This is a genomic window from Agarivorans sp. Alg241-V36, from assembly GCF_900537085.1.
GTDB lineage: Bacteria > Pseudomonadota > Gammaproteobacteria > Enterobacterales > Celerinatantimonadaceae > Agarivorans.
Map to the genome: position 1 here is coordinate 346,029 of NZ_UNRE01000001.1, position 57,671 is coordinate 403,699.

Sequence of the window (57,671 nt, forward strand, 5' to 3'; positions counted from 1 at the left end):
AACTATGGCCTTTGTTTTAACCGCCATCTGATTCGACGTTTGGCATCGCTTGGTTTGAGAAATGATGCTTAAACAACTCGAGAATAGCTGCTCATGGTTATTTCAATAAAGCCCAATATCGGGATATGGTGCACCACTGTTGTGCGCCATTTGGCTTCAGCTCTCAAAATTCGGCTTTTTCTGCCAATATATCGATTTTTTATACTCCTTAAGTAATAGGTTTTTGCAGGATTTTATTGGTTCGCCTTTTGCTTTGTATCTAAGCATAAATGCGGGCAGTAAAAGCCCTGCAAAGAATAAGGTGAGGAGTTTACGTGGTGTCTCAACAACAATGGATTAAGACCACCTGCCCATATTGTGGAACGGGCTGTGGCGTTGAAGCAAAAGTAGCAAGCGATGGAGCGGTAGAAGTTCGCGGTGATGCAAGCCACCCGGCCAACCGTGGCTTATTATGTTCTAAAGGCTCTGCGCTGGGTGAAACGGTGATTAAACAAGGCCGTTTAGAGCATGCCTATATTAAAGGCCATCAAGAATCTTTAGATAAAGCATTAAGTTATGTAGCCTCTCGCTTCAGCCAAACCATTGCTGAACATGGCCCTGAATCGGTAGCTTTTTACGTTTCGGGGCAGCTATTGACCGAAGATTACTACGTAGCTAATAAGCTAATTAAGGGCTTTATTGGTTGCTCTAACATCGATTCAAATTCCCGTTTATGTATGTCTTCTGCGGTTGCAGGCCATAAACGTGCCTTTGGTGAAGATATTGTGCCGGGGAGTTATGAAGATTTAGAGCATGCTCAGCTAGTCACCTTAGTGGGTTCAAACTTGGCCTGGTGTCACCCTATTGTTTATCAGCGCTTAAAGCGCGCTAAGCAAGCTAATCCCAATCTTAAAGTTGTGGTGATTGACCCTCGTAGAACCGATAGCTGTGATATTGCAGATTTACACCTGCCACTAAACGGCGGTACCGATGTAGCGCTGTTTAATGGTTTATTAGCCTATCTAAGCGAGCATGGAAAACTAGATGCCGATTACATTGCCAAGTTTACCGAGGGCTTTGAGGCTGCAGTGACAAGCGCTGTGGAAGACGCCGGTGATTTAGCTGCCCTAGCTAAAACTTGTGGCTTAGAGCCCGAAGCGCTACTTCGTTTCTTCCAGTTGTTTGCTAATAACGAGCGTTGTGTGACGGTGTTCAGCCAGGGCGTAAATCAAAGCAGTCAGGGTGTGGATAAAGTTAATGCCATTATTAACAATCACTTAGCCACGGGTAAGTTGGGTAAACTTGGTGCTAGTGCATTTTCTATTACCGGTCAGCCTAATGCGATGGGCGGACGTGAAGTGGGCGCTTTATCTAACCTATTAGCTGGTCACTTAGATTATAAACCGGAGCATTTAGATGCCTTAGCTGGCTTTTGGAATACGACTAACTTGAGCCAAAAGCCTGGTCATAAAGCCGTTGATTTATTTGATAAAGTTGCCAAAGGCGAGATCAAAGCTATTTGGATTATGGGCACTAACCCTGCGGTAAGTTTGCCGGAGTCTTCAAAAATACGCGAAGCACTGTTGTCTTGCCCAATGGTGGTGGTGTCGGATTGTATTGCCGAAACAGATACCACCCGTTATGCCGATGTATTGTTACCTGCCGCTGGCTGGGGAGAGCGTGATGGTACAGTGACTAACTCCGAGCGAATGTTATCTCGCCAGCGCGCCTTTGTAGAGGCGCAGGGTGATACTAAACCTGATTGGTATTTGTTAAGCCAAGTGGCGCAAAAAATGGGTTTTGCTGAGGCATTTTCTTATACCAGCTCGGCCGATATCTTTAGTGAGCATGCGGCTTTATCTGGCCTATTGGCAGAAAGCGGTGAACGCTTATTTAACATTAGTGAGTTGTCGGGTAAAGATCAGCAAGCCTTTGATGCGATTGAGCCACAGCGCTGGCCTGTCACTAAACAAGGTGTCGACAATCGTAGTTTGTTCAGTGATGGTCGTTTCTCTACCGCCTCTGGTAAGGCACAGCTTATTGCCGTGACTAATCAAGCAACTCAGCAAACAATTAACGACGCCTTTCCTTTGGTGTTAAACACTGGCCGCATGCGAGATCAGTGGCACACCATGACACGCACCGGTTTAGCCGCGCAGTTAAGTAGCCATAGCTCAGAGCCTTTGCTGGAAGTGAATCCACAAGATGCAGCTAACCAAGGCTTGTGTGATAACAGCATTGTGAGCTTATCCAGTAAAGTGGGTCAGCTAAAAGTACGTATTCAAGTGAGTGAAGGGCAAAAAGCCGGTCACGTATTTATGCCTATTCACTGGACCGAACAGTATTCCAGTGATGGTTTAGTGAGCCAAGTGGTTGATAGCTCGGTAGACCCACTTTCTGGCCAGCCAGAATCAAAATATACGCCGGTTAAACTGGCGGTTTGGGAGTATGCCAGCGAAGCGGTATTGCTTACAGCCAAGCCTTTAAGCAAAGCTCAATGCCAAGCCTTACCTGCTGATTATTGGGTGAAACAAGGTTTGGCCGATGGCTTTTTATACCGCTTGGCAGATGGCTCTAGCCCTGTTGAACTCGCCGCCAAATTAAAGGGCTTTTTGCTGTCGCAAACCAAGCTGCAAAGCTTAGACTTTGCCGACCCTATCAAACAGAACTTCCGCAGCGCTTTGGTGATTGAGGGGGAACTCTTCTCTAGCTTTAGCGTGGCGGCTAAGGGCGAGCTTAATGCAAGCTCTTGGTTGGAGTCTTTGTTGCAGCAACCTATGTCTGACAACATTCGACGTGGCGTTTTAGCTGGCACCAGCCCAGCGCCTGATCTCGGTAAAATAGTCTGCTCTTGTCATCAGGTTCGTGAACAAACCATTAGCGATGTGATTAGCGAGCATGCTTGTGAGAGCGCCGAGCAAGTGGGTACACATTGTAAAGCGGGAACCAACTGTGGATCTTGTGTACCTGAGATCAAACGAATGATTAAAACTGTAACCATAGAGTAATTGAGGTTTTTGTGGCGTAGTTTGTGCATTCAGCTAGTGATTAATTTTGAGCTATGCACTGGTGGTATTGATATGGACAACAAATGCTTTGACTAAGAACCCTTCAAAAGTGGTGAGCTTAAATCAAGCTTTATTGGCAGCTAAGCGGGCACAACTCAACCCGCTTAGCTACTTTCCACATTATCAACCAATTGTTTACTTGCCTACCGGTGAAATCGCTGGCTACGAAGCCTTAGCGCGCCGCAATAACCAAGTGGGCGAGGCGACTAGCGCTGGGGAATTGTTTGCCAACCATCAGTATTCGTTAAGCAATCGTCGCCAAGTGGATCGTTACGTTAGGCAGCAGGCTTTAGAGCAGTTTGCTCAGTCTCAGCAAGAAGGCTTTCTTACCCTAAACATCGTGCCTGATTGGGTCGATATGTTAGCTGGCGACATTTGCACTCCCACCATTTCGATGATTGAAAAAATTGGCATAGACCCTAGCAGGGTAGTGATGGAAATTACTGAAGCCAGCGGCAATATCGATAATTTGCAGCGGGTGGTGAAAGAGTACCACCAGGCTGGTTTAAAAGTGGCCATTGATGACTTTGGCGCTGGCGCTTCGCAAATAGACCGCATTATCGCACTTGAGCCCGACATCATTAAATTGGATATGCGTTTGTTTAAAGATGCCACTAAAGGAGGCTTGTCTGCCGATGTGGTGTTGTCTATTTCTGAGTTGGTACAGCGTGCAGGCTGTGAACTGATTTGTGAAGGTGTGGAAACCGAGCAGGAGTTTCACTTTGGCGTTGAGTGTGGTGCGCGTTATATGCAGGGCTGGTTGTTTTATAAAGCCGAGAAGTCCTTTTTGCCCGCTCAATCTAGTCAAGCCAAAGTTAAAACCTTGCTAGCGAGTTATTTAAAGCGCAAGAGTCAGCGTTCTTTGGCAACGGTAAAACATAATGTTTCGGTAAAGACCACCGTGCTGGCACTTAAGCATCAATTGCAAAACGGTGGTAACGCCTTAAGCCTAGAGCAGCAGTTAGAGGGGGTTGGCATACTGCGGTACTTTTTGTGCCGTACTGATGGCACTCAGGTTTCACCTAATTTTGAAGTGACTGGCTTAGGCATAGAAGAAGACGATAACTTCGTGGGTTTTAACTGGAGCTTTAGGCCTTACTTTCACGCCTTAATTGCCTTGGATTCGGTAAAGCCACAACAGTTGATCTTGTCGAAAATTTATCGCGATTCCAGCAGCAAAGAAATGTGTAAAACCTTTAGTACCTACTTAACTAAAGACTTGGTGTTACTAGTGGATTGTAAGGTAGCAGACGATACCTTGTTAGTTGAATAAAGGGCTAGCAGGCTAGCCCTTCTCGATTTAACTTAGCATTTCACAAGAGACCAAGATAACCCCGCCTGCAGATACGGTAAAGCGACGCTTATCTTCTGTTTCATCGTAGCCAATCACGGTGCCATCGGGCACTACGCAATCTTCGGCAATAATTGCTTTACGGATCTTACAGTTTTTACCAATACTGCAACCATTAAGCGCTATTACTTGCTCAAGCTCGGTGTGCTCTTCTACGCGCACATCTAAAGACAACAATGAGCGATTCACTTTAGCTCCCGATACAATGGTACCTGCTGAAAGTAATGAGTCGGTAGCATAGCCTCTACGCTCGTCTTCATTAAAAACAAATTTAGCCCCAGGGCGCTGCTTTTGGTCGGTGATTATTGGCCAATCGCGGTCATATAAATCAAGTTCTGGATTGGGGTCAACTAGGTCCATATTGGCGGCAAAGTACTCGTCAATGTCACCCACATCGCGCCAGTAAGCGGTACGCCCTGGGTGGCCTTTATCGGCAAATACATAGCCATAAACCTTACGGTTTTTGAGCATGTTAGGAATAACGTTGTGGCCAAAGTCGTGGGAGTAACCCGGTTTTAATAAACCCTTACGCAGCTCGTCATCTAATACATCCATGTTGAAGATATATATGCCCATAGAGACTAGCGCTTTTTCAGGGTTGTTTGGGTCAGATTTTGGGTGGTCGGGTTTTTCTTCAAAATCTACGATTCGCCCTTCATCATCCAAACCCATTACGCCAAAAGAGGACGCTTGAGACAGCGGCTTACGAATACAGGCCACGGTAACGTCTGCATCGTTCTCTGCATGGAAGTTGATCATGCGAGAGTAGTCCATCTTGTAAATGTGGTCGCCACCTAGAATGAGTACGCGGTCATAATGTTCATGGTCGATGATGTCTAGATTTTGGTATACCGCATCGGCGGTGCCACGGTACCAGTTTTCACCGGTTCGCTGCTGGGCAGGAATAATTGAGACTCGCTCGTTTAAGGCAGGGTTAAGAATTTGCCAGCCTGACTGGAGGTGCATGATTAAGTCATGTGCCATGTACTGCGTGAGTACCCCAATATTACGCACCCCTGAATTGATACAGTTTGATAGGGTGAAATCAATAATTCTATATTTGCCTCCAAAAGAAACAGCTGGCTTGGCAACCTTGTTGGTTAACTCTTTTAAACGAGTGCCTTTTCCTCCAGCAAGTACCAAAGCAACAGAACGTCTCACTAAGCGGTTACTGGAAGTGTGGGAATAGCGGTTTTCGGACATATCGAAAATTTCCTCGTGGGCGTAATAGAAATCCTATGATAGCGTTTTCATACTGAATGTAACTGTCATTTATGACAGTTTTAGCTTAAATTTTTTATTCGCTAAGCAAAAAAAAGATGATTTTTCTAAAAAGTGATCTCAAACAGCGAATAAACCTTAATTAGCTAGGTCTTGCTACTATTTTAAAGCTGCTTAATTAATGGGCTGTTAAATTTTTGTTATGGCTATAAAGACCAATTTTTATTGTAAAGCTTGTAAAAAATGACGGCTCCAACTCATTTGTCATACAAAGCTGTTATTTTCACTGGTTTAGCCAGTTGATTCATTCTGAACGTTTTGCATTTTTATCGCTTACTTGCTTTAGCCCAGCGTTAAATTGGTCACGAATTTGTGGGTCATGAAAACCCAATAGTCGTGGTGATTCTGGAAAAATGGAGTGGGTGGTAACCGGTGCAGTTGGTCGTTGCTTATCAATAAGCTTTTGATTTAAGTAGTGGAAGATTCGCTTGTCTAAAACGATAACATCAACTTGGCCGCGGTATAGGCGCTCTAACTGGGCACTTTGGTTGGCGACTTCGGTATAGAATTTAGCTTGCTCAGTTGCTGTGGAAAATTGCTCGCCTAGGTACTTTTTGGCATTTTGAAAAGCCATTAAACGAAACTTAGTTAAGTCATCGATGGATTGGATGCTTAGCTGACGAGCAGACAGGCTAATAGCGACGTTTTGATAGAAGATTACAGGTTCTGATAGATAAGCATGTGAGCCGTTGTTAGGAGCATTTACAATGGCGTCTACGGCGTTTTGCTGCAACATCCGTTCTGCGCGCAAATTGGAGGTAAAGATAACCTGCTTAACTTGATAACCAGCATTGCTAAAGGCCTGCTTAATAATATCCAGCTGAATACCTGACTGTTGTTCTTTGATGATATAAGGAGGGATGGACTTGCTGGTGGCCAAGGTAATAGTTTGGGCTTGGCTAAAGCCCATGTAGCTAAAATAGAAAGCTATAAAAGCGATAATCCAATTAGGCTTTGTGTGTTTGTTCATTGGTATACCAAGTCGCCGTTCTATATAAATTATGGCAGATAGAACGACTTTTGCTTACTCATGAGCAGGGATTTTGCCGCTTGGAGTTTCCGACGAAGCTGGCCAGCTAGCTTAGCACCGGAGATTCTTGTTTTTTGGTCGACAGTAGTTGTTTCCAGTGGGCAACTCGCATCGGTAGCTCTGGCGAAGGTTGGTTGTGGTCCACTAAAGACAGCAGCTCACTCATTGGCACCGGCTTTTTACCTTTAAGAAAAACCCCTCTCACTAAAATAGTGGCGTACAAGGTATTGTTGCCAATAAAGCGGTGTTCAAAATACCAGTATTTTTCATCCCAACCTAATAGCTTACTGTGCAGCTCTACCTTTGCCATAGGTTTAATTGGGCGAATGTAGGTGACTGACTGCGCATTAACAACACCTAACCAACGTTTCTCTAAAGCTACCGAGCCGAGCTTGGTTTTTAGCATCATGTCGATGCGCCCTAAATCACCAAAACTAAAGTATCGCGAGTTGGTGAGGTGCATATTGGCGTCACAGTCAAAAGGCAGGGCACGCAAGGAAATAACAAAATCGTCAGTGGGATCGCGTTCTGTTTTTGCGCTAAACCAATGGCGGATAAACATGCTTAATAGGCGGAAATAGTGATTCATAATTTACTTGGTTGTTTTTACAAGTTTTTAACATGGGAGGTCGGAGGAGTAAAGTGAGAAAAATAAAAGTCTTCAAAGTAATGCCTTTGAAGACTTAAGGGAAGAAGCAAGCTTACTCGATAACGATGCGTTTGTGGGTTAGACCCTGGTGGCAGTCTACGCAGGTTTCACCGCGTGCCGCTATTTGTTGGTGATTTAAACGCGCGCGCTGCGGTTGTTTGCTTAAATCAAAGTTGTCACCTTGGTGGCAATGTCGGCAGTTGGCGGAGTCATTAGCCTTCATATCTCGCCAAACGGTTTCAGCAAGGGCTGGCCGGTGCTGTTCGAAATTCTCCTTGGTTATGGTGCCTACCATCATGTGATAAATGTCGGCGGTGGCGGCAATTTTAACCTGTAGCATTTCAAAATATGGATGTGGCACATGGCAGTCGGCACAGGTGGCGGCGATGTTGCTACCGTCTCCGTAGTGGCTGGATGCTTTGTACTCTTGCACTATGGTGTCCATTTTTAGGTGGCAACTAAAACAAAACTCGTTGGTACTCGATAGTACCAAGCTGCCTTGCACTGTCGCTAAGCCTAACACCAATACAAACACACCAATTGGTATTCCAATAATGAGCGGCTTTTTAAGCCAAGCCCATAGCTTTTGCCACCGAGTTTTCTGCTGGTTATTTGTCATATCAGCATCCTCTTTTAAAAGAGGGGAGCATGACTGCTCCCATCGGTGGCTATTTGCTTTCGCTTAAGTAACGGGCTTTAAAGGCCGCTTGTGCTTCTTTCCTGGCTTTTTTCACTTCTTCCGGTTCGTTGCCGCTAAACCATGCGTGCTCAGGGCGGTCTAAAATTTCTGCCAGAATAGCCCGAGCTTTTTCTGCTCCTTCGGTATTGCCATTATGTTCGGCTTTTTCTACTACTTCTAAGAACTGCGGAACTAACTCGATGTAGAAGCGTTCTGCCACCTCATACATGCCGTGCCATTGCACGTAGTCTGGCGCTTGCATGGCGGCGCCGTGGCGAGCTCGGCGACCCTCGTGGTGCCATAGGTAGAACCAGGTCCATTCAATTTCTTCATCAAAGGCGGTTTCGGTGAGCATTTTTTCACTCTTCAACACATCCATTAGCTCTTTACCTGGACGGGCGAATTTGTCGTTGTACAACACAACCAGTGAATCAAACTGCTGGTAGAAACTGTCGATCATTGACTTAGTATGGCAAGACTCACAAACGTTCATCATGTCGGCGCGACGCGCTTCCCACGACTTAACTTCTTTGCCCTGAGCCTTCGCTTTGGCATCTATTTTTTCAGAAATCGCAGGGCGCAGAGTCCATGAGATCCGGTTGCCCACATCGTGAGTAACGGGTAGTTCGCGAGTGGCCGACATGTGGCAAGTAGCACAAGTTGGCGCTGCATCGTAATCTTCACCAACAATCCATTTGGCCGAGTCGAGGTTCATCCGGTCAACGTTGGCGTAGAAGTTAATGCCGTGTTTAGATTCTTCGTAAATCTCTTTTTGAGGATGATCTGGCCCCAAGTGACATTTACCACAGGCCTCTGGTCTACGAGCTTGCACCATAGAAAACTCATGGCGTTGGTGACAGGCAGTACACGCACCTACTGAGCCGTCGGGATTGATTCGTCCAATACCAGTGTTTGGCCAAGTAGTTGGGTCCAAATCCCCGTTCTCCAGCACTTTTACTTCTGAACCGTGACACTGCCAACAGCCATTAACCGCAGCAGGAGACTGACCATTAAAGGTGAGCGCACCTTCAACCACTTCAGCTAGGAAATTATCCAGCGAACCGATAATTTGACCAGCTTTTGCATGGTGACTTTTAGCGAATTCATCCACTTCTTGAGTATGGCAATTGGCACAATCGGCAGGCGAAACAATCACTGAAATAGTGTGCCCTTCGTGAGTGATAGCATCTTTATCTTCGGGGTTTGCTTGGTGACACTCGTAACAGCCTACGTTGGCTCCGTAGTGCTTAGAACGCCCCCATTGAGCATAAAGAGATGGGTTTTTATCTTTATGACAGCCTGCGCATTCAGCGCTTTCTTGGCTGAGTTGTTTGAAGGGTTTTAACACCAAGGCTTTTGGCTCCGCGCTACTCGAAAATGACAGTATCAAACACAAAGCTGCTGCCATGGTGAGTATTGCGGTAATAACACTAGAACGACGGGGATGGTTATCCATATTCGTACCCTCTGTTTGCTTCCTGCTAGAAGTTCTTGTTGTTCGCTTTTTGAGCAAATTAACCATAGTATAAATATGGTTAAGAGAGGACGATCTAAATCAATTTTATGTGAGTTATTTGTAAAGAGTGTTTTGGTTTTGTTGAGATAATTGCATAAGCCCTTGTTTTACAGACTTAAAAGCAACTCGCTCAAAAGGGATGTTTTTTAGACTATGCCATTGCCAAGCGGCAACGTCGTCTCTCGCTTGTAGGGATACTCTGTTGTTTAAATGATAAACAAAGAAGCTGTCGCAGGTGTGGTAAAGCACTTGATTGTAGGAGTATTGATTGGCAAACGAGCCAAAATAACGAAAGTTTTCGGCGGCAAGTTCAAGCCCAAGTTCTTCATTTAGCTCGCGTTGTAAGCCTTGCTCTAGGCTTTCCCCATATTCGATGAATCCACCCGGTAAGTCCCAATAGCCTTTTTGCGGATTAATGGCGCGCTCTACCAGTAATAGTTCATCCTCAAAAATCAGTAGGGCACCGGCGGTAGAAGCCATATTGTGAAAGTAGCTAAATTGGCATTGCTCACAAGCCCATTGCTTAACATCAACTTGTTTGAATTTGCTACTGGCACACTGAGGGCAATATCTAAGGCTTGGCAAGCTATGTTCGCTTTTTAAGGGTGAGGCTTAGTTAAATACTACCCAGCTTTAAGGCTTAAATGAAGTCAAAGCTTAGAGGCTTGGAGTTATATGGTGGATTAGTGCAACCATTTAGTTTTAAGCGTTATAGCTAACTGCATATACTCCGCAATTATCTTGCGTACTAGATGATTTTCCTTTGTTTGTATTAAAGTTTTCATCAGCGTTTAAAATTGGTGTCAGGTCATTTTATGGTCTAGCGCTCTCGCATATACTGCTTTTAGTTATTATTCAATTGCCTATTTAGGCAGCTACTTACAAGGATCGTTAATGAAACCGCAGTTAAAACCCAATTGCCCAAACTTTTCATCTGGGCCTTGTGCAAAACGTCCGGGTTATGCCCTTAGCCAGCTGAACACTGATGCGCTGGGGCGCTCTCACCGCAGCAAAATAGGTAAAGCTCAACTTGGCGAAGCGATTCAACTTACCGAGCAATTATTAGAACTACCAGAAGGTTACAGAGTGGGCATTGTACCGGGCTCTGACACTGGCGCGATGGAAATGGTGATGTGGTCGCTATTAGGCCCTAAGCCATTGGATATTTTTAGCTGGGAGTCTTTTGGTAAAGGGTGGTTCACCGATGTGAGCAAGCAACTAAAGCTCGAGCAGGTTAACCATTACAGCAGCGATTACGGCCACTTGCCAGACATGAGCCAAGCTAACCCAGATAACGATTGCATCTTTACTTGGAATGGCACTACCTCTGGTGTCGCGGTGCCAAATGGCGACTGGATTAGCTCGCAACGCAGCGGTTTAACTATTTGTGACGCTACGTCTGCAGTATTTGCCATGCCTATGCCATGGGAAAAACTTGATGTAGTGACTTACAGCTGGCAAAAAGCCCTAGGCGGCGAAGGCGCTCACGGCGTTATTATTCTTAGCCCGCGCGCAGTAGCTCGTTTAGAAAGTCATCAACCTAGCTGGCCAATGCCTAAAGTATTTCGATTAACCCAAGGAGGGAAACTCATTGAAGGTATATTCAAAGGCGAAACGATTAACACGCCGTCGATGTTATGTGTGGCGGACTATGTCGACGCCCTCAAATGGGTTCAATCGCTGGGAGGAGTCTCGGCAAGCATCAGCAAATCCCAGCAAAACCTCGAAGTCATAAAGCAATTTGTTGCCGATAATGCGTGGATTAGCTTTTTGGCTCAGCAGCCAGAAACCCTATCAAACACCAGTGTTTGTTTAACTCTGGATGCCTCGGCCGATCAGGTTAAAACCATTATTGGCCTATTAGACCAAGAGCAAGTGGCTTTTGACATTGGCGCATATCGAGATGCACCGGCAGGCTTACGCATTTGGTGTGGCGCTACTGTTGAGCAAGAAGATTTAGCGCGTTTTATGCCTTGGCTAGCGTGGGCCTACAAGCAGGTGTGTTTATAAATTTGAGCTGATTTTAATATTCTATTTTCGTGCTGCAGTTTGTCACGAAAACACCGTAATTGTTGTTTAGGGAGAAACTGTATGCCGAATATTCGGACTATTAATAACATTCATCAGCAAGGTTTGGCGTGTTTTAATTCGCGCTACCAAGTGGCTGAGGGACAAGCTGCGCCAGATGCGATTATGCTGCGCAGCGCCAATTTACATGACTACGATTTTCCAAGTGAAGTCAAAGCCTTAGCCCGTTGTGGTGCAGGGGTAAACAATATCCCAATTCAGCGTTGCTCTGAGCAGGGCATTGTTGTGTTTAATACGCCAGGCGCTAATGCCAATGCGGTAAAAGAGTTGGTATTGGGTGGCATGCTGTTAAGCGCGCGTAATATTGCAGCTGGTTTAAGCTTTATTGAAGGCTTAAGTGAAGACTTAGACGCTAAGGCACTGCAGCTTAAAGTTGAAGCCGAGAAAAAGGGTTTTGTGGGCTCTGAGCTTACCGGTAAAACGCTAGGCGTAATTGGTTTAGGTGCAATTGGCGCAGAAGTCGCACACGCAGCACTTAGTTTAGGCATGAAAGTGGTGGGTTTTGACCCAGCATTAAGTGTACAAGCCGCTTGGCGTTTATCTTCTGAAGTGGAGTGCGCCGATGAGCTAAAAGACTTATTAGCGGCCAGTGATTATGTGACCATTCACGTGCCAGCCAATAAACACACCTTAGGCCTCATCAATAGCGACAATTTATCCTCTATCAAACAAGGGGCTGTGCTTTTAAACTTTGCCCGTGGCAGTATTGTTGATGAAGATGCATTGCTCACGGCTTTAGCTAAGCAACAGTTGTCCCAGTATGTGAGCGACTTTCCCAGCCTTGCTTTGCTTAAGCATCCTCAAGTCCTTAGTTTGCCACACCTTGGTGCTAGCACGAACGAAGCCGAGCAAAACTGCGCGGTAATGGCGGCGCGCCAGCTAATAGATTTTCTAGAAAATGGCAATATTCATAATTCAGTGAACTTTCCCAATATTAAGCTAAGCAGGACTGAGGGCTTTCGTATTGCCTTCGCTAACGATAACGTGCCTAAGGTGTTAAGCAATGTGCTCGCGCTGCTCTCCGACATGGATATTAACGTTATCGATATGCTCAATAAAAGCCGTAACGATATTGCTTATACCCTTATGGATATCGCCACGCCAGCGACTAAAGAGTTACTAGATGCTATTGCCAATGTAGAGCATGTATTCCATGTAAACGCGATTGGTGAACACCTTTAAGGTTTATGTTGTTGTTTACGAATTTCCCGGTTTTGTAGCTTGCTAAGTGTGAAGCTGGGAAATCTTAAATCGAGCTCTATGGCTAGCACCCGCAATAGAAATGCTGCACCACTGGATAACAATATATTGTAGACCTCGTTTATGCCAAAGTGGCCCAGCACTACGTAAGATAAACTCCCAACAAGACAGGCGGTTACGTAGATTTCGGGCTCAAAAATAACCAACTTAACTTGTAGCATTAAATCACGAATTGCCGAGCCTAAGGTTGAGCTAATTACCCCCATTAAAATCGCAATCAGCGGTGCAACCTCATAGCTCAACGCTTTACTGGTGCCTAGTACTGCAAACAAAGCGATGCCTGCTGCATCCATCCACAATAAGATTCGGTCAATTTTGATCACCCAGTGGGCAAAGAAATAAGTCATCACCGAGGCGACAATACAAACACTGAGGTAGTTGGGATCGGCTATCCAGAAAATTTGATCGGTTCTTAGCAGTAAGTCGCGGATAGTTCCGCCACCTATGCCGGTGACAATACCAACAAATACAAAGGCTAAGATGTCTAACTCGCGCTTAGCTGCGGCCAGCGCACCTGTTAGCGCAAATACAAATACTGCAATTAAGCCGATTTGGTAAAGAGTGGAGTGAAAGTTTAAATCAAGAGTCATGCTAGTTAGGGCTGGTGAAAGACAGCTAGATTATAGTGCAAAGCAGCGGTGATACTTTGATTTCTAACCTTTGAGGCGTTTATTACGCTTAGATTAAGCCCATTAATGCCGCTTTTACGGTGGCCGCGGTTTTATTGACTACATCGAGCTTGCGCATGGCCTGGCTGATATGAAAATTCACCGTGCGTGCTGTGATATTAAGTATGGTAGCAATCTCTTCAGCTGTTTTCCCGTCTGCGGTCCATTTCAGCATTTCTAGCTCGCGCACGCTAAGATCTGGCATCTCGAGTTTTTCTTCGGTAATGCGTGATGCAAGGCCGTGGTGAGTGACTTGAGTTAACCACAGCAACTGATAACGGTAGCGCACTAACTCAGCTGGCGTCAGCATCTCTGAGGAGCGCGCTAAAGTTAACATGCCGACCGTGCCATTAGCTTGGCGAGATGATTGCGCCCAGCCGTATTCAAGGCCAAATGCACGGGCATCCTCCATTAACTCTGGAGTTTGGGAGAACACTTGGTCACTCCACACAATAGGCAGTTGAGACGTCATCCCATGATGGACGGTTGGGTCAACCTTTAAGTAGTTTTTCTCTTGGTAAGTATTCTGCCAAATAGTGGGATAGTTATTGAGCATCTCGGTGCGAGGAGCAGACAAGGGATATGGAACTCGCAAGCCATAAGCACAAAAGTCGAATCCTAAAGCGTTGGTGATTTTAGATAATTCTTGGAAAAAGGCCTCACTAGAGCCTTGAGTTTCCAACAAACAGAACTGTTCTTCTAACCAAGCTTCCATGAGGGCTTTATCTTCTCCTAGATATGCAATAACTGCGCATAATCATTTTTCTCGTAGAATTACCAGTATAACGCAACTGTTAATGTTGACAATTGAAGCTTTGGCTTCAGAATGCTTTCATGAGGGAGAGTTCAAATAAATAAAAAAATATAATTATGAAAACACAGGCAAGTGTACAGAATATAATCGAATCAACTCGTTATCAGGTTGTCCCTAGTAACGATGGCTTGGTGAGATTATCCGTTGAGCAGCTTAATGTGCTCGCTTTTAGCCATATCATCTCTGGCTTAGACAATATTAGTGAAGAAGAATTTAATAGTGAGCAGGCAATTTTCAGTGGCTATACCGAATGGCTGTTTGAAAATGTGTGCGCTATCACCCTAGGCTGGGACTGGCATTGGCAGTGGCGTAATGGCCGCATGCAATGCCAAGTTAAGGGCCTGCCACGCAGTAACATTCAGTTGCAAGAAGAGGGCTTTGATGTGAGCCCTCGTCGAAATGATGAACTGTTGTTAGAGGCCATCGAAGCAATGGCTTGGCAAGTAACAACAGCGGAAGCGATAAAAAATCGCTACCGTGAATCGCCAATGGTTATGAGTTAAGAAATATCTATGTAGCAGGCGAATAGTGCGTAGCCGTTCACTATTTTTGGTGGACCGGCACGATGGTAACGAAAACCTGCATTGCGTAGCATTCGCTCAATACCTAGCGGTGAGACCGAAATTAAGCGTTTAGCTCCTTGTTTTTTTGCGCACTCAATAGAGGCGGTAAGCAAGGCTAAAGCTTCACTCGACATCAGTTGAGTTGGTGCTTGGTTGTGATTGTCAAAGTCTACCGCAGCGAAGCGTGATAGCTCCCAAATGTCTTGTTGTTTGGGGCAGGGAAGACCATTTAGCAACTCTGGAAATACTTCTTCCAGTAGGTAAGGCTCGGTGGTGGGCAGTAAACGTGCACAACCGCTGATGTGGTCTTGGTCGTTTTTAGCGATAACATAAACGGTGTCGTCGCGATCAAATTGGTCTTGCTCTATGCCATCAGGGGTGTCGAGCTCCCAGCCAAGCATCTCTACAAACACTTGATGACGATAGTGATTTAGATGTTGAAAAGTAGTCGGTGAAAGCTGTTCTGCAACGCCATTAACAAAGTCCATTAGCATCTCTCCCTTGGTGATGATGCTATGAGTACAATTCAGTGCGAACAGTTTTTAAACTGTTAAACCTAACAGCTAGCTATGACGGTGAAAATCAGCTATGGCTTTGTTTTTGTTGGATTTATCAATTGAGCCTTAGTTTTAGCTCTTATATCGCTGCACAAAAAATAAACTTATTATATTTCAGCTAACTAGCTAATATTTGAGCAGTTTCTGATGGATCTTTGCGCGGCACTCTTCAATCATGCTATTTGGGAATTGCCGGTAGTCTGGGTAGGGGGTAAATAAAATATTCGGTGCTAAAAAATTCCATTTTTTTTGATTTGAGGCACTTTTTTCTTCTGGTGCTGTGTCAAATCGTTGCCAGTTAGCCTTTCCTGCCACTAAGTGTATTTTTGCTGATTTGACTAAATGCTGCTTAAAATTAATTTGCTGTTTAAGCAGTAAATCTTGATGTAAATAGCGTCGCCAATCCTCATCTGGTGCACAAAGCTTAGCGAATATAGTTAACACCTTACGCCAGTTATTATTGTTGTTACCTAAAATAGCGTGGCTTAACTCAGCTCCCTTTAGGTCATGATGATTATTTGGTAGAGAGGGCGTCTGGGTATTGAGATAGAGCACTATTTGCGGTTGTTCGCTACCTAATTGCACTTAACTGTCCTTGTTATTTGTCCACTTCAGGTGTGTGGGTGTGTCATGCAACTGACACAAATTTGTTGCTTCTTTGTCATCTTCTGCTTCTAGCCTAACGGCGAATACAGGGAGAGAGCAATGATTTCAGCACAGCAGGTACTTAATCAACATTACCCCAGCCTAGCACAGCATCCGCGTCGTTATTCCTTCGCTAGTTGGTTTTTCTCTAAAGTGTTGTTTGAGGAAGAATTTCAAGCCTTTGGCGAAAAGCATCCTCACTTAAAAGGGGTGGCTTTTATCGACCAAGTATTCACCGAGCTTAATGTCAGTTATCGGGTCAGCCAGAATGAGCGAGAGCGCATTCCTAGTGAAGGCCGAGTGATTATTGTCGCCAACCATCCAATCGGGTCGATAGATGGTCTTGCTTTGTTGCACCTAGTTAGCCAGGTACGTAAAGACGTTAAAATTGTTGCTAATGAAATTCTCTCCGCAATTAAGCCTTTGGATGACTTGTTGCTGCCAGTAGATAACATGCATGGTAATAGTCAGCGTAAGCAGCTTAATGCCATTAAAGCGCTGTTAGATGAAGAAGGGGCGGTGATTATTTTCCCAGCCGGTGAAGTCTCTCGTTTAAAAGGCATTAAGGTAAAAGATGGAAAGTGGACCAAGGGCTTTGTAAGCATTGCTAAGAAAACCAATACTCCCTTGCTGCCCATTTGCGTAAAGGCTAAAAACAGTAAGCTGTTTTACTTTTGCTCTTTTGTCTATCGACCTTTATCTACTTTGCTATTGGTAAAAGAGCTATTTTTTCACCGTAACAAAGTGTTCTCGATGGTAGTGGGCGAGCAGATCCCGGTAAAGAGTTTTGGCTTAAGTGGCTTAGATCGCTCCACTCAAGCTCAGTTAATCAAGAAACACCTCTATCGTATTGGTAGTAACAAAAAGGGTTTGTTCCAAACAGAAGCTGCGATTGCTCATCCGGAGCAGCGTCTGGCCCTTAAAAAGGCAATTAAGCAGCTAGAGATAATAGGTGAGACGCCAGACGGGAAGCAGATTTGCATTTGTTATGGTAATTCTCAGCCTCTAGTTTTATCTGAACTTGGTCGCTTGCGAGAATTAGCCTTTCGCGCCGTAGGTGAAGGCACCGGTCGACGCACCGATACCGATAAGTACGATGCAAACTACATGCACCTTATATTGTGGGATGCAGAGCAACTTGAAATTGCTGGCGCTTACCGCTTTGCCGATACCAAACGCTTAATTAAAGACAAGGGGATTGGCGCTTTGTATAGCCAGTCACTGTTTGAATATGATGAGAAAAACTGTGATTTTTTGGCCTCGGGCATTGAGTTAGGACGCAGTTTTGTGCAGCCAAAATACTGGGGTAAGCGAAGCCTAGATTACTTATGGCTAGGAATAGGCGCATTTTTAGCGCGCAATCCTCATTATCGATACTTGTTTGGTCCGGTGAGCATTAGCGCCGCAATGCCAGAAGCTGGCAGAGATTTGTTGATACATTTTTATCAAACTTACTTTCCTTCTAACAAAAGCTATGCGCGTTCGCGTCAGCCATATCAGCTGGCTAAGCAAATCAAAAACAGTATTCATATGTCTTTCAGCGGTGATGACTATAAAGCTGACTTTGCCCAACTAAAGAGTGCATTGGCAGCAATGGGCACGGCGGTGCCTACGCTTTATAAGCAATACACCGAGCTATGTCACGCTGGTGGGGTTCAGTTTATTGATTTCAACGTAGATCCAGAATTTAACCAGTGTATCGATGGCTTGGTATTAGTCGATTTACATCAGTTGAAAGAGAAGAAAAAAGCCCGTTACATAGACACCCATTTGCTTGATGAAAAGTAACGGTGTGAGGCGGAATATCGCCGCCTCGTTGTATGCCACACACTAAAAACTGAGTCTTTGTTATAGTTAATTTGGCGAACAGCTTTGAATCGCTTTTTTTAAGCGAATAACTGCCTGCTCTAGCTGTGCTTCTGTTAAGGCGGTAAAGTTTAAGCGAATCGCTTGGTAGTTGGCGGTGTGATTGCTTGGCCAAAACTCATCTCCCGGCACTATTGCTACCTTTTGCTGTAATGCCGCCTCCGCTAAAAGAATCGCATTGTGGCGGGTGAGTTTTGCCCAGATAAACATGCCTCCTTGGGGCACTTCAAAGGTTAATTCACCCTTAAGTTGCTGCTTTAATAGCGCTGCTAAGTAGTCGCGCCGCGCTCGGTAAGTGTTGGTCAACTTGGTTAAGTGCTCAGCAAACAATGGGTGGCGAACGGTGGCTAATAGCATCATTTGCATGGGCTGGGCAGAGTGTAAGTCGCTTGCTTGTTTTACTTTGTTTAGTGGTTCTAGCAACGCTTGATTGGCTCTTACATAGCCTACTCGCATGCCGGGTGTGGCTATTTTTGAAAAAGAGCCGAGGTAAAATGCTGCATAACTCGATAGCTCACTCACCGTGGGAAGGGGCTCACCTTGATAGCGAAGTTGGCGGTAGGGGGCATCTTCAATAAGGGCAACTTTATATTTGGCTAAGAGGCTGGCAACGGCCTTGCGTTTGCTTAGGCTCCAGCAATGGCCGCTAGGGTTTTGAAAGTCTGGCACTGCATAAAAAAGCTTTATTTTGTGTTTGGCTAGTTGTTGCTCTAACTGGACTAGATTAGGCCCGTCGGATTCCGCTATCACTGTACGTATCTCGGCTTCAGCCAAATCAAACACTTGCAAGGCGCCTAAATAACTGGGCGCTTCACAGAGTACTTTATCTCTTGGGTTAAGGTAGCTGCGGGCTATTAAGTCTAAGGCTTGTTGTGAGCCCGTGGTTATCAATACATCTTCGTTTAAGTTGTCGTCGTTAAGTAGCCATTGGCGAAGCTCAGTTAAGCCTTCGGTAGCACCATATTGAAATATGCTAGGAGATTGAGCCAACTCGGCAGCTGCCTGTGCCAGTATATCTAAGGGAAACAGTTCTGCATCGGGTAAACCGCCTGCAAGAGAGAGCGTATCGGCTTGCTGAGTTACCTTTAGAATATTGCGTATGTACGAGGGTTTAGTTTGCTGTACTCGATTACTCACCGTTACCATGGTCATTTACCTACTTAGTGAAAACTGCTCACTATCATTGCAAAAACAACTACGGGGATGCTTTAGCGTTTATGTGCAATGACTTGTCCATATGTGCTATTTTGAGGAATTGATGATAGGCCGTTAAGGTACTGAATGTCTTTAAGCTCAGATGGAATGCGAGTTAATCGAATCAACGATGCTTTGTATTATATTCATCAGCATATTGCTGAGCCTTTAAATGCCAAGTTATTAGCCAAAGTAGCAGCTTATTCGCCCCATCATTTTCACCGTTGCTTTAAGCAGGTTACCGGAGAGAATGTGAATGAATATATTCGTAGAGCGCGCTTGGAACGCTGTGCTAATTTATTGATGTTCTCGCCCGGTTTAACTATTCAAGAAGCCTCACACTGTTGTGGTTTTCTGTCTCCCGCATCTTTCTCTCAAGCCTTTAAAAAGCACTTTGCTTGTTCGCCTACTCAGTGGCGAGACAAAGGATATAGTCAGTTTAGCCAAGCCAATTATCAGCAACATTGGGGTGAAGAGTTACAGCAACGCATGCTCAATGCCAAAACGCTGCAGATGCCTGAGGTTAAAGTGCAACGTTTGGCTGCCCAGCCAGTTGCTTATGTTAGGCATCAAGGTTACGACCGTTCTATTCGCCAAGCTTACGAGAAGTTGCAGGTCTGGGCCGATAGTCAGGGGCTTGCATGGCAAGAAGATAAACTATTAGGTTTATATCACTCCAATCCAGATATTGTGCCAGCTCCGCTGTGTCACTATGTTGCTTGCCTGGAGGTGGATGGGCCAATAATACGCCGGAGTGGAGTTAGTGCTTTAACCATTCCTGGTGGAATGCACGCCACACTATATGCTGCTGGAGAGTACGGGGAACTATTGCCGCTATTGCATAAGTTTTACATGCATTGGTTACCCCAAAGTAGCTATCGCTTGGGTGATACGCCGGCTTATGTTCGCTATTCTCAATGTCAGTTTCTTGATGAAAATGAGCACTTTGATTTACAACTTTGTATACCGCTAACACTTTAGTTGATTCGTGCTAACAAGTAGATTTCATATATATATCAAATAGCTGATCATTTTTAACATGCTTATCAATGTAATATTATTGTCATATTTTAGTCATAAAATCGTCGCCCAAATTAGAGCCTAATAGGCTTGTTAGGGATTGCTGCAGAGCTGGCTATAGCCAATCTGCGAATGGAGATTTTATGCGAGTATCACGATTCTCGAGGCTATCTGCGATAGCATTATTTGCCGTAAGCGCGGTGTTAATTGCAGCCTTATATTTATCTCTTGTTGAGCTATCCAGCTCCAATCAGCAGCTACAAAATTACCAATCCCTTAAATCCCAGTTCAATAGCCAATTAGTGGCTAAGATAAACAACTACCTTAATACCGGTAATGCTTTAGAGCTGAGTGAGGCTGAACGTTTATTGTTTGAACTGGTAGAACGCTCTAATCAGCAGCAACTTCCGGGCTTGGCTGAGCTACTAAACCAGCTACACAGCGCCTTGCAAGATCGCTATTTAGCACTGGGTAAACTAAGTGGTAACGAACAAGGCTTACTGGTAAATGCCGAACGCGAAATGTTGGGTTGGGCAGACAGCACTGTGGATTATGGCTTAAGCGCTAGTGGTACTAAGTCACGAGACTATATCCAGCAAGGCAGTGAGTTACTTAATGCTTTGGTTAATTTATCTATGCAGCGCAGTCGCTACTTTACCGAACCAAATACTAACAGCAAGTCTGCTTACGATGATGCTTTTTCTCAGGTCAATAAACACGCCAAAGCCATTGATGCGTTGCCATTGTTAGGCGTGATGAGTGAAGTGGAGATTGATGAGTTCGCCTTGGGCGATCCTGAAGAAGCGGTCGATTTAGCCGAAGAGATAAAAAGTGAGTTAGTTAGCTTAACTAATCGCTATCCAAGAGAGCTGCAATCAACCAATGCCTTAATTGAGCAGCGTATGGTATTGCGTAGCGCATTGGCAGCAGACATTGAGCTGCTTACTCAACAAATCTCTCAAGCCGAGCAAGGAGTGATTAAGCAGCGAGATGGGGTTACTCAAACTGTTGAGCTTACCTTATACAGTGTTGCTGGCTTAATATTGTTGATTGCCATCGTTATGCAAGTGGTGATGCAAAGCACCGTGCTTAAACCCCTGCGTGAATTGCGCAATGGTTTTGCGCTACTGGTAGACAATGGCAGTATTCAACAGCTAAAAGTGCGTCGAAAAAATACCGAAATTGGCGAGATCGCGACTTTCTTTAACCAACTTCTGGCTAAGCAAGAAGACTTAGAAGAGCTTAAGAATAAGCAACTCTCTGTGGTTTCCAATTCTTTAGATTCGGTGACTAAACAGGTTCGTGAAGTGTATCTCACTTCTGAGCAAACCGACCACCAAGTGGCCGAGTCACAATTGCTGATGGAGCAGCTTCGCGCATTAACCGAGCAACTCAACCAAGTGTCTAGTGATGTTGAGAATAACGCCAATGCTACCCAAAGCGCGATGAATGAATCGCAGCAAAATGTAGAGCAGGTAATGAATGCCAGCAAACGGACCAGTACCGCCGTTACCGAAGGGCGAGAATCACTGGCGACCTTGGTAACAGCCGTTACGGATGTAAGCGCAATTTTGGATGTGATACGCAGCATTGCTGAACAAACCAACTTGCTCGCCCTAAATGCTGCTATTGAGTCTGCCCGCGCCGGTGAACATGGCCGCGGCTTTGCCGTGGTAGCCGATGAAGTAAGAACGCTGTCGATGCGCACGCAAAGCTCTTTGGAAGAGATTACCGGCATTCTTAATCAGTTAAAGCAATCATCTACTAGCCTTGAATCAAACATTGGCGGGATAGAAGAAGCCAGTGAACACCAACAGGCTATTTCTTCTAAGCTAATGGAAACCACTCACCAAGTGCGTGAGCAAGCTGAAACCTCAGCTCAAGTTGCCCATCAAGCCAGTGAGTATATTCGTGAGCAAAGTGAACACGTGGGTAGCTTTACGTCTAAGATGAGCACCGTGAAAACCCAGGTTGAATCCGCTTACAAACTAGCGACCAAAATTGAATCAGATGTGAGCCAACAAGTCTCTACGATTGTTAATGCCTTAAAACCTGCCTAGCCAATTAAGCCAAGCGCATCTTGGCTTTAGCATGTTATACTCGCGCATTAGCTCATACGGAGCTTATCGAATCTGAGAAGAGAGAGAAAATGCTAGAAATTGGACGCCTTAATCAACTAGCCGTGATTGAAATGGCTGACTTAGGTGCCTACCTAGAAGGTGGCGAGTTTGGTGATATTTTGCTGCCGAGCAAAGAGTTGCCGGCTGAGCTGAGCATTGGCGAGCAAATCGAAGTATTTGTTTACCGCGATAACCAAGGCAACTTGCTGGCCACCTTACAGAAACCTTTAGTGCAAGTTGGCGAGTGCGCTAACTTGCAGGTAAAAGATATTAACGATGTGGGGATCTTCCTTGATTGGGGCTTAGATAAAGATTTGTTCTTACCCTTTGGTGAGCAACAACAGCCCATGGAAGTTGACCGTCATTACGTAGTTTATGTTTACTTAGATAACGAACAACGCATTACCGCCAGCAACAAACTTGACCGTTACATCGATAAGTCTGACCACAAATATAAACGTGGTGACAAAGTAGAGCTGTTAGTTGCTGGGCGCACCGAACTTGGTTACAAAGCCGTAGTAAACAACAAGCATTGGGGCGTATTGTATTACGACCAAGTGTTTAAGCGTATTCGCGCTGGTTATGCGGGCACGGGTTATATTCAAAAAGTACGAGAAGACCAAAAGCTCGATGTAAGCCTAGAGCCTATCGGCATCCAAAAAGCCATTGATATTGGCGACACTATTTTAGCTAAGCTTCGCGAAGAACAGGGCTATTTGGCGATTAGTGATAAAAGCACTCCGCAGGCCATTTCAGCTATCTTTGGTGTGAGTAAAGGTACCTTTAAAAAAGCCATTGGTCGCCTGTATAAAGATGGCTTAATTACCATTAGCAAAACGGGCATCGTGCTCAACGATAAAGACTAAGTAACCTTGCTTTTTCCTTCTATTGATAAGCCCGCCTAGCGGGCTTTTTTGTACCTCTTAACAATCTTGCGTTGGTAAACTTGTGCCTAGTGGTACATGTGTTAGCGTGACTAACTATATATTTTCAATGAGTTAGTGTTATGGCAAATATTCTGGTCGCGGGTTTAGTGAATATAGAAACCACACTTAAAATAGAAGGTTTTCCCCAGCACTATTACCCGGTTACTTATCCCTTTGACGGTATTCAGAGCAGTGTCTCCGGGGTGGCATACAATGTGGCTAAAGCCCTAGCAACCTTGGGCGATGAAGTAGACTTATGCACCCTGTTAGCGCCTGATATGGCCGGGGATCAAGTACAGCAAGCACTAGCAAAAATACCGCGAATAAATGCTTGTTTAGATATGAGCATGCAAAGTACCCCGCAGTCAGTGATTTTGTATGATCCTCAAGGACAGCGGCAAATTCATGTTGATCTTAAAGATATCCAGCAGCGCAGTTATTCCTCTCCGCAACTAAGCCAGCGCTTATCAAAGGCTGATGCAGTAGTAATGTGTAACATTAATTTTGCGCGACCGATGTTGGAGCAAGCCAAGCAAGCAGGAAAGTTGATTGCCACAGATGTACACACGCTTGGAGATATTGAGGATGAGTACAACCAACAGTTTCTAGCTGCCGCCGATGTATTGTTTCTCAGTGATGAGCAGGTAGAGGGCGATTATCACCAGTTCATCTGGCAGCTGGTCGAACGCTATCACAACTCAGTGATTGTTATGGGTTTAGGCAGCAATGGTGCTTTGTTGTTTACCCAGCAGTCTGGGCATATTCAGCATTTTCCAGCCATAAACACACGTACCATTGTGAATACCATTGGAGCGGGAGACGCCTTGTTTTCATGCTTTCTACATTACTATGTAGCTAGCAAAAATGCTGAGCAAGCGCTGCAGCGGGCAATAACTTTTGCCTCTTACAAAATAGGTGAAGCAGGTGCTGCTTGCGGTTTTTTGAACCATCAGCAGCTAGAGGACTTGCTTGGCAACTAATTGATAGCTTTCAGTTAGTTGCCAATTCGCTAGAGAGTAACTACAAGCTATAGCGAAGTTTAAGCTCGTTGGGGTGAGGGGCCAAGTAGGCTTGTTTAGCAACGTAATGATTAGGGTGCTCACGTAAATAATGCTGAATAAGGCTAATAGGCACCAATAAAGGTAATAAACCCTCACGGTATTCATGAATTCGTTCGGCTAACTCTTCTCGCTGTTGAGCGGTAATTTCGCGTTTGAAATAGCCCTGCAAGTGCTGCAATACATTACAGTGGTTTTTGCGGCTGCAGTTGTGTTTCAAAATTCCCATAAAGCCTTCGATATAGCTAGCAAAACCTTCGCTATCATCATTGCCTTTAATGTTGGCTAAAAGAGGTCCAAGCTCGCGATATTTGGCTGGGTGATGCGCCATTAATAAGTATTTATATTTGGCGTGAAAGTCTTGCACTTTTGCTACGGTAAAGCCTTCATGCTCAAGGGTTTTCCATTGGTGGTAAGCAAATACACGATTGACGAAGTTCTCGCGCAGAATTGGGTCGTTGAGACGGCCATCTTCCTCAATAGGCAGTAAGGGATAAGCCTTAATTAACTCTGCGGTAAAGGTGCCAACGCCATCTTTGGTAGCATTGTTTTTAGCTGGTGAATATACGCTGACTCTTTCCATGCCACAGCTGGGCGATTTGGCACACACTACGTAACCACTGTGGTGAGCGAGTTGAGGTAAGCGACGCTTTGCGTATTCTTGCATTTTTTCGGTCACATCAAAGCTGCCATCACTAGCTTGTAAGCTAATAATGTCGTCTTGCTCAACTAATCGAATGGTTTTTCTAGGGGTGCCCATGCCAATCGCCATTTCGGGACAGGTGGGTTCAAAGTCGAAATATTTGGCTAACTCTATGCGGCAAAAGCGTGATTGCTTGTGGCCGCCATCGTAACGTACTTCTTCGCCTAATAAGCAGCTACTAATCCCTACAGAAATTTTGTCACTAGAAAATTTATTCATGCTGTCAGCTCCTTCGCATTATATTGAGTATAACGTTGCTCAGCGAAATAGGATCACTGTAATTGGGCAGTTTTAAGGATTGCTACTAAATATTTGATTTAACTTTTTAGCCAAGCGCTGGCCGGCGCGAACTATTTGTAACTCTAGAGTGGGGCGATGTTGAGTCGCGTAGTCATCAGATAAGTTTTTATCGGCAAGTTGATAAACCGCAGGCAATAGCGCACGGCTTTGATTTAACCATTCTTGGTAGGAATGTAATTGGTCGTTGCTGGGGTAGCTTACTTGAAGGTGCTGGGCATATTCACCTAAAGATCGCTTATTGTTATCAAGTAATTGGCTATCCCACACGCGGTGTAGGTTGGTCGTTTTACCGTACCAGTTTACTGTGACTTTATTTCCGCCACGATCTTTGGCATAACCCACATGCAAGGGTTGATGAATATCACCGACAAAATGAATATAAAATTTTAGGGCTTGTTGGCGTTCTAACTTGCTGAGGTGTGCTTGCTTGAGTTGCTGCTCAAAATACTCCAGTTGGCTAAGTACATCTCCTTTAGGATTTCGCTGGCTTTGCTCAAGCGACTGTCCTTTAGGAATGTTAATGTAGTGCCAGGGGCCGGTGTGCTTCCAAGCATCTTGTTTTCTCGCATAATCTGCCCATATTACAAGTACCACCATGCTTTTTCCATCAAGTATTTGCTCTATACGTTGTTGGCTTTGCGGCTCGAGCTGCTGCTGAGCTAAATAAGCAATCAGTTGATGCCCTTTCATGCCAAAAGCAAAACAGCTTTGAGAAAACAAGCAGACCAAAACAATACTAAATCGCACAGAGGTTAAAGTAGTTAAGCGATTTAGCATTGCTGATTTACAGGCGTTTATAGCTGACTCAGAATGTGTTCAGCCTTGCTCACTTCAAAGGATTTTGGCGGTTCTACATTTAAGTGAGTCACCTTTAAGTTGTCAATAATCATGGCGTAGCGTTGTGAGCGAACTCCTCCAAAACTGGCGGTATCCATATCCAAACCTAGCGCTTTGGTAAAGCTTGCATCTCCGTCGGCTAGCATTTGGATATGCTCAGCATTTTGGGTTTCGCCCCACGCTTGCATCACAAAAGCATCGTTTACCGAAACACATGCGATCAAATCAACACCTTTGGCTTTAATGTCGTCTGCTAGCACCACATAACCCGGCAGGTGAGCTTCGGAGCAAGTAGGGGTAAATGCACCAGGCACCGCAAATAGCACCACTTTTTTGCCAGCAAACAGCTGGTGGCTAGTATGGTTTTGCATCCCTTGTTGATTTAGCTCAGACAGCGGAGCATCTGGAATTGTTTGTCCTACTTCTATCATTTCGCACTTCCTAGTTATGGCTAAACGGTATCACCGCTTGGTTGGAGGTTTTAGCCTAGAGTGGAATAGGGTTTAGCGCAAGCGGGTATTAGTTGTGGTGTGGGCGGAGCGTAACTCTTGGCAGGTAGCCGCAATCCAATAAAGGCCACTTATTAAGTGAATAAACGGCCTCGGCGGATTTATTTTGATTGTAAACACCTGCTTTGAAGTAGTGTGGAGTTTAGTTATCGACTCAATGCTGCTGCCTGTGCGGTGATTCTTATTGCTAACATTAGTCGCAATGACGTTCTAACTAGATTAAGTCACTAAGCTTTGGCCTCTAACTCTTGTTCTACCTTGTCGCAAATATAGCGACTTATAGGAAAAGCAGAGGTTGCCGCAGGCGAGGGAGCGTTGCACACATGTAAGCTACGCGGACTGTTGGCGAATAAAAAATCGTGCACTAGGCTGCCATCTTTTAACACAGCTTGGGCACGAATGCCGGCTGGATAAGGGCGTAGGTCATGAATATTTAAACTAGGGCAATATTTTCTAACCCGCTGCAAATAGCCAGATTTAAACATGGAGTCTTTTGTTTCGCTAAGGCCGCTACGAAAATGCTGTTTAGCCACCTTCCAGAACCCCTTGAATCCGAGCATTTCTTTGGTATCTGCAAGGTTAAAGGAACCCTTGTTATAACCCTCTCTCGACCAGCCTTGCACGGCATTGGGGCCAACGGTTACGCTGCCATCAATCATCTTGGTGAGGTGAACACCCAAGAATGGTAAATCAGGATTAGGAATGGGATAGATAAGGTGTTTAATCAGTTGGTTATGGCGAGGTTGTAATTGATAGTATTCGCCACGATAAGGAACAATTTGAAAGTCGATATCTAGCTTAAGCATGTTGCATAGGCGATCTGCCATAAGCCCGCCACAGGCAATAAGGTATTGGCTACTTATTTGACCATGCTGAGTATCGATCAATATTTTGTCGGCTTGTTCGCTCAAGCCTGTCACCTGGTGAGACAGCAAAATCTCGCCGCCTGCTTGTTGAAATAACTCGGCCAGTTTTTGGCAAATTTGCGGGTAACTAACAATGCCAGTGTCTTTTACCTGCAAAGCGCCTAAGCCAACGATGTTAGGTTCAATTTCTTGCAGTTGTTTCGCATTAAGCGGTTTTACCGTAATCCCATTTTGTTCACAGCGTACGGCGAGCGCCTGCATATCACTTAATTCTTGTTGATTGGTGGCCACCAATAGCTTGCCGCATTGTAGGTAGGGAATGTCGTACTGTTGGCAAAAACTAATGGTGTCTAATAAACCCTGCTTACAAAATTGGGCTTTAAGGCTGCCAGGCTGGTAGTAAACACCGGCATGAATTACGCCGCTATTATGGCCTGTTTGATGAAAGGCGAGTGAGGCTTCTTTTTCTAGCAGCACTACCTTGGCGCTAGGTTTACGCTTAATCAGTTCTAAAGCGCTGGCAAGGCCAACGATGCCTCCACCAATAATGCTGTAATCGTAGCTCAATGAACCATTCCTTTTACTGCTGCTGCCCAATTAACTTACACCTTATTCTTGAACAGGAAAATTTCAGCTTAGACTAAAGATAAAAATCTGCTACTGAATAAAGCCTGCGTCAGTGATAAGGTCAAACTTATCGAAGGGCGAATGAGGCGCTAAATGGATTTCACAATTTATCATGGATTGTTATTACTCACAGTAGGATTATTTGCTGGAGTTATCAATACCTTGGCTGGAGGGGGATCGAATCTCACTCTTCCAGCGTTAATGGTAATGGGGATGCCTGCAGAAGTAGCCAATGCAACCAATCGAGTGGGAATATTTTTGCAGTGTTTAACCGGCGTGATTGGCTTTAAAAAGCACGGTAAGTTGGACACTGAAGATGTTGCGCCTATTTTGTGGCCAACCTTGGTGGGTGGTTTGGTAGGCGCTGTAGCAGCCTCTTACGCTCCTTCGTGGATCATTAAATATTTGTTACTTGGCGCGATGCTCGCGATGGCGGCATTAATGCTGATTAAACCCAGTGTTGTTGCCCCTGCTGCTGGAACCTCTGCCCGCAAAATGAAGGATACTCCTTCGGCAAAATGGAGTTTAGCCCTCGCTGGTTTTTATGGAGGATTTGTTCAAGCTGGTGTTGGCTTTATTTTGATTGCCGCTTTAGCGGGGAGTTTACGCTACGATTTAGTTAGGGCTAATGCGCTGAAATTAGTGTGTACCATAGCTTTTACTAGCGTGGCTTTAGTGGTGTTTATCGCTCGGGACCAAGTATTATGGCTGCCGGGTTTAGTATTGGCGGTGGGTTATATTGTTGGTGCGCATTACGCGGTTAAATTTGCCATAAAGGCTGCCGCCAACACGCTTAAGTGGTTTTTGTTTGTGATGACCTTGGTAGGCTGCGTAGCTGCATTGTGGTTTTAAGGTTTTAAGCGCCAACTTGAAAGGAAAGTAGTATGCAAAAAGTGTTAATGATCATTGCTATGTTAGTACTGAGTGCTTGTAGTTCTAAGCCTGAAGGTATTGAACCGGTTCAAAATTTTAATCTAGATAAGTACTTAGGCACATGGTACGAAATAGCGCGCTTGGATCATTCTTTTGAACGTGGCATGAGCCATGTTACTGCGACCTATGCCCTGCGTGATGACGGTAAAGTATCGGTTCTCAACAAAGGTTTTTCCGAGCAAGACCACCAATGGTTTGAAGCTGAAGGTGTGGCCCAGTTTGTTAGCGAGCCAAACATCGGGCACCTAAAAGTATCCTTTTTTAGGCCGTTTTATGGCGCCTATGTGGTGTTTGCCTTAGATGAAAAAGACTATCAATATGCTTTAGTTGCAGGACCAAACCGAGACTACTTGTGGCTGCTGGCTAGAAACCCAGAGCTATCGCATGCTATTCGTGCTGACCTAGTGCATCAAGCTAAAGAACTTGGTTTTGATACTAGCGAACTGATTTTTGTAGAGCACCACGGTGATGTGATAGCGTCAAAAGAGTGAAAGGTATTTTACAACAGGAGCAAGTATGTGGACTGAAGGTAAAGTAATTCAACGTATGGATTGGAATGACGAGCTGTTTTCCTTGCGCATAAAAGCAGACATTGCGCCTTTTGTTGCAGGGCAGTTTATTAAGTTGTCTGAAATGCGAGACGACAAACGCATTGCCCGCGCCTACTCACTGGTTAACCCGCCCAGCACTGACTATCTAGAAATACTGGCCATTAAGGTGGAAGATGGGCTGCTGTCACCCAACTTACACTTGCTACAAGCTGGCGACACCATTGAAGTTTCAACAGCGGCTGCAGGGTTTATGGTATTAGACGAAGTTCCTCCTGCTAAACACCTTTGGTTAATCGGCACGGGCACCGGCATTGGGCCTTTTTTCTCGATGCTGGAAACCGATCAAGCTTGGGAGCGTTTTGACAAAGTTGTACTGATTTACGGTGTGCGAAAAACGAAAGACATCGCTTACCAAGAACTGATTGATAAGTACTTAAGTGAGCAAGCGGATAAATTTGTCTTTCAAGCCATGGTAACCAGAGAAGATAGCGCTGGCGCATTGAGAAGTAGGATCCCAGCGGCACTGGAGACTGATCAGTTAGAGAATGCGGTAGGGCTTTGTCTTAACGCCGAAGACTCACAAGTGATCATGTGTGGTAATCCGCAAATGATCACTGATGCGCAAAGCATTCTCGAAAATAAAGGCTTAAAGAAAAACCTTAGACGAAAGCCTGGGCAAGTTACGGTAGAGCGTTACTGGTAGTGTGTTTATTGAGCGAAAATGTTATTCTTTCGCTTAAATATTTGTCACTTACTTGATGCAATGTTTAACCATTGGCGCAAAAACTCAGCAATTGTTGTCGGTATTTTTTACAATATGACAATAATAATTTAAATCTATTATTTAAGTTGTTGTATATAAAGAGTTATTTAACTTGGCCTAGTTTTTGCTTCTAATCTGATTAGTGATATTAAAGATATACATACTGCTATTTGGGGGCACTGTGTTTAAACAAATTTTATTAGTAGCAAGTTGCGCTGTTTCGTTGTCTGCTTTTGGTTCTACGCAGACTTGGGACTTTAGCACCTTTACCGAAAACGGAAGCGGTGACGGTAATACTTATAGTGGCAACGGCCTTACGCTATCTGGTTGGTCTAATACGGATTCTCGTGACCAATATATTGAGTCTGGAGAGTTGGATTACGCTAGCGGTTATGGTTTGACATTACAGAATCGTGATGAAGGGGGAAGCGCTCCTGATCATGCTATCGACAGCTATAACAACAAAGACTGGAAAAAAGACTACGACATGGTTTTACTTAGCTTCGATGAAGCGGTAAACCTTGCTGGTTTTTCTTTAGGTTGGGCTAAAGAATCAGGTAATAATGAAGCTGATGTTACGGTGCTGGCTTACTCAGGTAACGATACGCCTACTTTAGCTGGTAGCAATTGGGGCGACGTTGCAAGTGCTTGGTCAACTGAAGCGCAAATTGATGACGCTAACGCTTACGCTTACCAGTCTATCAGCTCAAGCGCTTCTTCGAAGTACTGGTTAATCGGTGCTTATAACCCAATCTTTGGAAACATGGGCCACTCGATAGGTAACGATGCATTCAAATTAGCTGGCGTTAAAGCTAACAGCCCGCAAGTGCCAGTAACCAGCGTACCAGAGCCTGGTACAGTGCTAATGTTTGCAGCGGGCCTATTTGGTATCGCATTACGTAGCAGAAAGCGCCAAGCTTAAGCAATACTTCCTTTTCCTGTATAAACAAAAATACGAAATACTGTGTATTTCGTATTTTTTTGTCTTTTTTTTACTACCTGTTCATTAGATACTGTTTAAGGCTGAACTGACTAGCCCTTGAAGCAACAAGGAATTAGCTTTGATAATGAACAAACTTTTGGTAGCTCTGTGTTTACTGTGTGCCACAAATCTTAGCTTTGCTGATCAGCAGGCTAATGAGTACGAACTTGCCGTTAAAGCTTTCCATAGTGGGGAAGAGAATGAAGCCTTCATCCATTTAAAAAATGCCCTAAAAGCTAACCCCGAACACCTCTCCTCAAAACTACTACTCGCAAAAGTATACTTTAACGCGAATAACTTAGGCTCTGCTGAAAAGCAGTTAGAAGAAGCCTTAGCTTTAGGTGCTGATATTAACTTGGTATTGCCACTTCTAGGTAATATTCTGATGTTGCAGGGTAAAACTAACGAATTGCTGGCCTTTGAAGAGCGAGTCAATGAGTTTTCAAAAACTACTCAGTTCGAATGGAAGTTATTGCGCGGTCGAATTTACTTACAGAAATCTCAGCCCGAATTAGCACGTAGTGAATTTGAGCAAGCTACCAAGCTTATGCCAAATAAACCTAGCGCTATGAATACCTTAGCCACTTTATATTTGAGACAAAAAGAGTACGTGCTTGCTGAACAATGGATTGAACGTTCCTTACAGATAGCTAAGAACAACGAGAGAACTTGGTTATTGAAAGGAGATTTGGCTGCAAACCAGAAAAACCTAACACTTGCCTTGGAGCATTATCAAACGGCTTATCAGCTAGACCCACAAGACCCCAAAATTTTGCGCAGCTTAGTGATGACTCACCTTAAGCTTAATCAAACAGAGCAAGCTAAGCGCTACTTGAAGCAAATCCAAGAACAAACACCCAATGATCCAACTGCGATATTAATTGGCGCTACCTTGTTTGCGGGTGAAGACAATACCGAAATGGCAGAACAGGCCTTAGCGGATTTATCCCAAAAGGTCTCTGCGGCAGAAACTGACGAGCTAACCGACGCAAATACCTTACTGTTCATTCAGGGCGCTTCGGAGTTTATTCTAGAAAACGATGAAAAAGCCCAACAGTACTTGAGCCAGTATTTGCGTCAAAAGCCAAGTGATCTCGGGGCTACCCGGATGCTTTCTAAACTGTATCTTCGCAACAATGAGTCCTACAAGCTGCAGCTACTTTTGCAAGATCATTTTGACTACATTATTCGTGACTTAGCTTTGTCGGTTCAATTGGTTTATTTGTACATCGATTCCGGCAGGTTACGTGCTGCCCATCAAGCTTTCGAGCAAATTCGAGCTTACCATAGCGACTCAAATTACATGGTGATTTTAGATGCAGAACTAGCAAGGGCAAGTGATGAGCCAGAACGGGCATTAAGTTTGTTAAAAGAGCTGCCTTTTACTGAGGAAAACGCACCAATAAAGTGGCTACAGTTGAAAGGTGAGCTGGCTTTAGAGCTGAACAAGTTTGACCAGGCTAAGCCGGTTATCGAAAGCTTAATCGCCCGGAATATAAACAACGCCAATGCGCAGAACTTGATTGCTGCCTATTACATTAAAACAGAACAGGCCGAGCTTGCGCTTCGTTACTTAGATGAAGTGTTGGCTAGCAATCCAAATAATATAGGTGCGAGCTTTAACAAAGCGGTGGTGCTAAGAGCCCAGGGTAGTGCTAAAGACGCACTACAAATCCTAGAGCAGTTACTAGCAGTGAATAAACAGCACACGCCTAGTCATCTATTGGCTGCCCGCATTCATCTTGAACAAAATAGCTATCCTCAAGCAACTGAGCAATTAGACAAAGTGTTGTTGTACGATCAAGACAACCGTCAGGCTCGTGAGCTAAAGCTTGATACTTATATGCAAACAGCTCAATGGACAAAAGCCCTAGCAGAAGTCGAGAAGCTAAATCGCGAATACATTCTAAATGAGCGTTACTTAAGTGCTTATGCTGAAATATTGATTCGACTAGAGCGTTATGAAGATGCTGACTATCCCTTAGGTTTATTAGACAGCCTTTGGAAAGAGCAGCCAAATAAGTTGATAGGCTTAGCCAGAATGCAGGCTCAAGCAAAACAGCTAACAAATGCCAAGAGTTCCCTATTAAAATCTCATCAGCTGGCCCCCGATAATATGTCTACTTTGGTCTTACTCACCAAAGTAGAGCTAGAACAAAATGACTTGGAAGCGGCTGAAAAAACGGTGGCAGATTTAGCCAGCAAATTTGGCGAAAGCAGCCAGTTGTATCTTTTGCAAGGCGATATTCAAATGCACAAAAGCCAGAAGCTACAAGCGCAGCAACAATACAGTAAAGCTGTAGAGCTGAATGCTTTCAATCGAGAAGCGGTGGTGCGTTTGTATCAACTGGCCAAACAAGACATTGCCAATGATGCTTTTCACCAACAAATGGAAGGTTTGGTCACAACTGCTGCTGAGCTGGCTTGGCATAAACGTATTCTGGCAGACAGCTATTTACACCATAAGCAGCTAGATAAAGCGCAACAACACTATGAAGATTTGTTGACCTTACCGGCATTAAAGCAAGATCCAGGGATATTAAATAACTTGGCGAATATCTACTCCAGCCAAGACTTAGATAAAGCTTATCAAACTGTTGCTCAGGTAGTGGAGCAAGGCGCCAAAAATGCCGCTATTTTAGACACCATTGGATGGATAGAAGTACAGCGCGGTAACGTAGATCAGGGCTTGGTTTATTTGCGAGAAGCCTACACAATGAATGCATCAGATGCGGCAATTCGTTATCACTTAGCATTTGCACTCAATAAGCTAGGACGCAAAGCCGAGGCGAAGACCGAAGTTGAAGCAGCCTTAGACTTAGACCAGCAGTTCTCTGAATACGAAGCTGCCAAATCTTTGTTAGAGAGCTTGAGCTAGATAAAGCTTAAGAATTAAAAAAGGCCACCGTGAGGTGGCCTTTTTGGTATTAACTCAGCTTAGTTAATACGTTTGTATTTAATGCGATGAGGCTGGGCAGCTTCTTCGCCAATGGTTTCCTTGAGCCATGCTTCGTATTCGGTAAAGTTACCCGCATGGAAGTTCACTTGGCCTTCATCTCGATAATCAAGAATGTGGGTAGCGATACGGTCTAAGAACCAACGGTCGTGTGAAATAACCATGGCACAACCAGCAAACTCTAATAAGGCATTTTCCAATGCTCGCAAGGTTTCTACGTCTAAGTCATTGGTTGGTTCATCCAATAACAATACGTTGCCGCCAGCTTGTAAAAGCTTAGCGAGGTGCAAGCGGCCACGCTCACCACCAGATAGCTCACCCACACGTTTTTGCTGATCGCCACCTCTAAAGTTGAAACGACCCACATAAGCACGGCTTGGGATTTCTACATTGCCAATTTTTAGAATGTCAGAGCCACCCGATACTTCTTGCCATACGGTTGCGTTGTTATCCATGTCATCACGGAACTGATCTACGCTGGCGATTTGCACGCTGTCACCAATTTCGATATCGCCTGAATCGGCTTTTTCAGCACCAGTAAGCATGCGGAATAAGGTAGATTTACCAGCACCGTTAGGACCAATAATGCCAACAATGGCACCTTTAGGGATACTGAAAGACAAGTCATTAATCAGTACTCGTCCGTCATAAGCCTTGCTTAGGTTGTTTACATCAATAACCTTGTCACCCAGGCGTTGCGCAGCAGGAATAAACAGTTCGTTGGTCTCGTTGCGGCTTTGGAAGCTTTGAGTATTAAGCTCTTCAAAGCGAGCCATACGCGCTTTGCTTTTGCTTTGGCGACCTTTAGCATTTGAGCGAACCCACTCCAATTCTTTTTGAATCGACTTCATGCGTGCTTTTTCTTGAGAAGCTTCTTGGCTTAAGCGGTCTTCTTTTTGTTCTAGCCAAGACGAGTAGTTACCTTCCCAAGGAATACCTTCGCCGCGGTCAAGTTCTAGAATCCAACCAGCAACGTTATCTAAGAAGTATCTATCGTGGGTTACTGCCACAACAGTACCTTCGTAGTCATGTAAAAAGCGTTCTAACCAAGCAACCGACTCGGCATCCAAGTGGTTAGTAGGTTCATCGAGCAATAACATGTCTGGCTTTTCTAGTAATAAGCGACATAGCGCTACGCGGCGGCGTTCACCACCCGATAGCTTTTCAATTTTTTGGTCCCACTCTGGCAGACGCAAAGCATCGGCGGCGCGCTCAAGCTGGTTTTCTAAGCTGTGCGAATCGTGCGTAGCCAAAATAGCTTCCAGCTCACCTTGTTCTTTAGCAAGGGCGTCGAAGTCTGCATCAGGCTCTGCGTAGGCTGCGTAAACTTCGTCTAATCGAACTTGAGCATTTTTTACAACGGCAACTGCTTCCTCAACCACTTCGCGAACGGTTTTATCTAAATCCATTTGCGGTTCTTGAGCTAGGTAACCAATTTTGGTACCTGGGTTGGCGCGTGCTTCTCCCTCAATCTCGGTATCAATACCGGCCATAATGCGTAGTAGGGTAGATTTACCCGAGCCGTTTAAACCTAACACACCAATTTTAGCGCCTGGGAAAAAGCTTAAAGAGATGTTTTTAAGAATGTGTTTTTTAGGGGGAACGATTTTACCAACGCGGTTCATCGTATAAATAAATTGGGCCATTTGCCGTTCCTTTAAAAGGTCTATATTCGAATCTTTATGTTGCTAAAGCATACACGCCAATTCGCTAACAATTATCTACCGCTATGATACTGGCTTCGTAGACGGAAGCTAGCGTTGTTAGGCACTTTATGCGGTGGTTTTTTGATGTTGCGTAGTGAAGCAGTATAAAGCTGGGGTATCTACTTGTTTTTAGTATGAGTAAGCAGAGAGCGCTAGTCGAATTTGCTAAACAATAATGGTATGTTGGCTTTATCACAATTTGATACTGCAGATTAAATGAAACAGATTCTAGTAGCCTGTATTGCCCTTTGTATGGCATTTTCAGTTTCCGCTTTAACCTACGATTTACCAGAAGATGGCAGTCGTTTGTTGGGTGGTAACCAATGGCACCGGGTACAAAAAGGCGAAACCATCGCCCTTATTGCCGAACGTTATGGTGTTGGCTTTTTAGCTGTAATGGCTGCCAACAAAGGGGTTGACCCATTTTTACCTGAAGAAGACACCGAGCTTCTTATCCCCACTCAAATTTTGCTACCCGATGTGGAGCGTAAAGGGGTAGTGGTAAACTTAGCTGAGCTGCGCTTGTACTACTTTCGCCCAAATAGCACCGAGGTAGACGTGCTGCCAATTGGTATTGGTAGAATTGGTCGAGAAACACCAGAAATGTCTACCTACATTAGTCAAAAGCGCGAGCAGCCAACCTGGACTCCTACGCAAAATATTCGTAACGAATATGCCGCTAAAGGCATTATCTTGCCGCCCGTTGTGCAAGCTGGGCCGGAAAACCCTCTGGGTGAATATGCTTTGCGCTTAGCCTATGGAAACGGTGAGTATTTAATCCATGGCACTAATAAAGAATTTGGTGTTGGTTTGCGAGTGAGCTCTGGTTGTATTCGCTTGTTTCCCGATGACATCGAGTATTTGTTTTCGCAAGTTAACCTGAAAACCCCGGTTAGAATAATCAATCAATCTATTAAACATTCACTGGAACCTAGTGGCGAATTTTTATTAGAAGTGCACCAACCACTTAATCGCTCTGAGGAAGAAGTGACTCAAGCAACGTCCTTACAACTTAGCCGAGATGATATTAAGTTTATTACTCAATCAGGGGTTGATTCATCGGTAGTCAATCAAGCTTTGAAAAACCAGCAGGGTATAGCGTTGTCGGTGGGGGAGAAACAAGGATAAAAAAAAGGTGATGCTTAGCATCACCTTTTTTTACATCACGATTAACTTACTTAGTGTAAGAAGATGCGATGTTGTCGATACGTTCGTTAGCGCGCATCGCTTCAGCTTTAGCTTGGTCAGCACTCATTTGAGCTGACTTGATGTCGCCACTCAAAGAGCTTTGCTCTGCACGAAGAGCTGCAACTTCGTTTGATAGTGCATCAACTTTGTCGCTTAGAGATTGTACGTTGTTTTCTAGAGCGGTAGTGTTTGAAGAACAACCCGCTAGTAAAATGGTAGAAGCAATAGCGCCTGCAACTAAAAACTTATTCATGGTAAGTCCGTCCTTTATATTCAATTCTAACGATTGTTAGCAATCGTTGATTCGTTTAAGCAAAGCTATTCACTGCAATTGAGTGAGCCGCTGGTATGATTATGGCTCAATATGAGCAAGCTGCAAGCGTTTGTTAGTAAAACCAAAAAAAAATAAGGCGAATACAGTTATTTAAGTTGATTTGTTAACATTTTTGCAACAAAGGGCGTCGCCGCCTAGAGACAAAGTTAATTGCCGCTAGCTAATTGTTAGTTAGCAATTTTACACTGCTTATTAGATTGTTTCTTAATATGCTTAAATTCGGCCAGTTGATTGGCTTTGTTTTGGTAGCGTTTAGGCAGGCCTTTAACCACAATGAGGTAATCACCTAAGGCTTTTTTCTGCTGTTGGTTTAACTTTTCAAACTCATTATGGTTTATCGCTACTAAAGAGCTAACTTTTTGACCATTGAGGCGTTGCTCTACCCTCGAGTAGGTGCCTTGACGCTGCTCAATATGAAAATTGCCCACAGTATGCATCACCTGCTGAGTGGATTGATTTTCTAACTGCTTAACAATCGATTCAGCCATGGTTTCATCCCAGGCTAACATCGCAAAAAAGTGATTATTGCTTCGTTCGCTATCGCCGTGATGGGCGTTGCCAAAAAGGCGCTGTTGGTAGGCAGGGTCATCGGTCGTGAAGTCTTGGGCAAGTTTGGCACGTTCCGATTCTTCTAAACCCTCTAAATAGCCTAAGCCTTGTTGGCCAATACAGCGAACATGTTCACGTGGGGCATTGGCTGCAACCACTGTAAGTTGTTTATCTTTGGCAAATTCTACTAATGGGCGGTAATCAGAACGGTAGTTGTCCCAAGCCTTAGTTTGCTTAATTAGCCACTCTTCGCCTATTTCATTAGTTAAATAGCTATTTACCACTGTTTGTTGACTGCGATTAAATTGCTCCATGGATAAACTGAGTTGATTTTGCTGTTGGTATAGTGCTTCGAGCAAACGCAGCTGAGCTAAGTGAATAGCAGGGTGGCTATGGTATTCGCCAAACAGAACTACCTGAGAGTCAGCTAGCTGCATAGCCAGAGTCTGGGTATTTTCGATAATCTGTTGGTCGTTTGGGTTATATAGCACGTAGTCATAGTAAGTCTCGAGCTGAATACTGCTTGCTTGTGCGGAGTCCTCAGTAGGAGCGGTGGAGCTACAAGCCGATAAAAAGGAAAGTGCTAAAAAGAGGCCAGAGAGACGAAGTAACATAATAAAACTCTAATTGTGGATGATAATCATTATCATCTTACCCTGTGTAGCGGTGAGATGTAATGCTTAAATTAACGTGAATTAATTTCATAAAGATCAAAGCAGCTAATGAGGCAATTGCAAATGCAACAGGCTAAACGCACACTACGGCTTTGAAGTGTACTAGCGGTTAATTGTTACATTTGTTCAGTTAAATCGATGTATAGCGTAAAAAAATTGCTGTGATCTGAAAAGGACTCAGGTTAGAATGCGCCTTCGAAAAATCACCCACCAACATGTAACAAAAGAGTCAGGAGATACTGATGTTAAAGCGTGATATGAATATCGCCGATTACGATGCCGAATTATGGCAAGCCATTACTAAAGAAGAAGTTCGTCAAGAAGAGCACATTGAGCTGATTGCTTCTGAGAACTACGCCAGCCCACGAGTAATGGAAGCGCAAGGCTCTTACCTTACTAATAAGTACGCCGAAGGTTACCCTGGTAAGCGTTACTATGGTGGTTGTGAGTATGTAGACAAAGCTGAAGTATTGGCCATTGAACGTGCCAAGCAACTTTTTGGAGCAGATTACGCAAACGTGCAACCACACGCTGGTTCGCAAGCAAACTCTGCTGTTTTCATGGCTTTGTTGAAAGCAGGTGACACGGTACTAGGCATGAGCTTAGCCCACGGTGGTCACTTAACTCACGGTGCAAGCGTTAGCTTCTCAGGTAAAATTTACAACGCAGTTCAGTACGGTATTAACCCTGAAACTGGTGAGCTAGATTACGCAGAAGTAGAGCGTTTAGCTAAAGAACACAAACCTAAAATGATTATTGCTGGTTTCTCAGCATACTCTGGTGTGGTTGATTGGCAACGCTTCCGCGATATCGCTGACGAAGTAGGTGCTTACCTGTTCGTAGATATGGCCCACATTGCCGGTTTAGTGGCTGCTGGTTTATACCCTAACCCAGTACCTGTTGCTGATGTAGTAACAACTACTACTCACAAAACTCTAGCAGGTCCACGCGGTGGTTTGATTTTGGCGCGTGCCAACGAAGAAGTAGAGAAGAAACTAAACTCTGCGGTATTCCCAGGTGGTCAAGGTGGTCCTTTAATGCACGTTATTGCTGCTAAAGCGGTTGCGTTCAAAGAAGCGATGGAGCCAGAGTTCAAGCAATACCAGCAAAACGTATTAGACAATGCCAAAGCAATGGTAGCTGTACTGCAAGAGCGTGGTTACAAAATTGTATCTAACGGCACTGAAAACCACTTGTTCTTGGTTGATTTAATCGACAAAGACATCACTGGTAAAGACGCTGACGCAGCATTAGGCCGCGCAAACATCACCGTAAACAAAAACTCGGTTCCAAACGATCCGCGTTCACCATTCGTAACCAGTGGTCTACGTATTGGTACTCCTGCAATTACTCGTCGTGGCTTAGATGTAGCCGCTTCTAAAGAGTTAGCGGGTTGGATTTGTGATGTATTAGATAATTTACAAGACGAAGCGGTAATTGAACGTGTTAAAGGCCAAGTGTTAGAACTTTGCCAACGTTTCCCGGTCTACGCTTAAGTAAGCATGTAAAAGTCAGGGATTGACGGAATAATAGAAAGGAGGCTTTGGGCCTCCTTTTTTTGTTTTCGTTTGCTAGTCAAACTACGGATAATTAAGACTAAATGTGAATAGGAACACAAACCAAGGAGGGATAGGCTAGGTTTTAGCCTGAGAAATATACAGTTGGTACTGAAATTGCTCAGCTTTTAAGACCTAATTGATAAGTCAAATTACCAGCGGTAGATGGTAATTGTTAACAAGAGAGAATCACCATGGACATGAATCCTGTGGCTAGCGCAAAAAGACTAATGATTATGCAGTTTGTTATTTGGGGCAGTTTTATGCTGTTCATCATTTCTTAGTTTGCGCGCATTAAACAAAACCATTGGCAATGGACTTGCCTGAATCTGCTTGATTAAGCGAGGGCTTAGTTAATGCTAATCGCTTACCTTGATTAAGGTGGGTGGTGCAGGCCACTCTAAGTAAAGATGTAAAATTGCCTACCTTTTCATCTCGTTGTAATACCTCATGGTAAATTTGCGTTAAAAAGCCTGCCAAACTAAGGTTGGCCTCTTCGGCTATTTGTTCCAGTAGTTGCCAAAAAATAGCTTCTAAGCGAATACTGGTGACCACGCCATCTAAACGTACAGAACGAGACTTTAATTCGAACAACTCTGCTTCGGTGCCAGAATAAATTTCACACATAGCCAAATCCACCATGATTAAACCGAAGTCTAATCATGGTATATAAAGTCAACTTTTGCCGTTTCACTTTGGTATTAAGCCAATAACTTATTAAATTGAGCCAGCCATTGTGGGTGGGCAGGCCAAGCTGGAGCGGTGACCAAGTTTCCATCGGTGACGGCTTGGTCAACGGCAATATCGGCATAATCGCCGCCAGCAGCGGTAACCTCAGGGGCGCAAGCCGGATAGGCAGAAATCTGTCTCCCAGAGGCAATACCTGCCGCTGTTAATAGCTGCGCGCCATGGCAAATTGCCGCTATAGGCAGTTGTTTATCGGCAAAGGCTTTAATTATTTCTAAGACCTTAGCGTTTAAGCGCAAGTATTCCGGAGCACGCCCGCCAGGCAGTAATAGAGCGTCAAATTCATCGGTGTCAATGTCAGCAAAACTGCCATTTAAGGTGAAGTTGTGCCCTGGCTTTTCGGTATAGGTTTGGTCGCCTTCAAAGTCGTGAATAGCGGTTTTAATTTGTTCACCACTACGTTTTTCTGGGCAGGTGGCGATTACTTCATGACCAACCATTTGCAGTGCCTGAAAGGGCACCATTAATTCGTAATCTTCTACAAAGTCACCTGCAATAATCAGTACCTTCGCCATGATGTATTCCTTAACAAGTTGTTTACATTTTTGCTTCAGCCTAACTTGAGTGGGAAGTTAAGCGGTAGTAATTGGTTACTACGTAAGCACTGTATGCTTGTGTAATATCGTTAACTTTAGGCTAATCAGTCGCTTAATAAGCTAGGGGCTAAAGGGGAGGTATTTGGTGTGTTGGCTAAAGTGAGAGCTAATCCTCATTTTCCTCTCGTCACTAGCTTGGCGCTATTCTCTGTGGCCAAGACCCTATTCATTCAAAGGAATTATCGGTATTTTCGATAGTTACGCTTTAGCTAACCTGTACCTCTGGCGGTTTAGCAGATAAAATTGCCGGATATTCGAATAAGGGATCTCCCATGCATTGTCCATTTTGTTCTGCTCATGAAACTAAGGTTATTGACTCGCGTTTGGTTGCCGATGGCCACCAAGTAAGAAGGCGTCGTGAATGCTTAGAATGCCATGAGCGCTTTACCTCTTTTGAGCTGGCCGAACTGGTTATGCCAAGAGTGATTAAAGGCAACGGCATTAGGGAACCCTTTAACGAAGAGAAAATGCGTGCAGGCATGATGCGCGCATTAGAAAAACGTCCGGTGAGTGTTGATCAAGTAGAGCAAGCGGTTAATAAAATTAAGTCGCAATTACGGGCCACCGGCGAGCGCGAAGTCGCCACTAAGTTCATTGGAAAAATTGTTATGGAGCAATTGATTGGCTTAGATAAAGTGGCCTATGTGCGCTTTGCTTCGGTTTATCACTCCTTTGAAGATATCAAAGAATTTAGCGATGAAATTGCTAAGTTGGAAAAGTAAGTGAGCTTTAGTATTCAAGACTGCCAGTTTATGGCAAAAGCCATTGCTCTTGCTAAGCGTGGAAGGTATACCACGGCACCCAACCCTAATGTGGGTTGTGTATTAGTAAAAGACGGTCAAGTTATCGGTGAAGGTTTTCACCGAAAAGCCGGTGAAGGGCATGCCGAAGTAAATGCGGTGGCAGACGCCAAGCAAGGCGGTTTTAGTTTAAAAGGGGCGACCTGTTATGTCACCCTTGAACCCTGTAGTCATGTAGGCAGAACACCAGCTTGCGCCACCATGTTAGTCGAGCTGCAAGTGGCCGAAGTGGTTATCGCTATGGTTGATCCTAACCCTCAAGTGGCTGGGCGTGGCATAAAGCGTCTTGAAGAGGCTGGAATTAAGGTTCGAACAGGCCTTATGGAACAGGCCGCGCGCGCACTTAACCCAGGCTTTCTCAGCCGTGTAGAGCGTAAGCGTCCTTTTGTGCGCTTAAAACTTGCTGGCTCTATTGATGCTAAAACAGCCTTGGCTAATGGTGAAAGTAAGTGGATTACCTCTGCTCAGTCTCGCAGTGATGTGCAAAGAGAACGAGCAGCCAGCCATGCTATTTTATCTACCGCTACTACGGTTATTCGTGATAACGCTAAGCTAAACGTTAGGTTTAATGAACTTGCTAGCCTTGCTACTCAGCTAGATGAAGCAAGTCTTCGCCAGCCGCTACGGGTGATCATTGACCGTAAACAGCGTCTTGCTGAAGCCGCTCAAGACCTTAATATTTTTAAACATAGTGAGTCACTGTGGCTGGCTGGTCATCGGCCGCAAGCGCAATTGCCAGCTGCAAAACAGCTGGTGATTGAAGATACGCCGAGCTTTTTGCAGCAATTAATGCAGCAACTGGCTGAAGCTGAAGTCAATGATATTTGGGTTGAGGCTGGGGCTAACTTTGCTGCGGCGCTAATTCAAGCCAACTTAGTTGATCAACTTATTTGTTATCAAGCAGGTTTGTTGATGGGAGCCGATGCTCATAGTTTGGTGGGCCTAGAGGGTTATCAGTCAATGGATGCCTTAAATTCTTGGCAATGCCTTGAAACTCGCCGTATTGGCCCCGACATTAAAACTATCTGGATCCCCCAAGCACAGGGCACACATTAATGTTTACTGGAATAATTGAAGCCCTAGGCAAAATTTCTCGCATTGAAAAACGCAGTGGCGACGTGCGATTAAACATCGCCACTGTCGACTTAGATATGTCAGATGTAAGGCTTGGCGATAGTATCGCGGTAAACGGTATATGCTTAACTGTGGTCGATTTCAGCGCGGAACACTTTTGCGCTGATGTATCCACCGAGACTTTAAGTTTAACTTCGCTGGCTAAATGTAAGCAGGGCGACAAAGTGAACTTAGAAAAAGCGATGTTAGCCACTAATCGATTTGGTGGCCATATTGTCAGTGGCCATGTTGATGGCTTAGCCGAAGTTGTCAGCATTAGTCCAAGTGCTCGGGCGATTAATATCTGGCTAAAGGTTCCCCATGATCTAGCACGTTACATTGCGCATAAAGGATCGATAACCGTAGATGGAATTAGCTTAACGGTGAATGAAGTACAACAGCAACAGCTACGTTTAACCATTATTCCCCATACAGCCGAGCAAACAACCATTGGCGCTTGGGCTCCGGGGCAAAAAATTAACGTAGAAGTTGATGTGATTGCTCGCTATGTAGAGCGTTTAATCGGCTATGCTGATGAGAACACTAACGATTCAAAAATAAATACTGCATTTTTGGCACAGCACGGCTTTTTAAAGTAGCTGCGTAATAAAGATGCTCTATTAACAATAAATACTCTCCCTCAAAGGTAATAAAGGTTTTGCTATGTCACTAAGCAGTATCGAAGAAATTATTGAAGATTTACGCCATGGTAAAATGGTGGTGTTAATGGATGACGAAGATCGCGAGAACGAAGGTGATTTGATCATGGCTGCCGACATGGTAACGCCAGAGGCCATTAACTTCATGGCTACCTATGGTCGTGGATTGATTTGTTTGCCAATGACTAAACAGCGCTGCCAACAACTTAAGTTGCCGCTGATGGTTGACGTAAATACCGAGCAGTTTGCCACTAACTTCACGGTATCTATCGAGGCTGCTCAAGGAGTGACCACCGGTATTTCTGCAGCCGACCGTTCGCGCACGGTTCAAGCTGCGGTAGCACGTGATGCAAAACCTAGCGACATTGTAATGCCTGGCCATATTTTCCCTTTAATGGCGCAAGAAGGCGGCGTATTAACCCGCGCAGGTCACACCGAAGCGGGAACCGATCTAGCCCGTTTAGCAGGACGAGAGCCGGCAGCAGTGATTGTTGAGATCCTTAATCAAGACGGCACCATGGCACGGCGCCCCGATCTCGAAGTATTTTGTAAAGAACACGACTTAAAGATGGGCACTATTGCCGATCTCATCGAATACCGTAATAACAACGAAACTACTATTGAACGCGTGGCAGAATGTAAAATGCCAAGTCGCCATGGTGATTTCAAGCTGATTACCTACCGCGATACCATCGATGAAAAAGTGCACTTTGTTATGCAAGCGGGTGAGATTAAAGAAGATGAAGCCACTTTAGTGCGCGTGCACTTGCACAATACCTTTAGTGATTTATTAGGCAGTGATCGAGCTGGAAAAATGAGCTGGCCACTAGACAAGGCCTTAGGAAAAATTGCTCAAGAAAATGGTGTGTTGGTATTGCTTAGCACTGATGACAAAGCCGATAACTTGATTGACCAAGTTAAGGCCTTTGCATTGCAAGATCGTGGTGAAACCCCAGCACAAAAACAAGCACAAAGCGCTTCACGTACCGTGGGTGTGGGCTCGCAAATATTAGCCGATTTGGGCGTGAGTAAAATGCGTTTGTTAAGTTCGCCTAAACGCTACCACGCTTTATCGGGCTTTGGTTTAGAAGTGGTTGAGTACATCGACCAAGAATAATTCCTGTATTAGTTGTAAATAATTTTATTAAGGGCCTAGCTGATTAGTTGTGCTAGAATAGCGCGATTTTTTTGATGGACTCAAAGAAAAGGCAGAATTAAGTATGAAAGTAATTGAAGCAAATTTAGCTACACCAAACGCTAAAGTGGCTATTGTTATCGCTCGTTTTAACAGCTTTATTAATGAAAGCTTGTTATCTGGCGCTGTGGATACCCTGACTCGCCAAGGCGGAATTAGCGATGACAACATTACTGTTGTTCGTGTGCCGGGTGCAGTAGAAATTCCACTGGCTGCTAAACGCATTGCAGCAAGCAAAAAGTACGATGCTATTATTGCTTTAGGTACGGTAATTCGTGGTGGAACTTACCACTTTGAATTAGTGGCTAACGAATGCCACAAAGGTTTAGCGCAAGTTATGATGGAATTTGATATTCCAGTTACCTTTGGCGTGCTTACTACTGAGTCTATCGAGCAAGCGATTGAACGCGCTGGCACTAAAATGGGTAATAAAGGTACCGAAGCTGCCCTAAGCGCTTTGGAAATGATCAACTTAGTTGATCAGATAGAAGTTTAATTTGAGGAATTCTCTGTGAAACCAGCTGCACGTCGTAAAGCTAGGCAATTTGCTACTCAAGCAATTTATCAATGGCAGGTGACCAAGGACAGCGTTGCTAACATCGAACATCAGTTCTTAACCGAACAAGATATGAGTAAGGCCGATGTTCCGTATTTTTCTACTCTGCTATCTGGCGTAGTAGCAAATAGCGAAAAGCTAGATCAAGCGATGAGCTCTTCGCTTTCTCGTAAGTTAGAAGAGTTAGATATTGTTGAACACGCAATTTTATTGATTGGTGTTTACGAGCTGTTAATGGTGAGCGATGTGCCACCTAAAGTTGTGATTAACGAAGCGATTGAATTAGCTAAGTCATTCGCCGCTGAAGATAGCCACAAGTTTGTTAATGGCGTGCTAGATAAAGTACTACGTTTACAGCAGTTTAAGTCTTAGTTACATGTCATCTCAGCCTCCTTTGGGTGAATTTGATATCATCGAAAAGTTTTTCCAGCGCAGTGCTTCACGCCCCGATGTATTACTCGGTGTCGGCGATGACGCAGCGCTGGTAACGATTCCCGAGAATAACCAGATCGCTATTTCTACCGACACTTTGGTAGAAGGTGTACACTTTTTCTCTGATATCCCACCTCGCGCGCTTGGTCATAAAGCACTTGCGGTTAATTTAAGTGACATGGCTGCCATGGGCGCAGAGCCGCGTTGGGTGACCTTAGCGATCACCTTACCGGAAATTGACGAAGCATGGCTAGCCCAATTCAGCAAAGGCTTTTATGACTTAGCTGAATACTTCAATGTAGCGTTAATTGGTGGCGACACCACTAAAGGCCCCTTAAGTATTACCGTAACGGTTCATGGCGTTGTACCTAACGGCAAAGCCTTGCGTCGCGATGGGGCCAAGCCAGGTGACTGGGTATATGTGACTGGCAATATTGGTGACTCTGGCCTTGCGCTGGCACACCTTCAAAACAAAATCAGCTTAAGCCCTCAGCAGTTAGAGCTAAGTTTAAAGCAGCATTATTACCCACAACCTCGGGTGCTTGCTGGCTATGGCTTACGTGACATAGCCTCTGCAACCATTGATATTTCAGACGGTTTATACAACGACTTACAGCATATCCTCAGAAAGAGTCATTGCTCGGCGACCCTAAAGCTAGACAATCTGCCGTTGTCAGAAACCATGAACGAGGCGGTGGGTGTGGACCAAAGTATCGCGCTAGCCTTAAATGGCGGCGAGGATTACGAGCTGTGCTTTACCGTACCAGAATCTAATAAAGGTTCGGTGGATACGTCTTTATCTTATAGTGGTGTGCCTTATACCTGTATTGGGCAACTAGCGCCTGGCCATGGCGAGATAAAGCTAAAATATCAGGATAAACCTTATCAAATCGAACCCACCGGTTGGGATCACTTCAATTAGTCCTAGCGAGTAGCGAGAACTGCAATGGATAAAGCCTTAGCCAAATTAAGCTTACGTAACCCTCTTCACCTATGTGCACTTGGCTTAGGCAGTGGTTTGGCCCCCAAAGCGCCGGGCACTTTTGGCACCTTAGCAGCCATTCCTTTGTATCTAATACTCGCACCATTGCCTATTTGGGCTTACGTGGCGGTATTAATCATAAGCTTTGTTTTTGGTGTTTGGTGCTGCCAAAAAGCCAGTGATGCGATGGGGGTGCACGATCATGGCGCCATTGTATGGGATGAGTTTGTTGGTTATTGGATTACCATGTTTATGGTGCCGCTATCACCGCTTAATGTGCTGCTTGGTTTTGTGTTATTTCGCTTTTTCGACATATTGAAGCCTTGGCCAATCAAAGTTTTGGATAAAAAAGTTCACGGCGGCTTTGGTATAATGATAGATGACGTATTAGCTGGCGTGTTTGCCGCAATATCGTTGCAAATTGTGCTGTTTGTCCTCGCTTAACAGAGCATTCTCTCTGCTTGCCAAATTTGTTCTCCCCCAAATATAGTTAAATCTGCTTATGCACCCTCTGCATAAGCTTATTCTTTATTGCATAAATATGACGATATATCGAATCCTTAATCACTATCACTATGTTCTGTGATTTTTGGATTATAAAATCCTGTTTATGCTATTTACAGTGGCAGATAAAAATACTAATTTATTACGGGCAAAAAGCGGATCAGGCTTGTTTAAGTCTTGCTCAGTTAACAATTGTTGCTTGTACAGCGACATTTGCTAGCGCAGGGTCTAGATTTATCAAGAACAATAATTATTAGTCTATTCGCAAACACACCGGAAATGCAGCCACAACGGTTGCATACATGACAAGATGTCACACGGAGAATCATAATGAAGAAAGGATTGGCGAAGCTGTCACTTGCACTTGTAGCTAGTGCGGTAGCTGTGGGCGTTCAAGCGCAAACATTTGTCTTCTGTTCAGAAGGCAGTCCAGAAGGTTTTAACCCAAGCTTATATACAGCGGGAACCACTTTTGATGCGTCTTCTAAGACCATCTTCAACCGTTTGGTTGAATTTGAAGTAGGCACAACCAATGTTGTTCCAGGTTTGGCAGAGTCTTGGGATGTTTCTGAAGATGGCCTAGAGTACACCTTTCATTTACGCAAAGGCGTAAAATTCCACAGTCAGAAGAAAGGGTTTAAACCTTCTCGCGAATTTAATGCTGACGACGTAGTGTTCACTTTTGAACGCCAAGATGACCCAGAGCATCCATACCATAAAATATCGGGTGGTTCTTACGAGTACTACAGCGGTATGGGTATGAACGACCTAGTAAAAGAAATCGTTAAAGTTGACGATTACACGGTTAAGTTTGTACTAAGCAAACCTGAAGCTCCATTTATTGCAAACATGGCGATGGACTTTGCTTCTATCTTCTCTGCTGAGCAGGCTGATGCAATGCTAGCTGCAGGTACTCCGGAGAAATTAGACTTAGACCCTGTGGGTACTGGTCCTTTCCAAAAAGTACAATACCAAAAAGATTCAATTATTCGCTACGTAGGTAATGCAGATTACTGGCAAGGCGCGCCAAAAATTGACCGTTTGGTATTCTCAATTACACCTGATGCTTCTGTTCGTTACGCCAAGCTTAAAGCAGGCGAGTGTCATGTAATGCCTTATCCAAACCCGGCTGATGTTGAGCAAATGCAAAAAGATGCTGACATCAACCTTATGAGCCAAGAAGGCTTGAACGTAGGTTACTTGGCCTTTAATACCCAAAAAGCGCCATTTGATAACGTAAAAGTTCGTCAAGCGCTTAGCCTAGCGGTTAACAAGCAAGCGATTATCGACGCAGTGTTCCAAGGCAGCGGTAAAATTGCTAAAAACCCAATTCCACCAACAATGTGGTCTTACAACGAAGATACCGTTGACTACCCATACGATCCGGTTAAAGCAAAAGCTTTACTGGCTGAAGCGGGTGTGACTGATCTTAAGACCAACATTTGGGCAATGCCTGTACAGCGTCCTTACAACCCTAACGCTCGTCGTATGGCGGAAGTGATTCAAGCTGACTGGGCAAAAGTAGGCGTACAAGCTGAAATCGTTAGCTACGAATGGGGTGAATACCTTAAGCGTTCTAAGCAAGGTGAGCACGATACCGTGTTACTTGGTTGGACTGGTGATAATGGTGACCCAGATAACTTCCTAAGCGTATTGCTAGGTTGTGATGCTGTTGGTGGTGGTAACCGTGCTATGTGGTGTCATAAGCCATTTAACGACGTAATCATGAAAGCTAAGCAGATTTCTGTGCAAGCTGAACGTGCACCATTGTACGAAGAAGCACAGTTAATCTTTAAAGAACAAGCTCCGTGGGTAACTATTGCTCACTCAGTGGCTTACAAGCCAGTTCGTAAAGAAGTTCAAGGCTTCAAGATTGATCCATTAGGTGGTCACCACTTCTATGGCGTGTCGCTAAAATAAACATACTTAAGGGGCTGGCAACAGCCCCTTTCCTTCCTTCAGACACAGAGCTGTAGTTATGTTCCAGTTTATTATAAAAAAATTGATGTTGGTGATACCCACCTTCATCGGCATTACTCTTTTAACCTTTACTTTGATTCGCTTGATCCCTGGCGACCCAATCGAAGTAATGGCAGGTGAAAGGGGCGTGTCTCCTGAACGTCACGCAGCCTTGCGTGCCGAGTTGGGCTTAGACCAACCCTTGTTGGTCCAATACTTTGATTATGTGAAGAATATTGCGAGTGGCGATCTTGGACGTTCATTAATCACCAAGACGCCAGTAACCGAAGAATTTATGACCTTGTTTCCAGCCACTGTAGAGTTGGCTAGCTGTGCAGCATTGTTTGCCATATTGGTAGGCTTGCCCTGTGGCATTATTGCGGCAGTGAAACGGGGTTCCTTATTTGACCACTCGGTCATGACCTTTTCTCTCACCGGCTATTCCATGCCCATATTTTGGTGGGCCTTGCTGTTAATGCTGGTGTTCTCGGTTAACTTGGGGATAACCCCAGTGTCCGGGCGGCTCGATGTGACCTTTTGGATAGATGAGGTCACCGGTTTCATGTTGATTGATACCTTACTCTCCGATGAAGACGGCGCATTTTTATCGGCGCTGCATCACTTAGTACTGCCAAGTATTGTGTTGGGTACCATCCCGATGGCGGTGATCGCCCGAATGACCCGTTCTTCAATGCTAGAAGTACTGGGCGAAGACTACATTCGTACCGCCCGTTCAAAAGGTATGGCGCCATTGCGAGTGATTGTGGTGCATGCTTTACGTAACGCCTTAATACCGGTAATCACCGTTATTGGCTTGCAGGTAGGCATTTTGTTATCGGGAGCCATTCTTACCGAAACAATCTTTGCTTGGCCGGGCATTGGCAAGTGGTTGATTGAGTCTATTGGTCGACGCGATTACCCAGTGGTACAAGGGGGCATTTTAATTGTGGCAACCATTATTATTGTGGTGAATCTAATTGTCGATATTCTTTACGGCGTGGTTAATCCACGGATCCGTCACGGCAAATAAGGAGGAGTGTATTATGACTGAACAAACAACAACTCCAGCCACCACTGGACCACAAGTACAAACGCCATTACAAGAATTTTGGGGCTACTTCAGCCAAAATACCGGGGCAGTAGTTGGCTTGGTATTTATCGCAACGATGATTGTGGTGGCTCTGTTAGCCAGCGTAATCGCGCCACATTCTCCTATTGAGCAATATCGTGATGCCTTACTGCTACCGCCATTTTGGGTAGAAGGTGGCACTACTGCTCACATCTTGGGAACTGACGATGTAGGCCGTGATATCTTATCGCGCTTAATTCACGGTGCCCAGCTATCACTCTTTATTGGTTGCTTGGTAGTAACCCTTTCTTTGGGCATAGGGGTGATTTTAGGCCTAGTCGCTGGTTTCTTCCGCGGCTACGTTGAAACCATCATTATGCGCGCAGTAGACATTATGCTGGCCATGCCTAGCTTGCTATTAGCAATTGCGATTGTGGCTATCTTAGGTCCAAGCATCTTTAATGCGGCCATGGCTATTGCCATTGTATCTATGCCACATTACGTGCGCTTAACTCGAGCATCAACCATTGCAGAGCTTAACAAAGACTACGTGATTTCTTCACGGGTTGCCGGTGCTGGCTCACTACGATTAATGTTTATCACTATTCTACCTAACTGTACCGCACCGCTTATCGTACAGGCTACCTTGGGCTTCTCTAACGCGATTTTGGATATGGCTGCATTGGGCTTCCTTGGTTTAGGTGCTCAGCCTCCAACGCCAGAGTGGGGAAGCATGCTGGCCGATGCCTTGCAGTTTGTGCAACGTGCTTGGTGGGTGGTTACCTTCCCAGGCTTAGTGATTCTGTTAACGGTATTAGCCTTTAACTTAATGGGCGACGGTCTACGTGATGCCCTTGATCCCAAGTTGAAGCAGTAGGAGAAGCCTTGTGTCTTTATTAGAAGTGAAAAACCTTACTGTTGAGTTTGGTGATGGAGATAATCCATTTCGCGCGGTAGACCAAGTAGGTTACAGCGTAGAAAAGGGCGAGATTGTTGGTATTGTAGGCGAGTCTGGCTCAGGAAAAAGTGTGAGTTCTTTGTCCATCATGGGTTTAATTGACTACCCAGGAAAAGTGAGTGCCGATACCCTTAACTTTGAAGGGCAAGACTTATTGGCCATGCCAGAGGATAAACGTCGCGCAATTACCGGTGCTGAAATCGCGATGATTTTCCAAGAACCAATGTCGAGCTTGAACCCCTGTTATACCGTTGAATATCAAATTAGCGAAGCGCTTAAAATTCACCAAAGCGGTGATAAAAAATGGCGCCGTAAGCGGGTAATCGAGTTACTTGAGCAAGTGGGTATTCCAGACCCAGAGTCACGCTTAAAAACTTATCCGCATCAGTTATCGGGCGGTATGAGTCAGCGGGTGATGATTGCCATGGCGATTGCCTGTGATCCAAAACTATTGATTGCCGATGAACCGACCACCGCTTTGGATGTAACCATTCAAGCGCAAATCGTTGATTTGTTGTTGGATCTACAAAAACAGAAAAACATGGGCTTAGTGCTGATTACTCACGATTTAGCCCTAGTGGCTGAGTCGGCTCACCGAGTGATTGTGATGTACGCAGGGCAAGTGGTAGAAACCGGTCCAGCCGAAGAGATTTTCTCAACACCGAAACATCCGTATACCCAAGCTTTGTTGCGCTCATTACCTGAGTCGTCTGCAGGCAAAGAGCGTTTAGACGCCTTACCAGGAGTGGTACCAGGGGCATTTGACCGACCGATCGGCTGTTTGCTTAACCCTCGTTGTCCTTATGCGACTGCGCGTTGTCAAAACGAACAGCCTGCTATGCAGGGAGAAGGAATGCGTCAAGTACGATGCTTTACGCCACTGGATGAAAGCGGGAGACCAAGCGCATGAGTGATAGCATTATGAAAGCGGCGGCATTAGATGCTGCGCCGGTTGAACAAGATAGCCAAGAGTCGTTATTGGCAGTAAATGGTGTTAAGAAGCACTACCATGTAAAAGCTGGTATGTTTAAACCAGACGCTACGGTTAAAGCACTCGATGGTGTAAGCTTTAAGCTAGAGAAGGGTAAAACTTTGGCGGTAGTGGGAGAGTCGGGTTGTGGTAAATCGACTCTAGCTCGGGTATTAACCATGATCGAAACGCCCACCGCAGGCGAGTTGTGTTTTGATGGTGAAGACATACTTAGCTTGGGCAAAGATGCGGCTAAGGCGCTGCGTCAAAAAATTCAAATCATCTTCCAAAACCCCTATGGTTCGCTAAATCCGCGTAAAAAAGTAGGCACGATTCTCGAAGAGCCTTTGGTGATTAACAGTGATATGAGCAAGGCCGAGCGAAAGCAAAAAGCCTTAGCTATGTTAGCCAAAGTCGGTTTGCGCCCTGAGCATTACGATCGCTACCCTCATATGTTCTCTGGTGGTCAGCGTCAACGTATCGCTATTGCACGAGGTTTAATGCTCGACCCTAAGGTTGTGGTAGCCGATGAGCCAGTATCGGCGCTAGACGTGTCTGTGCAAGCTCAGGTGCTAAACCTGATGATGGATCTGCAAGATGAAATGGGCTTAAGCTACATTTTCATTTCGCACGATTTATCAGTAGTAGAACATATTGCCGACGAAGTGATGGTGATGTATTTAGGTAAGGCGGTTGAATACGCGTCTTGTGAGGAGCTGTTTGCTAACCCTAAACATCCTTATACCCAAGCGCTTTTATCGAGCACACCTCGCTTAGACCCTAGCCATCGTCGTGAGAAAATTAAGCTAGAAGGTGAACTGCCTTCTCCGCTTAACCCTCCAAAAGGTTGTGCTTTCCATGCGCGTTGTCGTTATGCCAATGAGCGATGCGATAAAGAGCAACCCGCTTTGGTTAGTGAAGCTAATGCGCAGGTAGCATGTTTTGCTCGAGAAGAAGGGCGAATTGCTTAGCTAGCATGCTATCCAATCAAAAAGCGGGCTTGTCCCGCTTTTTTTATTGCGCCATCACGTGTAAGTTAGCAGCATTAATCGTTTTAAGGTTCAAGACGTTGGCGTTGTTAGGAAAGCTGAAAATCAAATCCCTGCCTTTTACTTTGTTGTTGCTTATAAGCCTTGGCGCTTGGCAACCCGCTAAGGCTAATACTTTGGTTTGGGGAACCGCTTTTCACGCCGAGCCACAGCAACTAGTTGATGAACTGGATGCAAATAGTAACTTTATTAATCACTTGCTGTTTGACCCTTTATTTCTTTTGGATCAACAAGGGCGTATTGCGCCGCGCCTAGTCACCAAGTGGAAAATAATCTCACCCACTCAAATCCAATTTGAGTTACGCAGTGACGTAGTGTTTCATTCTGGCAATCCACTGACTGCTGAAGACGTAGAATGGACCTTCCAGCATATTTCTCAGCAAGCCCATTTACATGCTTTGTTTGCACCTATTAAAAGCCTCAAGGCGCTCAACACTCTGCAATTTGAAGTTCGCACTTATCGGCCTTTTTCTGAGTTGATTCAACGCCTAAGTTTTATCTTTCCAGCGGATAAGCAGTTTTACACTGCTGAAGAAAATCTAAACTCACCTTTTACCGTATCGGGAACGGGGCCTTTTAAGTTGAGCCGCTATATACCTGGCATTGTTACAGAATTTGAGATTCATGAGCCCTATTGGCGCACTAATCGCAGTAACGTAAGTTTGATTAAAGTGGTGCCAATTAAACAAGCAGAGATGCGCATGGCTAGTTTGTTTTCTCGCGATGTAGATATCGTTGACCACGTGCCAGAGAACTACGTAGAGCTGCTCAACAAAGATAAGCAACTGTCGGTCATTCAAACCGAGGGGCTAAAATGGTTGGCGATAGAATTGAATCAGCGCAACCCAGCCTTAGATAACCGGCGGGTTCGCCAAGCTTTAAATCTCGCCATCGACAATATTCGTCTGGCCGAAGTTTTAGGGCCTTATGCTTTAGCATCTACTCAACTCAGTATTCCAGGGCAAGCGGGATACAATACCGATTTATTGCCGCGTTATAACTTGCTGTTGGCTCACCAACTATTGCAGCAGGCTGGATATGAAAAGGGCTTTAAACTTACCATGGCAGTGCCAAAGTCATTATTTGGAGACCAATCTAAGGTGGTTTCTCAACTGGTATCTATGCTGGACCGAGTGAATATTTCTTTGCAGCCGCAGTGGTTAAACGAGCAAGACTACCAGTTGGCGCTAGATAGCTGTTCAAGTGACTTAGTATTAACGCGCAGGCAGGGTGACGCGGGCAATGTACTATCAATTGCACGGGCAATGTTTCTCAGTGAAGGTGAGCCAATTACCGATGAGGGTGGGCCGTGTAAGGCCTATCAAAATGACAAAATTAGCCAACTTATTCTGGCCGGTGAGCAAGAGCTAGATGAGGAAAAACGGATTAAGATTATTCAGTATCTAGAGCAGCAAATCTATCAGGAAGCGGTATTTGTGCCTTTATACTGGCAGCGAAAAATTTGGGCATTGAACCAGCGGATTGATATTAAGAATATGAATCGGGCTAGTCCATTCCCATTGTTTGAGCAGTTACAGGTGCTCGAATAGCCGCTTAAGCTTGGCTGAAGCTTTCGATTTTCTGCTGAATACCTTTGCTATCTAAACCCAGTAAGTCATAGATTTGTTCTTGGCTACCTTGCTCCACAAAGTTGTCGGGTAGGCCAATGTTCAATACTTTTACTTGGTTAAGCTGCTGAGCAAACAAAAACTCGTTTACCGCAGAGCCTGCGCCGCCTTGTATGGCATTTTCTTCCAGAGTCACTAGCACGTCGTACTCAGCTGCTAAGGCTTTGATACAAGCTTCATCTAGGGGCTTAACAAAGCGCATGTCTACTAAGGTTGCATCTAGTTGCTCGGCCACTGGCGCGGCTTTGCAAAGTAAACTACCAAAGTTAAGAATGGCGACTTTCTTCCCTTCTCGAATGACTCTAGCCTTACCAATGTCCATAGCGGTCATTTCGCTATTTACCGGTGTATTGTCGGCACCACCACGCGGGTAGCGAACCGCTGCCGGGCCTTGATGAAGGTGGCCGGTGTATAGCATTTGACGGCATTCATCTTCATTGGCCGGTGCCATAATCACTAAATTTGGCACGGTACGTAAGTAACTTAAGTCAAAGGCACCTTGGTGAGTAGGGCCATCGGCACCCACAATACCAGCGCGGTCAATGGCAAATAAAACCGGCAGGTTTTGAATCGCCACATCGTGAATTAATTGATCGTAGGCACGCTGCAAAAAGGTACTGTAAATGGCAACTACTGGCTGGTAACCAGCAATGGCTAAGCCTGCTGCGAAAGTTACCGCGTGCTGTTCGGCAATAGCCACATCGAAGTATTGCTCTGGAAACTCTTTAGAAAAGCGCACCATGCCTGAGCCTTCACGCATGGCTGGAGTAATGCCCATCAGCTTTTTGTCTTTGGCTGCCATATCGCATAGCCAGTCACCAAAAACCTTAGAGAAGGTAGGGGCGGCGCCTTTGCTTTTAGGCAAGTTATCTTGGCTAGGGTCAAATTTAGGAACCCCGTGATAGCCAATGGGATCTTGCTCAGCAGGCAGATAGCCTTTACCTTTTTTGGTCATTACATGCAGGATTTGCGGACCTTTTAGATCGCGCATATTACTTAGCGTGCGCACTAAGCCTTTTACATCATGGCCATCAATTGGGCCAATGTAATTAAAACCAAACTCTTCAAATAAAGTACCAGGTACTACCATGCCTTTTAGGTGTTCTTCGGCGCGACGCGCTAATTCCTTAATCGGAGGCATGCCGCTTAGCACTTTTTTACCGCCTTCGCGTAGCGACGAGTACAAAGAGCCAGAAAGAATATTGGCTAAAGAATTGTTCAGTGCACCAACGTTCTCAGAAATCGACATCTCGTTGTCATTAAGAATCACTAACATGTCGTTGTGAATAGCGCCGGCATGGTTTAGTGCTTCAAAGGCCATACCTGCGGTCATTGCGCCATCACCGATAACAGCAACTACCTTACGGCCTTGTTGTTCTTTTTCTGCAGCTATTGCCATGCCTAAGGCGGCACCAATAGACGTGCTTGAATGGCCTACGCTGAGTACATCGTATTCACTCTCGCCACGCCATGGGAAAGGATGCAAACCTTTAAACTGGCGAATGGTCGACATTTTTTCACGGCGACCAGTTAAAATTTTGTGCGGATAAGCTTGGTGACCTACGTCCCAAACCAGTTTATCGAATGGGGTGTTGTATACGTAATGCAAGGCTACGGTGAGTTCAACAGCACCTAGACCCGATGCTAAATGGCCACTCGACTGGCTGACACTGTTAAGAAGGTATTGGCGAAGATCATCACACAGCTCGGGCAGCTGTTGCTGCTCTAACTGGCGAAGTTGCGGAGGCAAGTCAGCCAGAGCAAGTGTAGGGTAATCTTTAATATTCAGTGTCATATAAAATGCTTATCATTATTCTTATTGTTGACGACTAGTTGTTTCGATGTACGACATAATCAGCTAATAAGGCTAGCAACTCACTATTGTAAGGCAAACTCTCTAAGGCTTGAAGCGCTTCTTCACCTAGTTTTTCTGCTTTGTCTATGGCGCCTTGTAGGCCCAGTAAACTAGGGTAAGTGCTTTTATTTAGGGCCTGATCTGAGCCCTGTGGTTTACCTAGAGTGTCGGTATCACTAATTATATCTAAAATGTCATCACGAACTTGAAAGGCTAAGCCTAACGCATCTGCA

53 protein-coding genes (1 of these 53 only partly in view) are annotated in these 57,671 nt (G+C 44.8%); 31 read left to right on the plus strand and 22 right to left on the minus strand.

The annotated features are described in order from the left end of the window. The first annotated feature begins 317 nt into the window (after positions 1–317). Together G6R11_RS01660 and G6R11_RS01665 are read left to right on the plus strand one after the other, a co-directional pair. Complete coding sequence (locus G6R11_RS01660) at positions 318–2,987, plus strand: nitrate reductase (RefSeq protein ID WP_163130868.1); 2,670 nt, start codon at positions 318–320, stop codon at positions 2,985–2,987. Between the two features lie 88 nt (positions 2,988–3,075). Next, positions 3,076–4,320, plus strand: a complete 1,245-nt coding sequence (locus tag G6R11_RS01665; protein ID WP_163130870.1) for an EAL domain-containing protein — start codon at positions 3,076–3,078, stop codon at positions 4,318–4,320. Between the two features lie 27 nt (positions 4,321–4,347). Here the strand turns inward: G6R11_RS01665 and glgC are convergent, their stop codons facing one another. The 6 genes from glgC to G6R11_RS01695 all read right to left on the minus strand — a co-directional run bounded on the left by glgC (position 4,348) and on the right by G6R11_RS01695 (position 10,138). Beyond that, entirely contained in the window at positions 4,348–5,601 is a 1,254-nt protein-coding gene (gene glgC, locus G6R11_RS01670) for a glucose-1-phosphate adenylyltransferase (RefSeq protein ID WP_163130873.1), read from the minus strand. Positions 5,602–5,923: 322 nt separating this feature from the next. Beyond that, on the minus strand, positions 5,924–6,649 hold the full coding sequence (locus G6R11_RS01675; RefSeq protein ID WP_163130875.1) for an ABC transporter substrate-binding protein: 726 nt from the start codon (positions 6,647–6,649) through the stop codon (positions 5,924–5,926). Between the two features lie 106 nt (positions 6,650–6,755). Further along, positions 6,756–7,298, minus strand: coding sequence for an acyl-CoA thioesterase (locus G6R11_RS01680; RefSeq protein ID WP_163130877.1), 543 nt, complete (start codon positions 7,296–7,298; stop codon positions 6,756–6,758). Positions 7,299–7,410: 112 nt separating this feature from the next. Further along, complete coding sequence (locus G6R11_RS01685; RefSeq protein ID WP_163130879.1) at positions 7,411–7,977, minus strand: NapC/NirT family cytochrome c; 567 nt, start codon at positions 7,975–7,977, stop codon at positions 7,411–7,413. 49 nt (positions 7,978–8,026) lie between these two features. Next, positions 8,027–9,493, minus strand: coding sequence for a multiheme c-type cytochrome (locus tag G6R11_RS01690; protein WP_163130881.1), 1,467 nt, complete (start codon positions 9,491–9,493; stop codon positions 8,027–8,029). 114 nt (positions 9,494–9,607) lie between these two features. Further along, the gene (locus G6R11_RS01695; RefSeq protein ID WP_163130883.1) at positions 9,608–10,138 is read right to left on the minus strand and encodes an NUDIX domain-containing protein; all 531 of its coding nucleotides are present in this window, start codon (positions 10,136–10,138) and stop codon (positions 9,608–9,610) included. Between the two features lie 309 nt (positions 10,139–10,447). Here G6R11_RS01695 and G6R11_RS01700 point away from each other — a divergent pair, with 309 nt between their 5' ends. Continuing rightward, complete coding sequence (locus G6R11_RS01700) at positions 10,448–11,563, plus strand: phosphoserine transaminase (protein ID WP_163130885.1); 1,116 nt, start codon at positions 10,448–10,450, stop codon at positions 11,561–11,563. A gap of 81 nt (positions 11,564–11,644) precedes the next feature. After that, positions 11,645–12,823, plus strand: coding sequence for a 3-phosphoglycerate dehydrogenase family protein (locus G6R11_RS01705; RefSeq protein WP_163130888.1), 1,179 nt, complete (start codon positions 11,645–11,647; stop codon positions 12,821–12,823). On the opposite strand, the gene G6R11_RS01710 is transcribed toward G6R11_RS01705, so the two are convergent. Both G6R11_RS01710 and G6R11_RS01715 read right to left on the minus strand, forming a co-directional pair. Next, positions 12,820–13,491 (minus strand): trimeric intracellular cation channel family protein, encoded by a 672-nt coding sequence (locus G6R11_RS01710; RefSeq protein ID WP_163130890.1) that lies wholly within the window; start codon positions 13,489–13,491, stop codon positions 12,820–12,822. The two genes, G6R11_RS01705 and G6R11_RS01710, sit on opposite strands and share 4 nt — an antisense overlap. An 88-nt stretch (positions 13,492–13,579) precedes the next feature. Next, entirely contained in the window at positions 13,580–14,284 is a 705-nt protein-coding gene (locus G6R11_RS01715; protein WP_163130892.1) for a LuxR family transcriptional regulator, read from the minus strand. A gap of 155 nt (positions 14,285–14,439) precedes the next feature. Here G6R11_RS01715 and G6R11_RS01720 point away from each other — a divergent pair, with 155 nt between their 5' ends. Further along, positions 14,440–14,886 carry a DUF4902 domain-containing protein gene (locus G6R11_RS01720; protein WP_163130894.1) on the plus strand — a complete coding sequence of 149 codons (447 nt, stop codon included), beginning with the start codon at positions 14,440–14,442 and terminating at the stop codon, positions 14,884–14,886. On the opposite strand, the gene G6R11_RS01725 is transcribed toward G6R11_RS01720, so the two are convergent. Both G6R11_RS01725 and G6R11_RS01730 read right to left on the minus strand, forming a co-directional pair. Then, positions 14,883–15,434, minus strand: coding sequence for an acyl-homoserine-lactone synthase (locus G6R11_RS01725; protein WP_163130896.1), 552 nt, complete (start codon positions 15,432–15,434; stop codon positions 14,883–14,885). The two genes, G6R11_RS01720 and G6R11_RS01725, sit on opposite strands and share 4 nt — an antisense overlap. Before the next feature lie 195 nt (positions 15,435–15,629). After that, positions 15,630–16,088 (minus strand): hypothetical protein, encoded by a 459-nt coding sequence (locus G6R11_RS01730; RefSeq protein ID WP_163130898.1) that lies wholly within the window; start codon positions 16,086–16,088, stop codon positions 15,630–15,632. A gap of 120 nt (positions 16,089–16,208) precedes the next feature. On the opposite strand from G6R11_RS01730, the gene G6R11_RS01735 reads away from it, so the two are divergent. Then, the gene (locus tag G6R11_RS01735) at positions 16,209–17,936 is read left to right on the plus strand and encodes a lysophospholipid acyltransferase family protein (RefSeq protein ID WP_163130900.1); all 1,728 of its coding nucleotides are present in this window, start codon (positions 16,209–16,211) and stop codon (positions 17,934–17,936) included. A 66-nt stretch (positions 17,937–18,002) separates the two neighbouring features. Here G6R11_RS01735 and G6R11_RS01740 read toward each other — a convergent pair whose 3' ends face one another. Continuing rightward, positions 18,003–19,166 (minus strand): PLP-dependent aminotransferase family protein, encoded by a 1,164-nt coding sequence (locus tag G6R11_RS01740; protein ID WP_163130902.1) that lies wholly within the window; start codon positions 19,164–19,166, stop codon positions 18,003–18,005. Between the two features lie 129 nt (positions 19,167–19,295). Here G6R11_RS01740 and G6R11_RS01745 point away from each other — a divergent pair, with 129 nt between their 5' ends. The 4 genes from G6R11_RS01745 (at position 19,296) to G6R11_RS01760 (ending at position 24,254) form a co-directional block, all read left to right on the plus strand. Next, positions 19,296–20,189, plus strand: a complete 894-nt coding sequence (locus G6R11_RS01745) for a GyrI-like domain-containing protein (protein ID WP_163130904.1) — start codon at positions 19,296–19,298, stop codon at positions 20,187–20,189. A gap of 182 nt (positions 20,190–20,371) precedes the next feature. After that, positions 20,372–22,288 carry a methyl-accepting chemotaxis protein gene (locus G6R11_RS01750; protein WP_163130906.1) on the plus strand — a complete coding sequence of 639 codons (1,917 nt, stop codon included), beginning with the start codon at positions 20,372–20,374 and terminating at the stop codon, positions 22,286–22,288. Positions 22,289–22,377: 89 nt separating this feature from the next. Next, positions 22,378–23,214: a S1 RNA-binding domain-containing protein gene (locus G6R11_RS01755; protein ID WP_163130908.1), complete on the plus strand. Its 837-nt coding sequence runs from the start codon at positions 22,378–22,380 to the stop codon at positions 23,212–23,214. A gap of 140 nt (positions 23,215–23,354) precedes the next feature. After that, positions 23,355–24,254: a carbohydrate kinase family protein gene (locus G6R11_RS01760; RefSeq protein ID WP_163130910.1), complete on the plus strand. Its 900-nt coding sequence runs from the start codon at positions 23,355–23,357 to the stop codon at positions 24,252–24,254. Positions 24,255–24,294: 40 nt separating this feature from the next. On the opposite strand, the gene G6R11_RS01765 is transcribed toward G6R11_RS01760, so the two are convergent. The 4 genes from G6R11_RS01765 to lhgO all read right to left on the minus strand — a co-directional run bounded on the left by G6R11_RS01765 (position 24,295) and on the right by lhgO (position 28,114). Further along, positions 24,295–25,254, minus strand: a complete 960-nt coding sequence (locus tag G6R11_RS01765) for a DUF523 and DUF1722 domain-containing protein (protein WP_163130912.1) — start codon at positions 25,252–25,254, stop codon at positions 24,295–24,297. A gap of 72 nt (positions 25,255–25,326) precedes the next feature. After that, the gene (locus tag G6R11_RS01770) at positions 25,327–26,025 is read right to left on the minus strand and encodes a S1/P1 nuclease (RefSeq protein WP_163130914.1); all 699 of its coding nucleotides are present in this window, start codon (positions 26,023–26,025) and stop codon (positions 25,327–25,329) included. 104 nt (positions 26,026–26,129) lie between these two features. Next, a complete protein-coding gene (locus tag G6R11_RS01775; RefSeq protein ID WP_163130916.1) occupies positions 26,130–26,603 on the minus strand; it encodes a peroxiredoxin in 474 nt (157 codons plus the stop codon). A gap of 305 nt (positions 26,604–26,908) precedes the next feature. Then, positions 26,909–28,114 (minus strand): L-2-hydroxyglutarate oxidase, encoded by a 1,206-nt coding sequence (lhgO, locus tag G6R11_RS01780; protein ID WP_163130918.1) that lies wholly within the window; start codon positions 28,112–28,114, stop codon positions 26,909–26,911. Positions 28,115–28,267: 153 nt separating this feature from the next. Here lhgO and G6R11_RS01785 point away from each other — a divergent pair, with 153 nt between their 5' ends. From G6R11_RS01785 to G6R11_RS01805, 5 genes are all read left to right on the plus strand, one after another. Further along, complete coding sequence (locus tag G6R11_RS01785) at positions 28,268–29,026, plus strand: sulfite exporter TauE/SafE family protein (protein WP_163130920.1); 759 nt, start codon at positions 28,268–28,270, stop codon at positions 29,024–29,026. Between the two features lie 32 nt (positions 29,027–29,058). Continuing rightward, complete coding sequence (locus G6R11_RS01790) at positions 29,059–29,598, plus strand: lipocalin family protein (protein ID WP_163130922.1); 540 nt, start codon at positions 29,059–29,061, stop codon at positions 29,596–29,598. Positions 29,599–29,623: 25 nt separating this feature from the next. Beyond that, entirely contained in the window at positions 29,624–30,361 is a 738-nt protein-coding gene (locus tag G6R11_RS01795; RefSeq protein WP_163130924.1) for a ferredoxin--NADP reductase, read from the plus strand. Positions 30,362–30,602: 241 nt separating this feature from the next. Further along, positions 30,603–31,343 (plus strand): exosortase-dependent surface protein XDP1, encoded by a 741-nt coding sequence (xdp1, locus tag G6R11_RS01800; protein WP_163130926.1) that lies wholly within the window; start codon positions 30,603–30,605, stop codon positions 31,341–31,343. 145 nt (positions 31,344–31,488) lie between these two features. Then, on the plus strand, positions 31,489–34,281 hold the full coding sequence (locus G6R11_RS01805) for a tetratricopeptide repeat protein (protein ID WP_163130928.1): 2,793 nt from the start codon (positions 31,489–31,491) through the stop codon (positions 34,279–34,281). A gap of 59 nt (positions 34,282–34,340) precedes the next feature. Here G6R11_RS01805 and ettA read toward each other — a convergent pair whose 3' ends face one another. Continuing rightward, positions 34,341–36,005, minus strand: a complete 1,665-nt coding sequence (gene ettA, locus G6R11_RS01810; protein ID WP_163130930.1) for an energy-dependent translational throttle protein EttA — start codon at positions 36,003–36,005, stop codon at positions 34,341–34,343. 276 nt (positions 36,006–36,281) lie between these two features. Here ettA and G6R11_RS01815 point away from each other — a divergent pair, with 276 nt between their 5' ends. Beyond that, positions 36,282–37,193 (plus strand): L,D-transpeptidase family protein, encoded by a 912-nt coding sequence (locus G6R11_RS01815; protein ID WP_163130932.1) that lies wholly within the window; start codon positions 36,282–36,284, stop codon positions 37,191–37,193. A gap of 46 nt (positions 37,194–37,239) precedes the next feature. Here G6R11_RS01815 and G6R11_RS01820 read toward each other — a convergent pair whose 3' ends face one another. Both G6R11_RS01820 and G6R11_RS01825 read right to left on the minus strand, forming a co-directional pair. Next, positions 37,240–37,506: an Lpp/OprI family alanine-zipper lipoprotein gene (locus tag G6R11_RS01820; protein WP_016402681.1), complete on the minus strand. Its 267-nt coding sequence runs from the start codon at positions 37,504–37,506 to the stop codon at positions 37,240–37,242. A gap of 248 nt (positions 37,507–37,754) precedes the next feature. After that, entirely contained in the window at positions 37,755–38,750 is a 996-nt protein-coding gene (locus tag G6R11_RS01825; protein WP_163130934.1) for a ChaN family lipoprotein, read from the minus strand. A gap of 302 nt (positions 38,751–39,052) precedes the next feature. Here G6R11_RS01825 and glyA point away from each other — a divergent pair, with 302 nt between their 5' ends. Further along, positions 39,053–40,306: a serine hydroxymethyltransferase gene (glyA, locus tag G6R11_RS01830; RefSeq protein ID WP_016402684.1), complete on the plus strand. Its 1,254-nt coding sequence runs from the start codon at positions 39,053–39,055 to the stop codon at positions 40,304–40,306. 354 nt (positions 40,307–40,660) lie between these two features. Here glyA and G6R11_RS01835 read toward each other — a convergent pair whose 3' ends face one another. Together G6R11_RS01835 and G6R11_RS01840 are read right to left on the minus strand one after the other, a co-directional pair. Then, on the minus strand, positions 40,661–40,993 hold the full coding sequence (locus G6R11_RS01835; RefSeq protein WP_163130936.1) for a ribbon-helix-helix domain-containing protein: 333 nt from the start codon (positions 40,991–40,993) through the stop codon (positions 40,661–40,663). Positions 40,994–41,067: 74 nt separating this feature from the next. After that, positions 41,068–41,628, minus strand: a complete 561-nt coding sequence (locus G6R11_RS01840) for a DJ-1/PfpI family protein (RefSeq protein ID WP_163130937.1) — start codon at positions 41,626–41,628, stop codon at positions 41,068–41,070. 353 nt (positions 41,629–41,981) lie between these two features. Between G6R11_RS01840 and nrdR the strand changes: the two genes are divergently transcribed. The 14 genes from nrdR (at position 41,982) to G6R11_RS01910 (ending at position 55,505) form a co-directional block, all read left to right on the plus strand. Beyond that, complete coding sequence (nrdR, locus tag G6R11_RS01845) at positions 41,982–42,431, plus strand: transcriptional regulator NrdR (RefSeq protein ID WP_163130939.1); 450 nt, start codon at positions 41,982–41,984, stop codon at positions 42,429–42,431. Next, on the plus strand, positions 42,432–43,565 hold the full coding sequence (gene ribD, locus G6R11_RS01850) for a bifunctional diaminohydroxyphosphoribosylaminopyrimidine deaminase/5-amino-6-(5-phosphoribosylamino)uracil reductase RibD (RefSeq protein ID WP_240352376.1): 1,134 nt from the start codon (positions 42,432–42,434) through the stop codon (positions 43,563–43,565). Next, positions 43,565–44,221 (plus strand): riboflavin synthase, encoded by a 657-nt coding sequence (locus tag G6R11_RS01855; RefSeq protein WP_163130942.1) that lies wholly within the window; start codon positions 43,565–43,567, stop codon positions 44,219–44,221. Before ribD ends, G6R11_RS01855 begins: the two co-directional genes overlap by 1 nt. 64 nt (positions 44,222–44,285) lie before the next feature. Further along, positions 44,286–45,398, plus strand: coding sequence for a bifunctional 3,4-dihydroxy-2-butanone-4-phosphate synthase/GTP cyclohydrolase II (gene ribBA / locus G6R11_RS01860; protein ID WP_163130944.1), 1,113 nt, complete (start codon positions 44,286–44,288; stop codon positions 45,396–45,398). 103 nt (positions 45,399–45,501) lie between these two features. After that, positions 45,502–45,972 (plus strand): 6,7-dimethyl-8-ribityllumazine synthase, encoded by a 471-nt coding sequence (gene ribE / locus G6R11_RS01865; protein WP_016402692.1) that lies wholly within the window; start codon positions 45,502–45,504, stop codon positions 45,970–45,972. A gap of 15 nt (positions 45,973–45,987) precedes the next feature. Continuing rightward, positions 45,988–46,404, plus strand: a complete 417-nt coding sequence (gene nusB, locus G6R11_RS01870) for a transcription antitermination factor NusB (RefSeq protein WP_163130946.1) — start codon at positions 45,988–45,990, stop codon at positions 46,402–46,404. 4 nt (positions 46,405–46,408) lie between these two features. After that, positions 46,409–47,386 carry a thiamine-phosphate kinase gene (thiL, locus tag G6R11_RS01875; protein ID WP_163130948.1) on the plus strand — a complete coding sequence of 326 codons (978 nt, stop codon included), beginning with the start codon at positions 46,409–46,411 and terminating at the stop codon, positions 47,384–47,386. 24 nt (positions 47,387–47,410) lie between these two features. Beyond that, positions 47,411–47,890, plus strand: coding sequence for a phosphatidylglycerophosphatase A (locus G6R11_RS01880; RefSeq protein WP_163130949.1), 480 nt, complete (start codon positions 47,411–47,413; stop codon positions 47,888–47,890). Positions 47,891–48,280: 390 nt separating this feature from the next. Then, positions 48,281–49,870 carry an ABC transporter substrate-binding protein gene (locus G6R11_RS01885; RefSeq protein ID WP_163130951.1) on the plus strand — a complete coding sequence of 530 codons (1,590 nt, stop codon included), beginning with the start codon at positions 48,281–48,283 and terminating at the stop codon, positions 49,868–49,870. A gap of 58 nt (positions 49,871–49,928) precedes the next feature. Continuing rightward, positions 49,929–50,939, plus strand: a complete 1,011-nt coding sequence (locus tag G6R11_RS01890; RefSeq protein ID WP_163130953.1) for an ABC transporter permease subunit — start codon at positions 49,929–49,931, stop codon at positions 50,937–50,939. Between the two features lie 13 nt (positions 50,940–50,952). Further along, complete coding sequence (gene dppC, locus G6R11_RS01895; protein ID WP_163130955.1) at positions 50,953–51,855, plus strand: dipeptide ABC transporter permease DppC; 903 nt, start codon at positions 50,953–50,955, stop codon at positions 51,853–51,855. Between the two features lie 10 nt (positions 51,856–51,865). Continuing rightward, positions 51,866–52,846, plus strand: coding sequence for a dipeptide ABC transporter ATP-binding protein (dppD, locus tag G6R11_RS01900; RefSeq protein ID WP_163130957.1), 981 nt, complete (start codon positions 51,866–51,868; stop codon positions 52,844–52,846). Continuing rightward, positions 52,843–53,877, plus strand: a complete 1,035-nt coding sequence (locus G6R11_RS01905; protein WP_163130959.1) for a peptide ABC transporter ATP-binding protein — start codon at positions 52,843–52,845, stop codon at positions 53,875–53,877. The genes dppD and G6R11_RS01905 overlap by 4 nt, the downstream gene beginning before the upstream one ends. 98 nt (positions 53,878–53,975) lie before the next feature. After that, complete coding sequence (locus G6R11_RS01910) at positions 53,976–55,505, plus strand: ABC transporter substrate-binding protein (RefSeq protein WP_163130961.1); 1,530 nt, start codon at positions 53,976–53,978, stop codon at positions 55,503–55,505. A 4-nt stretch (positions 55,506–55,509) separates the two neighbouring features. Here G6R11_RS01910 and dxs read toward each other — a convergent pair whose 3' ends face one another. Both dxs and ispA read right to left on the minus strand, forming a co-directional pair. Next, positions 55,510–57,378 (minus strand): 1-deoxy-D-xylulose-5-phosphate synthase, encoded by a 1,869-nt coding sequence (dxs, locus tag G6R11_RS01915; protein ID WP_163130963.1) that lies wholly within the window; start codon positions 57,376–57,378, stop codon positions 55,510–55,512. 34 nt (positions 57,379–57,412) lie between these two features. After that, on the minus strand, positions 57,413–57,671 hold the 3' end of the coding sequence (ispA, locus tag G6R11_RS01920) for a (2E,6E)-farnesyl diphosphate synthase (RefSeq protein ID WP_163130965.1). It continues 629 nt past the right edge of the window; only the last 259 of its 888 coding nucleotides appear in the window; its start codon lies off the right edge, out of view; its stop codon occupies positions 57,413–57,415.

What these genes read in the sequence shown, in the direction of transcription:
- glgC (WP_163130873.1), bottom strand. Translation starts at nt 5,601, where the DNA reads ATGTCCGAAAACCGCTATTCCCACACTTCCAGTAACCGCTTAGTGAGA.
- G6R11_RS01675 (WP_163130875.1), bottom strand. Translation starts at nt 6,649, where the DNA reads ATGAACAAACACACAAAGCCTAATTGGATTATCGCTTTTATAGCTTTC.
- G6R11_RS01680 (WP_163130877.1), bottom strand. Translation starts at nt 7,298, where the DNA reads ATGAATCACTATTTCCGCCTATTAAGCATGTTTATCCGCCATTGGTTT.
- G6R11_RS01685 (WP_163130879.1), bottom strand. Translation starts at nt 7,977, where the DNA reads ATGACAAATAACCAGCAGAAAACTCGGTGGCAAAAGCTATGGGCTTGG.
- G6R11_RS01690 (WP_163130881.1), bottom strand. Translation starts at nt 9,493, where the DNA reads ATGGATAACCATCCCCGTCGTTCTAGTGTTATTACCGCAATACTCACC.
- G6R11_RS01700 (WP_163130885.1), top strand. Translation starts at nt 10,448, where the DNA reads ATGAAACCGCAGTTAAAACCCAATTGCCCAAACTTTTCATCTGGGCCT.
- G6R11_RS01705 (WP_163130888.1), top strand. Translation starts at nt 11,645, where the DNA reads ATGCCGAATATTCGGACTATTAATAACATTCATCAGCAAGGTTTGGCG.
- G6R11_RS01710 (WP_163130890.1), bottom strand. Translation starts at nt 13,491, where the DNA reads ATGACTCTTGATTTAAACTTTCACTCCACTCTTTACCAAATCGGCTTA.
- G6R11_RS01715 (WP_163130892.1), bottom strand. Translation starts at nt 14,284, where the DNA reads ATGGAAGCTTGGTTAGAAGAACAGTTCTGTTTGTTGGAAACTCAAGGC.
- G6R11_RS01720 (WP_163130894.1), top strand. Translation starts at nt 14,440, where the DNA reads ATGAAAACACAGGCAAGTGTACAGAATATAATCGAATCAACTCGTTAT.
- G6R11_RS01725 (WP_163130896.1), bottom strand. Translation starts at nt 15,434, where the DNA reads ATGGACTTTGTTAATGGCGTTGCAGAACAGCTTTCACCGACTACTTTT.
- G6R11_RS01735 (WP_163130900.1), top strand. Translation starts at nt 16,209, where the DNA reads ATGATTTCAGCACAGCAGGTACTTAATCAACATTACCCCAGCCTAGCA.
- G6R11_RS01740 (WP_163130902.1), bottom strand. Translation starts at nt 19,166, where the DNA reads ATGACCATGGTAACGGTGAGTAATCGAGTACAGCAAACTAAACCCTCG.
- G6R11_RS01745 (WP_163130904.1), top strand. Translation starts at nt 19,296, where the DNA reads ATGTCTTTAAGCTCAGATGGAATGCGAGTTAATCGAATCAACGATGCT.
- G6R11_RS01750 (WP_163130906.1), top strand. Translation starts at nt 20,372, where the DNA reads ATGCGAGTATCACGATTCTCGAGGCTATCTGCGATAGCATTATTTGCC.
- G6R11_RS01755 (WP_163130908.1), top strand. Translation starts at nt 22,378, where the DNA reads ATGCTAGAAATTGGACGCCTTAATCAACTAGCCGTGATTGAAATGGCT.
- G6R11_RS01760 (WP_163130910.1), top strand. Translation starts at nt 23,355, where the DNA reads ATGGCAAATATTCTGGTCGCGGGTTTAGTGAATATAGAAACCACACTT.
- G6R11_RS01765 (WP_163130912.1), bottom strand. Translation starts at nt 25,254, where the DNA reads ATGAATAAATTTTCTAGTGACAAAATTTCTGTAGGGATTAGTAGCTGC.
- G6R11_RS01770 (WP_163130914.1), bottom strand. Translation starts at nt 26,025, where the DNA reads ATGAAAGGGCATCAACTGATTGCTTATTTAGCTCAGCAGCAGCTCGAG.
- G6R11_RS01775 (WP_163130916.1), bottom strand. Translation starts at nt 26,603, where the DNA reads ATGATAGAAGTAGGACAAACAATTCCAGATGCTCCGCTGTCTGAGCTA.
- G6R11_RS01785 (WP_163130920.1), top strand. Translation starts at nt 28,268, where the DNA reads ATGGATTTCACAATTTATCATGGATTGTTATTACTCACAGTAGGATTA.
- G6R11_RS01790 (WP_163130922.1), top strand. Translation starts at nt 29,059, where the DNA reads ATGCAAAAAGTGTTAATGATCATTGCTATGTTAGTACTGAGTGCTTGT.
- G6R11_RS01795 (WP_163130924.1), top strand. Translation starts at nt 29,624, where the DNA reads ATGTGGACTGAAGGTAAAGTAATTCAACGTATGGATTGGAATGACGAG.
- G6R11_RS01805 (WP_163130928.1), top strand. Translation starts at nt 31,489, where the DNA reads ATGAACAAACTTTTGGTAGCTCTGTGTTTACTGTGTGCCACAAATCTT.
- ettA (WP_163130930.1), bottom strand. Translation starts at nt 36,005, where the DNA reads ATGGCCCAATTTATTTATACGATGAACCGCGTTGGTAAAATCGTTCCC.
- G6R11_RS01815 (WP_163130932.1), top strand. Translation starts at nt 36,282, where the DNA reads ATGAAACAGATTCTAGTAGCCTGTATTGCCCTTTGTATGGCATTTTCA.
- G6R11_RS01820 (WP_016402681.1), bottom strand. Translation starts at nt 37,506, where the DNA reads ATGAATAAGTTTTTAGTTGCAGGCGCTATTGCTTCTACCATTTTACTA.
- G6R11_RS01825 (WP_163130934.1), bottom strand. Translation starts at nt 38,750, where the DNA reads ATGTTACTTCGTCTCTCTGGCCTCTTTTTAGCACTTTCCTTTTTATCG.
- glyA (WP_016402684.1), top strand. Translation starts at nt 39,053, where the DNA reads ATGTTAAAGCGTGATATGAATATCGCCGATTACGATGCCGAATTATGG.
- G6R11_RS01835 (WP_163130936.1), bottom strand. Translation starts at nt 40,993, where the DNA reads ATGTGTGAAATTTATTCTGGCACCGAAGCAGAGTTGTTCGAATTAAAG.
- G6R11_RS01840 (WP_163130937.1), bottom strand. Translation starts at nt 41,628, where the DNA reads ATGGCGAAGGTACTGATTATTGCAGGTGACTTTGTAGAAGATTACGAA.
- nrdR (WP_163130939.1), top strand. Translation starts at nt 41,982, where the DNA reads ATGCATTGTCCATTTTGTTCTGCTCATGAAACTAAGGTTATTGACTCG.
- G6R11_RS01855 (WP_163130942.1), top strand. Translation starts at nt 43,565, where the DNA reads ATGTTTACTGGAATAATTGAAGCCCTAGGCAAAATTTCTCGCATTGAA.
- ribBA (WP_163130944.1), top strand. Translation starts at nt 44,286, where the DNA reads ATGTCACTAAGCAGTATCGAAGAAATTATTGAAGATTTACGCCATGGT.
- ribE (WP_016402692.1), top strand. Translation starts at nt 45,502, where the DNA reads ATGAAAGTAATTGAAGCAAATTTAGCTACACCAAACGCTAAAGTGGCT.
- thiL (WP_163130948.1), top strand. Translation starts at nt 46,409, where the DNA reads ATGTCATCTCAGCCTCCTTTGGGTGAATTTGATATCATCGAAAAGTTT.
- G6R11_RS01880 (WP_163130949.1), top strand. Translation starts at nt 47,411, where the DNA reads ATGGATAAAGCCTTAGCCAAATTAAGCTTACGTAACCCTCTTCACCTA.
- G6R11_RS01885 (WP_163130951.1), top strand. Translation starts at nt 48,281, where the DNA reads ATGAAGAAAGGATTGGCGAAGCTGTCACTTGCACTTGTAGCTAGTGCG.
- G6R11_RS01890 (WP_163130953.1), top strand. Translation starts at nt 49,929, where the DNA reads ATGTTCCAGTTTATTATAAAAAAATTGATGTTGGTGATACCCACCTTC.
- dppC (WP_163130955.1), top strand. Translation starts at nt 50,953, where the DNA reads ATGACTGAACAAACAACAACTCCAGCCACCACTGGACCACAAGTACAA.
- G6R11_RS01905 (WP_163130959.1), top strand. Translation starts at nt 52,843, where the DNA reads ATGAGTGATAGCATTATGAAAGCGGCGGCATTAGATGCTGCGCCGGTT.
- dxs (WP_163130963.1), bottom strand. Translation starts at nt 57,378, where the DNA reads ATGACACTGAATATTAAAGATTACCCTACACTTGCTCTGGCTGACTTG.